55 protein-coding genes are annotated in these 51,562 nt (G+C 68.8%); 27 read left to right on the top strand and 28 right to left on the bottom strand.

The features are described 5' to 3' along the window. Positions 1 to 294: 294 nt before the first annotated feature. Positions 295 to 741 carry a DUF5319 domain-containing protein gene (locus ACRC20_RS04390; protein WP_438685126.1) on the bottom strand — a complete coding sequence of 149 codons (447 nt, stop codon included), beginning with the start codon at positions 739 to 741 and terminating at the stop codon, positions 295 to 297. On the opposite strand from ACRC20_RS04390, the gene guaB reads away from it, so the two are divergent. The 6 genes from guaB (at position 740) to otsB (ending at position 9,707) form a co-directional block, all read left to right on the top strand. Then, the gene (gene guaB / locus ACRC20_RS04385; protein WP_438685125.1) at positions 740 to 2,311 is read left to right on the top strand and encodes an IMP dehydrogenase; all 1,572 of its coding nucleotides are present in this window, start codon (positions 740 to 742) and stop codon (positions 2,309 to 2,311) included. The genes ACRC20_RS04390 and guaB overlap by 2 nt on opposite strands. 33 nt (positions 2,312 to 2,344) lie before the next feature. Continuing rightward, positions 2,345 to 3,493 carry a GuaB3 family IMP dehydrogenase-related protein gene (locus tag ACRC20_RS04380; RefSeq protein ID WP_438685124.1) on the top strand — a complete coding sequence of 383 codons (1,149 nt, stop codon included), beginning with the start codon at positions 2,345 to 2,347 and terminating at the stop codon, positions 3,491 to 3,493. A 97-nt stretch (positions 3,494 to 3,590) separates the two neighbouring features. Further along, positions 3,591 to 5,288: an FAD-dependent oxidoreductase gene (locus ACRC20_RS04375; RefSeq protein WP_438685123.1), complete on the top strand. Its 1,698-nt coding sequence runs from the start codon at positions 3,591 to 3,593 to the stop codon at positions 5,286 to 5,288. 96 nt (positions 5,289 to 5,384) lie between these two features. Then, positions 5,385 to 6,449 carry a hypothetical protein gene (locus tag ACRC20_RS04370; RefSeq protein ID WP_438685122.1) on the top strand — a complete coding sequence of 355 codons (1,065 nt, stop codon included), beginning with the start codon at positions 5,385 to 5,387 and terminating at the stop codon, positions 6,447 to 6,449. Between the two features lie 50 nt (positions 6,450 to 6,499). Beyond that, positions 6,500 to 7,093: a flavin reductase family protein gene (locus ACRC20_RS04365; RefSeq protein WP_438685121.1), complete on the top strand. Its 594-nt coding sequence runs from the start codon at positions 6,500 to 6,502 to the stop codon at positions 7,091 to 7,093. A gap of 61 nt (positions 7,094 to 7,154) precedes the next feature. Next, positions 7,155 to 9,707: a trehalose-phosphatase gene (otsB, locus tag ACRC20_RS04360; protein WP_438685120.1), complete on the top strand. Its 2,553-nt coding sequence runs from the start codon at positions 7,155 to 7,157 to the stop codon at positions 9,705 to 9,707. Positions 9,708 to 9,723: 16 nt separating this feature from the next. Here otsB and ACRC20_RS04355 read toward each other — a convergent pair whose 3' ends face one another. The 3 genes from ACRC20_RS04355 to ACRC20_RS04345 form a co-directional block, all read right to left on the bottom strand. After that, positions 9,724 to 10,911, bottom strand: coding sequence for a hypothetical protein (locus tag ACRC20_RS04355; RefSeq protein WP_438685119.1), 1,188 nt, complete (start codon positions 10,909 to 10,911; stop codon positions 9,724 to 9,726). Further along, on the bottom strand, positions 10,908 to 11,549 hold the full coding sequence (locus tag ACRC20_RS04350; protein ID WP_438685118.1) for a DUF6474 family protein: 642 nt from the start codon (positions 11,547 to 11,549) through the stop codon (positions 10,908 to 10,910). The genes ACRC20_RS04355 and ACRC20_RS04350 overlap by 4 nt, the downstream gene beginning before the upstream one ends. 120 nt (positions 11,550 to 11,669) lie before the next feature. After that, a complete protein-coding gene (locus tag ACRC20_RS04345; RefSeq protein ID WP_438685117.1) occupies positions 11,670 to 12,566 on the bottom strand; it encodes a TauD/TfdA dioxygenase family protein in 897 nt (298 codons plus the stop codon). A gap of 205 nt (positions 12,567 to 12,771) precedes the next feature. On the opposite strand from ACRC20_RS04345, the gene ACRC20_RS04340 reads away from it, so the two are divergent. From ACRC20_RS04340 to ACRC20_RS04320, 5 genes are read left to right on the top strand one after another with little or no spacing between them, the layout of a single operon-like run. Continuing rightward, on the top strand, positions 12,772 to 13,071 hold the full coding sequence (locus ACRC20_RS04340) for a WXG100 family type VII secretion target (protein WP_438685116.1): 300 nt from the start codon (positions 12,772 to 12,774) through the stop codon (positions 13,069 to 13,071). A 10-nt stretch (positions 13,072 to 13,081) separates the two neighbouring features. Next, positions 13,082 to 13,369, top strand: a complete 288-nt coding sequence (locus ACRC20_RS04335) for a WXG100 family type VII secretion target (protein WP_438685115.1) — start codon at positions 13,082 to 13,084, stop codon at positions 13,367 to 13,369. Beyond that, positions 13,366 to 14,670 (top strand): colicin E3/pyocin S6 family cytotoxin, encoded by a 1,305-nt coding sequence (locus ACRC20_RS04330; protein WP_438685114.1) that lies wholly within the window; start codon positions 13,366 to 13,368, stop codon positions 14,668 to 14,670. Before ACRC20_RS04335 ends, ACRC20_RS04330 begins: the two co-directional genes overlap by 4 nt. Then, positions 14,671 to 14,910 (top strand): DUF7683 domain-containing protein, encoded by a 240-nt coding sequence (locus ACRC20_RS04325; RefSeq protein WP_438685113.1) that lies wholly within the window; start codon positions 14,671 to 14,673, stop codon positions 14,908 to 14,910. Between the two features lie 41 nt (positions 14,911 to 14,951). Continuing rightward, positions 14,952 to 15,302: a YbaB/EbfC family nucleoid-associated protein gene (locus ACRC20_RS04320; RefSeq protein WP_438685112.1), complete on the top strand. Its 351-nt coding sequence runs from the start codon at positions 14,952 to 14,954 to the stop codon at positions 15,300 to 15,302. 88 nt (positions 15,303 to 15,390) lie between these two features. Here ACRC20_RS04320 and ACRC20_RS04315 read toward each other — a convergent pair whose 3' ends face one another. The 5 genes from ACRC20_RS04315 to ACRC20_RS04295 all read right to left on the bottom strand — a co-directional run bounded on the left by ACRC20_RS04315 (position 15,391) and on the right by ACRC20_RS04295 (position 18,829). Continuing rightward, positions 15,391 to 16,152 (bottom strand): SDR family NAD(P)-dependent oxidoreductase, encoded by a 762-nt coding sequence (locus ACRC20_RS04315; RefSeq protein ID WP_438685111.1) that lies wholly within the window; start codon positions 16,150 to 16,152, stop codon positions 15,391 to 15,393. A gap of 30 nt (positions 16,153 to 16,182) precedes the next feature. Continuing rightward, entirely contained in the window at positions 16,183 to 16,881 is a 699-nt protein-coding gene (locus ACRC20_RS04310) for a TMEM165/GDT1 family protein (RefSeq protein ID WP_438685110.1), read from the bottom strand. Between the two features lie 198 nt (positions 16,882 to 17,079). Further along, on the bottom strand, positions 17,080 to 17,568 hold the full coding sequence (locus ACRC20_RS04305; protein WP_438685109.1) for a hypothetical protein: 489 nt from the start codon (positions 17,566 to 17,568) through the stop codon (positions 17,080 to 17,082). Between the two features lie 16 nt (positions 17,569 to 17,584). Further along, complete coding sequence (locus ACRC20_RS04300; RefSeq protein WP_438685108.1) at positions 17,585 to 18,109, bottom strand: peptidase; 525 nt, start codon at positions 18,107 to 18,109, stop codon at positions 17,585 to 17,587. 114 nt (positions 18,110 to 18,223) lie between these two features. Next, on the bottom strand, positions 18,224 to 18,829 hold the full coding sequence (locus tag ACRC20_RS04295) for a superoxide dismutase (RefSeq protein ID WP_007472187.1): 606 nt from the start codon (positions 18,827 to 18,829) through the stop codon (positions 18,224 to 18,226). Positions 18,830 to 19,015: 186 nt separating this feature from the next. On the opposite strand from ACRC20_RS04295, the gene msrA reads away from it, so the two are divergent. Together msrA and ACRC20_RS04285 are read left to right on the top strand one after the other, a co-directional pair. Then, a complete protein-coding gene (gene msrA / locus ACRC20_RS04290; RefSeq protein ID WP_438685107.1) occupies positions 19,016 to 19,741 on the top strand; it encodes a peptide-methionine (S)-S-oxide reductase MsrA in 726 nt (241 codons plus the stop codon). A 38-nt stretch (positions 19,742 to 19,779) separates the two neighbouring features. After that, entirely contained in the window at positions 19,780 to 20,871 is a 1,092-nt protein-coding gene (locus ACRC20_RS04285) for a GIY-YIG nuclease family protein (RefSeq protein ID WP_438685106.1), read from the top strand. Here the strand turns inward: ACRC20_RS04285 and ACRC20_RS04280 are convergent. Continuing rightward, positions 20,860 to 21,798, bottom strand: a complete 939-nt coding sequence (locus tag ACRC20_RS04280) for a TIGR03560 family F420-dependent LLM class oxidoreductase (protein WP_438685105.1) — start codon at positions 21,796 to 21,798, stop codon at positions 20,860 to 20,862. The genes ACRC20_RS04285 and ACRC20_RS04280 overlap by 12 nt on opposite strands. A gap of 114 nt (positions 21,799 to 21,912) precedes the next feature. Here ACRC20_RS04280 and ACRC20_RS04275 point away from each other — a divergent pair, with 114 nt between their 5' ends. The 3 genes from ACRC20_RS04275 to ACRC20_RS04265 are packed head-to-tail and all read left to right on the top strand — an operon-like array spanning position 21,913 to position 24,601. Beyond that, positions 21,913 to 22,839, top strand: a complete 927-nt coding sequence (locus ACRC20_RS04275; RefSeq protein ID WP_438685104.1) for a S49 family peptidase — start codon at positions 21,913 to 21,915, stop codon at positions 22,837 to 22,839. After that, positions 22,836 to 23,831, top strand: a complete 996-nt coding sequence (locus ACRC20_RS04270) for a DUF4328 domain-containing protein (RefSeq protein ID WP_438685103.1) — start codon at positions 22,836 to 22,838, stop codon at positions 23,829 to 23,831. The genes ACRC20_RS04275 and ACRC20_RS04270 overlap by 4 nt, the downstream gene beginning before the upstream one ends. Then, positions 23,828 to 24,601 (top strand): glycerophosphodiester phosphodiesterase, encoded by a 774-nt coding sequence (locus tag ACRC20_RS04265; protein ID WP_438685102.1) that lies wholly within the window; start codon positions 23,828 to 23,830, stop codon positions 24,599 to 24,601. The genes ACRC20_RS04270 and ACRC20_RS04265 overlap by 4 nt, the downstream gene beginning before the upstream one ends. Before the next feature lie 31 nt (positions 24,602 to 24,632). Here ACRC20_RS04265 and ACRC20_RS04260 read toward each other — a convergent pair whose 3' ends face one another. The 7 genes from ACRC20_RS04260 to ACRC20_RS04230 all read right to left on the bottom strand — a co-directional run bounded on the left by ACRC20_RS04260 (position 24,633) and on the right by ACRC20_RS04230 (position 30,317). Further along, entirely contained in the window at positions 24,633 to 25,094 is a 462-nt protein-coding gene (locus tag ACRC20_RS04260; protein WP_438685101.1) for a hypothetical protein, read from the bottom strand. A gap of 10 nt (positions 25,095 to 25,104) precedes the next feature. Continuing rightward, on the bottom strand, positions 25,105 to 25,650 hold the full coding sequence (locus ACRC20_RS04255) for a ferritin (RefSeq protein ID WP_438685100.1): 546 nt from the start codon (positions 25,648 to 25,650) through the stop codon (positions 25,105 to 25,107). Positions 25,651 to 25,878: 228 nt separating this feature from the next. After that, entirely contained in the window at positions 25,879 to 26,508 is a 630-nt protein-coding gene (locus ACRC20_RS04250; protein WP_438685099.1) for a GNAT family N-acetyltransferase, read from the bottom strand. After that, complete coding sequence (locus tag ACRC20_RS04245) at positions 26,505 to 27,029, bottom strand: TIGR04338 family metallohydrolase (protein WP_438685098.1); 525 nt, start codon at positions 27,027 to 27,029, stop codon at positions 26,505 to 26,507. The genes ACRC20_RS04250 and ACRC20_RS04245 overlap by 4 nt, the downstream gene beginning before the upstream one ends. 13 nt (positions 27,030 to 27,042) lie before the next feature. Beyond that, complete coding sequence (locus ACRC20_RS04240) at positions 27,043 to 27,810, bottom strand: DUF2786 domain-containing protein (protein ID WP_438685097.1); 768 nt, start codon at positions 27,808 to 27,810, stop codon at positions 27,043 to 27,045. A 30-nt stretch (positions 27,811 to 27,840) separates the two neighbouring features. Continuing rightward, positions 27,841 to 28,758, bottom strand: a complete 918-nt coding sequence (locus tag ACRC20_RS04235) for a quinone oxidoreductase family protein (RefSeq protein WP_438685096.1) — start codon at positions 28,756 to 28,758, stop codon at positions 27,841 to 27,843. A 44-nt stretch (positions 28,759 to 28,802) separates the two neighbouring features. Next, positions 28,803 to 30,317 (bottom strand): M1 family metallopeptidase, encoded by a 1,515-nt coding sequence (locus ACRC20_RS04230; RefSeq protein ID WP_438685095.1) that lies wholly within the window; start codon positions 30,315 to 30,317, stop codon positions 28,803 to 28,805. A gap of 56 nt (positions 30,318 to 30,373) precedes the next feature. Here ACRC20_RS04230 and ACRC20_RS04225 point away from each other — a divergent pair, with 56 nt between their 5' ends. Then, positions 30,374 to 30,880: a SixA phosphatase family protein gene (locus ACRC20_RS04225; protein ID WP_438685094.1), complete on the top strand. Its 507-nt coding sequence runs from the start codon at positions 30,374 to 30,376 to the stop codon at positions 30,878 to 30,880. Positions 30,881 to 30,892: 12 nt separating this feature from the next. Here the strand turns inward: ACRC20_RS04225 and ACRC20_RS04220 are convergent, their stop codons facing one another. From ACRC20_RS04220 to ACRC20_RS04210, 3 genes are all read right to left on the bottom strand, one after another. Beyond that, on the bottom strand, positions 30,893 to 31,528 hold the full coding sequence (locus ACRC20_RS04220; RefSeq protein WP_438685093.1) for a DUF2461 domain-containing protein: 636 nt from the start codon (positions 31,526 to 31,528) through the stop codon (positions 30,893 to 30,895). Continuing rightward, positions 31,525 to 32,919 carry an amino acid permease gene (locus ACRC20_RS04215; RefSeq protein WP_438685092.1) on the bottom strand — a complete coding sequence of 465 codons (1,395 nt, stop codon included), beginning with the start codon at positions 32,917 to 32,919 and terminating at the stop codon, positions 31,525 to 31,527. Before ACRC20_RS04215 ends, ACRC20_RS04220 begins: the two co-directional genes overlap by 4 nt. Positions 32,920 to 33,072: 153 nt before the next feature. Then, complete coding sequence (locus ACRC20_RS04210) at positions 33,073 to 34,236, bottom strand: acyl-CoA dehydrogenase family protein (RefSeq protein ID WP_438685091.1); 1,164 nt, start codon at positions 34,234 to 34,236, stop codon at positions 33,073 to 33,075. Positions 34,237 to 34,270: 34 nt separating this feature from the next. On the opposite strand from ACRC20_RS04210, the gene upp reads away from it, so the two are divergent. Further along, the gene (gene upp / locus ACRC20_RS04205; protein WP_438685090.1) at positions 34,271 to 34,894 is read left to right on the top strand and encodes a uracil phosphoribosyltransferase; all 624 of its coding nucleotides are present in this window, start codon (positions 34,271 to 34,273) and stop codon (positions 34,892 to 34,894) included. Between the two features lie 107 nt (positions 34,895 to 35,001). On the opposite strand, the gene ACRC20_RS04200 is transcribed toward upp, so the two are convergent. Then, entirely contained in the window at positions 35,002 to 35,568 is a 567-nt protein-coding gene (locus ACRC20_RS04200) for a TetR/AcrR family transcriptional regulator (RefSeq protein WP_438685089.1), read from the bottom strand. Between the two features lie 144 nt (positions 35,569 to 35,712). Between ACRC20_RS04200 and ACRC20_RS04195 the strand changes: the two genes are divergently transcribed. The 4 genes from ACRC20_RS04195 to ACRC20_RS04180 all read left to right on the top strand — a co-directional run bounded on the left by ACRC20_RS04195 (position 35,713) and on the right by ACRC20_RS04180 (position 39,363). After that, positions 35,713 to 37,107 (top strand): purine-cytosine permease family protein, encoded by a 1,395-nt coding sequence (locus ACRC20_RS04195; RefSeq protein ID WP_438685088.1) that lies wholly within the window; start codon positions 35,713 to 35,715, stop codon positions 37,105 to 37,107. Between the two features lie 11 nt (positions 37,108 to 37,118). Beyond that, positions 37,119 to 37,550: a nucleoside deaminase gene (locus tag ACRC20_RS04190; protein ID WP_438685127.1), complete on the top strand. Its 432-nt coding sequence runs from the start codon at positions 37,119 to 37,121 to the stop codon at positions 37,548 to 37,550. 80 nt (positions 37,551 to 37,630) lie between these two features. After that, on the top strand, positions 37,631 to 38,062 hold the full coding sequence (locus tag ACRC20_RS04185; protein ID WP_438685087.1) for a nitroreductase family deazaflavin-dependent oxidoreductase: 432 nt from the start codon (positions 37,631 to 37,633) through the stop codon (positions 38,060 to 38,062). A 35-nt stretch (positions 38,063 to 38,097) separates the two neighbouring features. After that, the gene (locus tag ACRC20_RS04180) at positions 38,098 to 39,363 is read left to right on the top strand and encodes an NADH:flavin oxidoreductase/NADH oxidase family protein (RefSeq protein ID WP_438685086.1); all 1,266 of its coding nucleotides are present in this window, start codon (positions 38,098 to 38,100) and stop codon (positions 39,361 to 39,363) included. A 6-nt stretch (positions 39,364 to 39,369) separates the two neighbouring features. Here ACRC20_RS04180 and purE read toward each other — a convergent pair whose 3' ends face one another. From purE to ACRC20_RS04165, 3 genes are all read right to left on the bottom strand, one after another. Continuing rightward, entirely contained in the window at positions 39,370 to 39,909 is a 540-nt protein-coding gene (gene purE / locus ACRC20_RS04175; protein WP_438685085.1) for a 5-(carboxyamino)imidazole ribonucleotide mutase, read from the bottom strand. A gap of 10 nt (positions 39,910 to 39,919) precedes the next feature. Then, positions 39,920 to 40,510, bottom strand: coding sequence for a flavodoxin family protein (locus ACRC20_RS04170; RefSeq protein WP_438685084.1), 591 nt, complete (start codon positions 40,508 to 40,510; stop codon positions 39,920 to 39,922). Between the two features lie 67 nt (positions 40,511 to 40,577). After that, entirely contained in the window at positions 40,578 to 41,753 is a 1,176-nt protein-coding gene (locus tag ACRC20_RS04165) for a 5-(carboxyamino)imidazole ribonucleotide synthase (RefSeq protein ID WP_438685083.1), read from the bottom strand. A gap of 32 nt (positions 41,754 to 41,785) precedes the next feature. On the opposite strand from ACRC20_RS04165, the gene ACRC20_RS04160 reads away from it, so the two are divergent. Further along, positions 41,786 to 42,349, top strand: a complete 564-nt coding sequence (locus tag ACRC20_RS04160) for a GtrA family protein (protein WP_438685082.1) — start codon at positions 41,786 to 41,788, stop codon at positions 42,347 to 42,349. A 69-nt stretch (positions 42,350 to 42,418) separates the two neighbouring features. Here the strand turns inward: ACRC20_RS04160 and ACRC20_RS04155 are convergent, their stop codons facing one another. The 4 genes from ACRC20_RS04155 to ACRC20_RS04140 are packed head-to-tail and all read right to left on the bottom strand — an operon-like array spanning position 42,419 to position 45,983. Further along, the gene (locus tag ACRC20_RS04155) at positions 42,419 to 43,804 is read right to left on the bottom strand and encodes a mycothione reductase (RefSeq protein WP_438685081.1); all 1,386 of its coding nucleotides are present in this window, start codon (positions 43,802 to 43,804) and stop codon (positions 42,419 to 42,421) included. A 19-nt stretch (positions 43,805 to 43,823) separates the two neighbouring features. Next, the gene (locus tag ACRC20_RS04150) at positions 43,824 to 44,609 is read right to left on the bottom strand and encodes a PH domain-containing protein (RefSeq protein ID WP_438685080.1); all 786 of its coding nucleotides are present in this window, start codon (positions 44,607 to 44,609) and stop codon (positions 43,824 to 43,826) included. A 10-nt stretch (positions 44,610 to 44,619) separates the two neighbouring features. Beyond that, entirely contained in the window at positions 44,620 to 45,147 is a 528-nt protein-coding gene (locus ACRC20_RS04145; protein ID WP_438685079.1) for a PH domain-containing protein, read from the bottom strand. Further along, positions 45,144 to 45,983 carry a biotin--[acetyl-CoA-carboxylase] ligase gene (locus ACRC20_RS04140; protein WP_438685078.1) on the bottom strand — a complete coding sequence of 280 codons (840 nt, stop codon included), beginning with the start codon at positions 45,981 to 45,983 and terminating at the stop codon, positions 45,144 to 45,146. Before ACRC20_RS04140 ends, ACRC20_RS04145 begins: the two co-directional genes overlap by 4 nt. A 74-nt stretch (positions 45,984 to 46,057) precedes the next feature. On the opposite strand from ACRC20_RS04140, the gene ACRC20_RS04135 reads away from it, so the two are divergent. From ACRC20_RS04135 to ACRC20_RS04120, 4 genes are all read left to right on the top strand, one after another. Further along, complete coding sequence (locus ACRC20_RS04135; RefSeq protein WP_438685077.1) at positions 46,058 to 47,680, top strand: acyl-CoA carboxylase subunit beta; 1,623 nt, start codon at positions 46,058 to 46,060, stop codon at positions 47,678 to 47,680. 557 nt (positions 47,681 to 48,237) lie between these two features. Next, entirely contained in the window at positions 48,238 to 49,089 is an 852-nt protein-coding gene (locus ACRC20_RS04130) for an MspA family porin (protein ID WP_438685076.1), read from the top strand. A 234-nt stretch (positions 49,090 to 49,323) separates the two neighbouring features. Further along, on the top strand, positions 49,324 to 50,313 hold the full coding sequence (locus ACRC20_RS04125; protein WP_438685075.1) for a phosphotriesterase family protein: 990 nt from the start codon (positions 49,324 to 49,326) through the stop codon (positions 50,311 to 50,313). A 3-nt stretch (positions 50,314 to 50,316) separates the two neighbouring features. Further along, positions 50,317 to 51,378 (top strand): alpha/beta fold hydrolase, encoded by a 1,062-nt coding sequence (locus tag ACRC20_RS04120; RefSeq protein WP_438685074.1) that lies wholly within the window; start codon positions 50,317 to 50,319, stop codon positions 51,376 to 51,378. Positions 51,379 to 51,562: the final 184 nt, after the last annotated feature.

Genomic DNA, 51,562 nt, shown 5'->3' with positions numbered 1-51,562 from the left:
CTCCTCCACGATCTGGCGCTCCGCGACCTTCTCGGCGATCCTCGCCACCAGCACCGCTTTCCGGGAGAGCAGCAGGGACTCCTCGCGCTCCACTTCTGCGAGCGCGGCGAACAAATCCCTCACCGCCGAACCGGTTCCCACCGTGTCATTCATACGTTCGATTATACCCGAAAATACCAGGCAGAACAAGGAAAAACCACATGCTTGTGCACTGACTTATTGCAGTCTTGCGCAACGCTCGTGTGCCGACTTGTAACCGTCGGCCCTTCCCGGAAATCAGCGCAGGCTTCGAAATCAACGCCGACGGCGCCGGGTGGTCCACGACTCGTGCAAATGCGCGTCCCGGTAGCCCCGGCAGTAGTCCCAGCTCACATAGTCCCGAGGGTCCGGCTGGAACGGCGGCTCGTGCGGCGCGGTCGTGCCGGCACGCAGCAGCTGCTTGAGGTTCGACCGAAGCATGTCCCAATCGTGGTAGTGCTCCTCGTGGCACTCGTCACACAGAATCACCAAACCTCGGACGCCCCTGGGCCGCAACAGCTCCTCGAAGGCCTCAAGGTCGAGCAAGTCCTCCTCGATAGCCTCCCGCTCTTGCTCGTCGATCGGGGTCGGGACGTCGTCGTCCTCGAATCCTTCCCACCCCGAAGCGCCCAGCCCGTGGAACGGCAGGTCTCGGTCGAACGGATCGTGTGGCGAGTCTTCGTGCACAGTTACAACACTACCCTTTCTCGCACCGATTACCATGGCAAGCGTGAACACCGCACTGCCCGAAGCGACCAGGACCAGCCTGCCGGCGATTGAGGCACTAGCGCCGCCGACCGGCGGAGACGACCCGGCCAAGATCGCCATGCTCGGACTGACCTTCGACGACGTGCTTTTGCTGCCGTCCGAGTCCGACGTGATGCCCGCCGAGGCGGACACCTCAAGCCAGCTGACATCGAAAATCCGGCTGAAAGTGCCGCTCGTCAGCTCCGCGATGGACACGGTGACCGAGGCCCGGATGGCCATCGCCATGGCCCGAGCGGGCGGACTCGGCGTGCTGCACCGCAACCTCTCGATCGCCGAGCAGACGCAAGCGGTGGAGACAGTGAAACGCTCCGAGGCGGGCATGGTCACCGACCCCGTGACGTGCCGCCCCGACATGACCCTCGCCGAAGTGGACGCGCTGTGCGCCCGGTACCGGATCAGCGGCCTGCCGGTCGTCTCCGAGGACGGCCACCTCGTCGGCATCATCACCAACCGGGACATGCGCTTCGAGGTGGACCTCGACCGGACCGTCGCCGAAGTGATGACCAAGCAGCCGCTGGTCACCGCGCCGCAGGGGGTCACAGCGGCGGCAGCCCTCGGCATCCTGCGCAGGCACAAGATCGAGAAGCTGCCCGTCGTCTCGGGCGACGGCTCCCTCACCGGGCTCATCACGGTCAAAGACTTCGCGAAAACCGAGCAATACCCCAACGCCACCAAGGACGAGGACGGGCGGCTGCTCGTCGGCGCCGCCGTCGGCGTCGGCGACGAGGCGTGGGAGCGGGCCATGTCCCTCGCCGACGCGGGCGTGGACGTGCTCTTCGTCGACACCGCGCACGGGCACAGCCGGAAAGTGCTCGAAATGGTCTCGAAGCTCGTCGCCGAGCTGGGCGACCGCGTCGAGATCGTCGGCGGGAACGTCGCGACCCGCGAAGCCGCCGCAGCGCTCGTCGCCGCAGGAGCCAAAGCGGTGAAGGTCGGCGTCGGCCCCGGCTCCATCTGCACCACGCGCGTGGTCGCAGGCGTCGGCGCGCCGCAGATCACTGCGATCCTCGAAGCCGCCGCGGCCTGCCGGGCCGCAGGGGTCCCGGTGATCGCCGACGGCGGGCTGCAATCCTCCGGCGACATCGCCAAAGCCCTCGCCGCCGGAGCCTCCACGGTCATGGTCGGCTCCCTCCTCGCGGGCACCAGCGAGTCCCCCGGCGAAGTCATCTTCGTCGGCGGCAAGCAGTACAAGAGCTACCGGGGCATGGGCTCGCTCGGCGCCATGTCGAGCCGGGGCAAGGCCAAGTCCTACTCCCGCGACCGCTACTTCCAAGACGACGAGCTCGCCGAGGACAAGCTCGTTCCGGAAGGCGTCGAGGGCCGAGTGCCGTTCAAGGGCCCGCTGCCCAGCGTCATCCACCAGCTGACCGGCGGGCTGCGGGCCGCGATGGGCTACACCGGGGCGACCAGCATCGAACAGCTCCAGCAGGCGAAGTTCGTCCGGATCACCCCCGCAGGCCTTCGCGAGAGCCACCCGCACGACATCACGATGACTGCGGAAGCCCCGAACTACGCGCAAAGATAAGACACGCCCGGCCTGCGGGTAAACTGCTCGGCTATGGACCAACTCGTCGAGATCGGCAAGGGCCGAACAGCGCGCCGAACCTACCAGCTCGACGACATCAGCATCGTCCCTTCCCGCAGGACCCGCTCGTCAAAGCACGTGTCCACGTCGTGGCGGCTCGACGCCTACGCGTTCGATTTCCCGCTCGTCGCGCACCCCACGGACGCCGTCGTCTCCCCGTCGACCGCGGCCCAGCTCGGCAAGCTCGGCGGGCTCGGGGTGCTCAACGGCGAGGGCCTCTGGGCGCGCCACCAGGACGTGGAAAGCCTCTTGGCGCAGGTGGCCGAGGTCGCGGGCGGCGACGCGGACCCGCGCAAGGCCGTGCGGCTGCTCCAAGAGCTCCACAGCGCGCCGATCCGGCACGAGCTGCTGGCCGCCGCTGTGCGGACCGTCAAGGACTCCGGGGCCACCACCGCCGTGCGCGTCAGCCCGCAGCACGCGAGGGAGCTCACCCCCGTCCTGCTGGAGGCGGGGATCGACCTCCTGGTCATCCAAGGCACGATCATCTCCGCCGAGCACGTCACGCAGGACGCGGCGGAGCCGATCAACCTCAAGACGTTCATCGGGGAGCTCGACGTCCCCGTCATCGCGGGCGGGGTGAGCGACTACCGCACCGCGCTGCACCTCATGCGCACCGGGGCCGCGGGCGTGATCGTCGGCTACGGCTCCACCGAGGGCGTGACCACGAGCGAGGACGTCCTCGGCATCGGCGTGCCGATGGCGACCGCCATCGCGGACGCGGCCGCCGCGCGGCGCGACTACCTCGACGAGACCGGCGGGCGCTACGTCCACGTCATCGCGGACGGCGACATCATCAGCTCCGGCCAGCTCGCCAAGGCCATCGCCTGCGGGGCCGACGCGGCCATGCTCGGAGTCCCGTTCGCGGCGGCAGCCGAGGCGCCCGGGCAGGGCTGGTACTGGCCCTCCGCAGTGGCGCACCCCTCGGTGCCCCGAGGCGCGGTCGCTCCGGTCGACGTCGCGGAGGACGAGGACCGGCCCACCCTCGAACACGTCCTCTTCGGCCCCTCGGAAGACCCGTTCGGCACGACGAACCTGGTCGGCGGGCTGCGTCGCGCGATGGCCAAATCCGGCTACAGCGACATCAAGGAATTCCAGAAGGTCGGCCTCTCCGTCCGCGTTTGACAAAGGCCACCCTCATGTCAAGGCACATTGCCGGTTTGGTGTAATTTCGACAACACAGCCCCACATCGTTCCTTGTGCTTGAAAGCAGGCCACCAGCATGACCGCACTCGACTTCGACGTCCTCGTCATCGGTTCCGGATTCGGGGGCAGCGTCACCGCGCTGCGCCTCGCCGAGAAGGGCTACAGCGTGGCCGTCCTCGAAGCGGGCAGGCGGTTCACCGACGAGGAGCTCCCCAAGACCAACTGGAACGTGCGCAAGTTCCTGTGGGCCCCCAAGCTCGGCGCCTTCGGCATGCAGCGCATCCACTTCCTGCCCGACTGCACCGTGCTCGCGGGAGCGGGCGTTGGCGGCGGCTCGCTGAACTACGCCAACACCCTCTACATCCCGAACGACACCTTCTTCAACGACCCGCAATGGGCGCACATCACCGACTGGAAGTCCGAGCTGGCCCCGCATTACGCGCAGGCGCAGAAGATGCTCGGCGTCGTGACAAACCCCAAGCCGACGCATTCGGACCGGATCATGAAGGAAGTGGCCGAGGACATGGGCGTCGGCGACACCTTCGTCGCCACCCCGGTCGGGGTGTTCTTCGACAAACCCGGCGTCGCCGTCCCCGACCCCTTCTTCGGCGGCGCGGGCCCCGAGCGGACCGGCTGCACCGAATGCGGCTCCTGCATGACCGGCTGCCGGGTCGGCGCGAAGAACACTCTGGTCAAGAACTACCTCGCCCTCGCAGAAAAGGCAGGCGCGAAGGTCTTCCCCCTCACCGAGGTCCGCGAAGTGCGCCAGCTGCCGGACGGCTCCTGGGAAGTGCGCACCCGCCACCCCGGCGCCTGGTTCGGCAAGGGCAAGCAGGTCTTCACCGCGCGCAACGTCGTGGTCGCGGCGGGCACCTGGGGCTCGCAGCAACTGCTGCACAAGATGAAGGCCGAGGGCGTGCTGCCCAAGCTGTCCGACCGTCTCGGCCAGCTCACCCGGAGCAACTCCGAGTCCATCCTCGGCGCGGCCCGGCCCAAGGTGGACGAGGACGACAACCTCAGCCAGGGCGTCGCCATCACCTCCTCGTTCCACCCCGAGCCGAACACCCACATCGAGCCCGTCCGCTACGGCAGGGGCGCGAACGCGATGTTCGCGCTCGGCGCCCTGCTGACCGACGGCGACGGCAAGGGGCCGCGCTGGGCCACGTACCTTCGCGAGCTGATCCGCGACCCGAGGCCCCAGCTGATGGTGCTCAAGCTGCGCCGGATGAGCGAGCGGACGATCATCGTGCTCGTCATGCAGACCCTGGACAACTCGCTCACCACCTTCGTCAAGCGCGGCCTGTTCGGGCGTCTCAAACTCTCGTCCAAGCAGGGCCACGGCGAGCCCAACCCGACATGGATCCCCAAGGGCAACGAGGCCGCGCGGCGCATCGCCGAGAAGATCGGCGGCAGGCCCTTCGGCACGTGGCCCGACGTCTTCAACCTCACGATGACCGCGCACTTCATCGGCGGCGCGCCGATCTCGGACTCCTCGGAGAAGGGCGTCATCGACCCGTACCACCGCGCCTGGGGCTACCCGACCCTGTTCGTGACGGACGGGGCGGCGGTCTCCGCGAACCTCGGCGTGAACCCCTCGCTGTCGATCACCGCGCAGGCCGAGCGCGCCGCCTCCCTGTGGCCGAACAAGGGCGAGGCGGACCTGCGCCCCGCACAGGGCCAGCCCTACCAGCGCCTTGAGCCCGTCGCCCCGAAGAACCCGCAGGTGCCCGCCGGGGCCCCGGCGGCGCTGGGCTGGCCGAAGGTTCGCTCCTAGCGGCACAACCGGCCTCCGCGTTCTCGACGGTCGCGGGACGAGCCGCGTTCAAACGGAGACCATCCCCCGTTCATCGCCGTCTCCTACGCTCGGCGTGTGCGGGAGCTCATCGTCAGGGGCGGCGCTGTTGTCGCGGCGCTCGCGCTGCTCGCCGGATGCGGCTCCGAGAGCGCGTCGGACGACGCGGGCCCGCCACCCGACCCATATTTCTTCTCAGGCAGGCTCACCGGGAATATGCACGGGAGCGCCGCCATCCGCCTCGTCGACCGGGCGATCCGCCGTATCGACATCTGCGGGCTGGTCGACCCCGTCGCGATCTCGCGAGCCATCCCCGACCTGCGCGCATGGGGCTATTACAGCAACACAGCAGGCGAGCATTCCCGAGACTTCTCCAGTTGCAGGCTCTTCAGCTCTGCCGCAAAGCCCGGCGGCCCTGACGACGAAGACGACCTCTTCGTCGCCAAAAGAAGCGACATGCCCGACCTGGAAGACGCGAAGAAAGAGGGCGACTTGCTCGTCGCCGCGCCGACGAGCGAGTCGTGTCTCGCGGCAATCCCGCTCGATCTCTCCGACCAGCCCCAAGCGCCTGCCATTGATCCGGCGAACCAGGCGTATTTAGCGGTCGAGTCGTCCGACGCCTCGGACGACTGTGGACGGGCCCAGGCCATTGTCGTCGCGGCGAAAGCCGAATCGGAGCAGGGCCTCCCCCGCCGCGACAAGAGCAGCCCGAGCAGGCTCGCGCTCGCCAATCCTTGCGGCCTCGGGAGCTTCCAGCTGAGCCGACGGACCGTCGAACCCCGCAGGCGCGACGGACGGGCCCCGTCCTGCAGCTTCATCGACTTCCCCTCGGAGCACGAAATCCGCATCACGTTCGTGCTCGTCGCCCCGCGCGAGCAGGCCTCCTGGCCCGCGAGGGCCATCGACGGGATAGAGGTCCGCACAGCTCCTGCGAAGAACAAGCGGTCCGATTGCCGCGACGTCTACGCCATACTGCCCGGTCCACCGCTCGCACTGGCCCAGCTCGACGGCCGGGCCTCCCTCGACGACGAGGCGCGCGTCTCGGCGATTCGCGTCTCCGGGACCTCGGTCACGGCCCAATTCCACACCTGCGACGCGCTCGCGCGTATCGCAGCGTTCGCCGCGACACGGTCCCAGGCGTGACCGACCTCGCATCGGGGCGCGGTCCGGCCCGTTTTGGCACAATGGGGGCCATGCGCACCGTCCTGCTCCCCAAAGACGACAACCCGGCCTACTTCTACGGCGTGCTCACGGCCTCCGTGGTGCCAAGGCCCATCGCCTGGGTCTCCTCCCGCAGCGCGGCAGGGACGCCGAACCTGGCCCCGTACAGCTTTTTCACCGTCGTCAGCGGCATGCCCCCGGTGGTGCTGTTCAGCTCGAACGGCGAGAAGGACAGCCTGCGCAACATCCGCGAGACGAAGCAATTCGTCATCAACCTCGCGGCCGAGCCGCTTTTCGAGAAGATCAACGCCACCTCCGCGCCCTTCGACGCGGAGGTGAGCGAGTTCGAAGCGGTCGGCCTCACGGACGAGCCGAGCGAGCGGGTGGACGTGCCGCGCGTCTCACAGTCGCCGCTCGCCATCGAATGCTCGTTGCGCGAGATCATCCCGGTCGAGGGCAGCTTCCTCGTGCTCGGCGACGTGCTGTGCGTCTCGGCGGACCCCGATGTCCTCGCCGAAGACGGCCTGCCGTCCTTCCCCGACCTGGCGCCGCTGACCCGCCTCGGCCGCACGGAGTGGAGCTTTCCGGGCGAAGTGCGGGCCATCGACCGGCCCGCCGCTCCGTGAACGCCGTCGAAGCGGGGAGTGAACCTCTGACGAGGCCGCGCGGCTCTAGTACCGTGTTCGCATGACCGCCCAAGACCTCCCCGCGGAGTTGCGCAAAGCGCTGCTCGCCGTGGCCCGCACCCCACGGCTCCTGGTGGCCTGCGACTACGACGGCACGATGGCTCCGATCGTGCTGCGCCCGGAGGACGCGCGGCCCTTGCCGGAGGCGGCTCGGGCGCTGCGCTCCCTCGCCGAGCTGCCCGCGACCACCGGCGCGTTGATCTCTGGCCGGGCGCTGCGCGACTTGGCCACGCTCTCCCGCATGCCCGCCGAGGTGTACTTGGTCGGCAGCCACGGCTCCGAATTCGACATCGGCTTCGTCAACGCCATCGACGACGAGTCGCGCGCGCTGCTGGGCCGGGTCGTCGCCGAGTTCGAGCGGATCATCCACGAGGAGCAGCCGCAGGCCCGGATCGAGCGCAAGCCCGCCAGCGCCGCGTTCCACGTCCGGGGCATGGAGCCCGAGGCCGCGGAAGCCGCGCTGGAGTCGGTGCGCCAAGGCGCGGCGGCCTGGGAGGGCGTGAGCGTCACCGAGGGCAAAGCGGTGATCGAGCTGTCCGTCATCCACACCGACAAGGGCGAGGCGCTCGACATCCTGCGCCACCAGGTCGGCGCGACGGCCGCCGTGTTCCTCGGCGACGACGTCACCGACGAGCGGGCCTTCGTGCGGCTGCACGGCCCGGACGTCGGTGTGAAGGTCGGCGACGCGGCGACCGCCGCGAAATACCGGGTGAAAGACCCCGCAGACGTCGCCACCGCGCTCGCCTTCCTCAGCGAGGAGCGCAAGATCTGGCTGCGCGGCGACCACGCCAGCCCGATCGAGCGGCTCACCATGCTCGCGAGTCCGCGCACCGTCGGCCTCATCGCCCCGGACGCGACCGTGACGTGGCTGTGCCACCCGGAGCCGGACTCCGGCGCCGTGTTCGCGCACCTGCTGGGCGGAGCGGAAGCCGGACACTTCAGCGTCGGGCCCGCCCGGCCCTCGTTGCCGCTCTCGCAGCGCTACGTCGACGGCACGATGACCGTGCAGACCCGATGGGCCTCGCTGCAGGTCACCGACTACCTCGAACACGGGTCGCCGCAGGGCCGCACCGACTTGACCAGGGTCGTCGAGGGCTCCGCGAAAGCGGTCGTGCGCTTCGCGCCCCGCCCGGACTTCGGCAACGCCCGCATCTCGCTGCAGGTCGAGGAGGACGGGCTCCGGGTCCATGGCACCAACGACCCGATCGTGCTGCGCTCCCCCGGCGTCGTGTGGACGGTGGACGAGGACGGCCCGCAGCCGACCGCGCACGCGGAAGTGGACCCCTCGGCGGGCCCCGTGGTGCTCGAACTGCGCTGCGGCTCCGACGACCTCGGCCCGCACCCGGTCCCGGAGCCGCAGCGGCGGGACGAGGCGGAGCGGTACTGGCGGGACTGGGCTGCCAGCCTGAAGCTGCCGCCGGTGAAGCCCGACCTCATGAAACGCTCCGCCCTCACCCTGCGGGGCCTGGTGCACGCGGACAGCGGGGCGATCCTCGCCGCCGCGACGACGTCGCTGCCCGAAGAGATGGGCGGGGTCCGCAACTGGGACTACCGCTACTGCTGGCTGCGCGACGCCGCGATGACCGCGTCCGCGCTGGTCTCGCTCGGCTCCTTCGCCGAGGCCGAGGGGTACCTCGCCTGGCTGCACCGAGTCCTGGAGAGCGTCGTGTGCCCGGAGCGCCTGCACCCGCTGTACACCATCCAGGGCGGCCCGATCCCCGCCGAAGCGGTGATCGACACCCTGCCGGGGTACGCGGGCTCGCGGCCCGTCCGCATCGGGAACGCGGCGGACCACCAGGTCCAGCTCGACGTGTTCGGCCCCGTCGTGGAGCTCATCGCCGCGCTCGCCTCGGCGCGGACAGCGGCGGATCCCGGCCAGGAGTCGCTCACCGACGCGGAATGGGAGCTCGTCGTCGCGATGGTGTCCGCCGTCGAGAAACGCTGGCGCGAGCCCGACAACGGGATCTGGGAGATCCGGGGCAACCCCCGCCACCACGTGTACTCCAAGGTGATGTGCTGGGTGACGGTGGACCGGGCGATCGCGCTCGCCGAGCAGCACGGGCGCAAAGCGGCCCGCGAATGGCTGCTGCTGCGCAACCTGATCCGCGAAGAGGTGCTCCGCGAGGGCTGGAACGAGACCGCCAAGTCCTACACCGCGGCCTACGACGGCACGGACCTGGACGCGGCGACACTGCACATCGGGCTGTCGGGCCTCTTGGACCCGAAGGACGAGCGGTTCAAGGCGACGGTCGTCGCGACCGAGACCGAATTGCGCAGCGGCGCGACGGTGTACCGCTACCACCACGACGACGGGCTGCCCGGCGGCGAGGGCGGCTTCCACCTCTGCGCGGCCTGGCTGGTGGAGGCGTACCTGCTCGTGGGCAGGCGCGGGTCGGCCGAGGCGCTGTTCGACCAGCTGGTGCGCTCCGCAGGGCCGACCGGCCTGCTCAGCGAGGAGTACGACCCCGTCGCGGAGCGCGCGCTCGGCAACCACCCGCAGGCGTACTCGCATATCGGGCTGCTGCGGTGCGCGCAGCTGCTCAGCGAGCACTGAACCCGGCGCGGCAGGCTCAGCGCAGCTGCGCCGCCCAGGCGGCCGCGACGTCCCGGTTGACCGAGCACGGCGCCTGGTCGCCCTCGACCGCCACCACAGGCAGCCTGGTCTCGGACTCGTCCACCTCGCTCGCGTCCACCGTCCTCGGCAGCAGCGGGTCTTTCGCCATGAGGTAGACGGCGCAGTGCTGCTTGTCCGAGGAGGGCCGGTAGGACTTCGTCGCGGGGTCGAACGCGCCGCTGTACACCACCAGCATCGTGTCGCCGCGCTCCGTGGTCTGGGTCTCGGTGAGGTTCCACGAGTCGCTCTGCTGGTTCGCGAACGCCGCCGGGCGCAGTTGCGCGCTCAGCTTGACCAGCACGGGCTCGGCCTTGGCGCTCGGCCGAATCAAAAAGGCGCACCAATGCGTCCCGACATCCGCGTCCGACAGGCCCGCCACGCCAGCCGCTTTCCGCGCGGGAAGGCACGGATCCGCTTCGGCCACCCGTGCGACCGGGTCGGTCGGCGACCATTGCGGCGCGCCTTTCGACGACACCCGCGCGGCCGCCGAGGCAGCGACCGCATGCCCTCGGGCGCAGGGGTCGTCGCCCGACTCCTCCGGCGCGGTGATCTGGGCCTGGAAGTCGGCGAGGCGCTCCGGCGCCGCAGGCAGCTGCGCGACGCCGAGGTCGAAGGCGTACAAGCAGGTGCCGGGCTCGGCCGGGGCGTGCTGGCGCACCACGACCGACCCCACCGCGAACCGCGCCACCTCCCGCATGGTCGGCGGGTTCTGCGAGACCTTCACAGTCACCTCGGACGGCCCGTCCCCCTCGGCTCTGCCCCCTTCAAAAAAGAGCGAGCACGCGGAGAGGTCGCCGTCGACGCCGAACCGCTGGAAGGACGGGTCGGCGGCGACCAGCTTCACCGGATCCACCACACCGCACGGGTTGAGCCGCCGGTGCGCGCGCAGCACGAGCAGCTTGCGCCGCATCTTCACGTCGAGGGAGAGCCCGTAGTCGTCGAGCTTGCCGCCGAAGAAGTACTCAGAGACCTGGTCTTGCCCGTGCTCTTGTCCGGGGAGGGCCTGCTGGGCAGGACCAGCGCCACGGGCCAGCTGCTGCTGCGGACCAGCCGCGACGGCGAGCGAGCCGACCGCGACCACCGCCGCGCAGGCCGCAGCGACTCGCGCCGCAAGCTTCTTGCGGCGCGCCTGGGGCGGGGTCACAGCCGTACGTTCCGGAACTCCAAAAGCTTCGTGTCGAGCTCGTCCAGCTCACGGACGATGTTCCGTTGCGCGCTGACCCTTCGGGGCGCGGAAAGCCGCCGGGCGGTCGTCACCGCTTCGGAGAGCTCCTTCAGGCGCTCCTCGGCGTGGGCGCTGAACTCCTTGAGGGCCGCGTCGCCCGGCGACTTCGCGACGAGCGCGGCAGCGTCCGAGCGGGTCGACTCGATCCGCTCGGACAACGCCGCGAGCCGGTCCGCGCGGGACGGCTGCGGCGACGCGAGCTGCTGCGCCTTGTTCGCCTGGTAGTTGTCGTAGAGCTCGCGGGCCCCGGTCGCCGCGCGGTACGCGAGGGGCACCGCCACCGGGGTCAGCAGGCGCGCGACGGACAGCAGACGTTTGACCTTTTTCGTGGACAAGAGCCTGCCTTCTTGCGTCTTCGCGAGCTCCAGCTCGGCCAGCCGCACAGCGGCCTGGTCGTGGCGCTTCGAGGTCTTCGCGTGCAGTTGCGCGATCTTCTTGCTATGCGGGACGGTTTCGCCCACAGACTCGAGCGCCGATGCGAGGAGTCGTTCCACCCGCTCCGCGCGTGACTGCGCGCGGAGCGCGGCCCGTTTGCGTTTGTCGCCGAATATCGCCACCTGGGCCGACCTCCGTTGCTTTATTCCAGCTTGAAAACTTTCGCTGACCAGCTCAGCATACCGTGGGCCGACAGGGCGCGGCATGCGGATGGCGCCGACCGCCCCGCGCCGGTCCCGAGGCTAACGGCGGAGCAGGCCCGAGCCGCCGCCCGCGACGAGGCGGCTGCGTTCGCCCGTCAGGCCGACGGGGACGTCGCCGCCGAGGACGACGCGGCGCATGAGCCTGCGCTGGCCGCCGTAGTCGGACACGGCGTAGTGCTGCGTGGCGCGGTTGTCCCAGATCACGACGTCGCCCGGCTTCCAGTCCCATCGAATCGTCAGCTCGGGGCGGGTGATCCGGTTTTGGAACATCTGGATCAGCGCCCTCGACTCCGACTCGTCCACGCCGAGGACGCGCCGCGCGTAGACGCCGAGCAACAACGAAGGCTCGCCCGTCTCCGGATGCACTCGGACCACGGGATGCTCGGCCGCGATGGGGACGGCGGTCAGCTGGGCGTAGAACTGCGCGGTGTTCGGATGCTGCTCCGCCGCCGCGCGTTGCTCGGGGCTGAGGTCGGTGATGAACGCGGAGTTGTCGTGGACGGCCCAAAGACTGTCCGCGAGCTGGCGCAGCGGGCCCGGCAGCTGCTGATACGCGGCAGCCGTGTTCGCCCACAGCGTGGCGCCGCCGAAATCGGGAAGGTCGACCGCGCGCAGGATCGCGGCCTTCGGCGGCCGGTCGGCGAACGTGATGTCGGTGTGCCACCAATTCGCCTTGCCGCCGTACTCGCTGTCGATGGCCGAGACCTTGGCGGCGGGGTCGTGGAGATGCGCGCCAGCGGGGTCGCCGAGGCTCTGCGCGAAGGCGCTGTGGCCCTCGTCGTCGAGGCCGTGCTGCTCGCGGAAGAAGACCACCTTGTGCTCGAGCAGCGCCGCGTTGATCTCTGCGGTGGCCTGCGGGTCGAGACCGCCGCCGAGCCGGAAGCCGTCAATCCTGGCTCCGATGTGCTCGCCGAGTTTGACGACCCGTATGCCCATGCAGGCAACGATAGCCTCTTTCCGGCTTCGCGGGCGCGCGGAACCATACGGATGCCGCTGTCCATGCGGCTATTAGCGCACTGTGTTTCGCGCGATAGTCCCGACTGATCGAATGCCCAGGCCAGAGTTCGACACCGCCCCGCGTTATAATACCTAGAAGTACCCGAAGTTGCGGGAGCTAATCTATTGAGGGCAAGGACACCGGATGGCATTGCAAGCCGACCCCGCGCGGATCCGCGCGGTCGCGGCCCAGGAATCCTCCTGGGCCGACGAGTTGTGGAACGAGGTGGAGAAACTGTCCAAGAAGATGTCCGAGTTGACAGACTCCGGCTGGCTGGGGGCGGCGTCGCGCTCCCACGCGAGCGCCTGGGAGGAATGGACGGACGCGGCGAAACGAGTGGCCTCGGCATTGAGCGAGGACTCCACGCTGCTGCACGAGGCCGCGAACAGCTACACGACCGAGGACCAAGACCAGGCCGACCAGCTCGGCTCGTTCAATTTCTAGGAAGGCGGACATGTCAAGCTACAAGGCGGATCTGCAACAGATCCTCGAACTGGTCGAAGAGGCAGAGGCCACCGGGAAACGGGTCGACGAGCACCTCGCGTCGGTGGACCGCGAGGTCGCCTCGCTCGGCGTCCACTGGCACGGGGACGCGAAGGCCCAGCACGAGGCCAAGCACCAAGCCTGGATGAAAGGGGCCCGCGAGATGCGCGAGGCGCTGACAGAACTGAAGACGAACGTCAGCAACGCGCATGAAGTCTACTCCGGCAACATCGCCCACAACGTCGGGATGTGGCCGTGACCGCGCCGATCGCCGTCGACTGGAACGTGCTCTCCCGTGCCGCCGGGACCTACAGCACCGCGCACGACTCCGACAGCAAAGCGATCAGCGCCCTCGCCAGCACCCTTGACCAGGACTGGGGATGCGCCGGGAAGTGCGACATCGCCAAAAAGTTCACGAAGGATTACGACCCCGCCGCATCGGAGGCCGTCAAGGCGGGCGCGAACATCGCCAACGCCTACGGGAAGATGCACGACCTGCTCGCGCACACTGCGGTGAACCACCAGAACGCGGAGAGCGCGGCCAAGACGCCGCCCGGCGCGAGCGTCTCCGCGCCCGCGAACGTCGGCCACTACGCGACGCCCACGTTCCGAGGCGCCTACGGGCAGGGGATCGACGCCCCGACCGGATGGTCGATCGTCGCGCCCTTGCTCACCGGGCACGACTGGCCCGACGGCGATCCCGACAAGCTCCGCGCCCTCGGAACGGCGTGGCGGGCCGCCGCGAGCAGCCTGCGCGCCACCAGCACCGCCACATGCACGGCGGGCACAGAGATCTCCGAGCAAGAGTCCCCCGAAATCGACCAAGCGACGACACAAGTCGACCTCGTCTCGTTCAGCGTCGACGACACCGCCTCGCTGTACGAGAAGCTCGCGAGCGGCTGCGACCGCTTCGCGAAGGATGTCGAGGACACTCAGAACAAGATCCGCAGCGCCCTCAAGACCGTTGCCATCTGCGCAGGCATAGGCTTAGTCGTCGGCGGCATCGTCGGCATCGTCGCAGGCACCGTCGTCGAGCCGGGAGGCGGAACCGTGGCCGGTGGGATCGGCGGCGGCGCGGAAGGAGCCTCGCTCGGCGGCGGGGCGGTCGCCGCAGCAGCGGCGGCCGAGATCCTCCCGTTCCTCATCACGCTCGACGCGGCTGTCATCGCGGACAGTGCGATCATCGGCACTGTCGTCGGCGGCGCCATCGGCGGCGTCAGCCACGCGCTCGACGACCTCCTCAACTCCACCGCGACCGCCTACATGGCCACAGCCGCCGGGAGCAACCCACGCAGCGGCATGCACGAACCGAAACCAGCGCCGAAAACACTCGACGGTTTCCCGGACGCGAAGCCAGATAAGAAAAAAACACCTGTTCAGGGGGGCGGTTCTCTTCGCCCGCGATGGAAGGACGGGAAAGGTAAGATCTACGAATGGGACTCGAAGAAAGGCACGGTCGAGAGATACAGTAAGGACGGAAAAACTCACGAGGGCGAGTTCAATCCCAAAACTGGAGAGCGAGTGGGCAAGCCAGTTCCCGGCAGGACTGTGGAGAAATAGATGTGGTACCTCGAGGCATTTGACAAAACAACCGAGTCCCTAGCTTACGAATTCGCGCTTTCCTCCATCGCTGACGCGACGGTACGACGGATCCTCGGGCTCCCCGAAGACGATCCAGACATCTACTACGGCTACGACATTCCGAGCAGGAGCGCGCTCGAAGAGCTTGCCACGTATGCCGACGGAAAATTCTCGTTCGACGACGCCGTCGACTACCAGATCGGTTTCTACGACGAATAGACCCGCCCTCAGCCCGTACCCTCCACGAACCAGGAACAGATATGACCGACCCCGACGAGCAGGACCGGCAGCAGTTAGAGCACCTCTCAGAACTGCGGCGCAAAGCCACAGCCCTCCAAACAGCGATCGCCGCCCTCGATGTGCGCGCGTCCTCCGCGAAAGGCGAAGTCGGCGTGAACGTCGACGCCCAAGGCCGGGTGACGGACATCCGCCTATCCCCCCAAGCCCTCCAGCTCGGCGAGACCAGCCTCGCCAACCTCCTGCTCCAAACGATCCAAGAAGCGCGCGACACCGCATCACGACGCGCGCAAGAGATCGCGAAGCCCTTCACCTCCGACCCCGGCATCGCCGCCGCCCTCGACGCGGTCCGGGAACTCACCCAAAACACATAAGCGCCGGATCGAAGAAACATCGCGCCCGAACGAGCTCCGGGGCGGGCCGCAGAAGCGGCCCGCCCCGGAGAACAGGGTTCGAGAGAGCTCAGCGCGGAGCCATGCGGATGCTGCCGTCCATGCGGATGGTCTCGCCGTTGATGTAGTCGTGGCTGACGATGAACGCGGCGAGCGCGGCGTACTCGTCGGGCTTGCCGAGGCGCTGCGGGAAGACCACCGACTCGCCGAGGGTCTTCTTGAAGTCCTCCGTCACGCCCGCGAGCATCGGGGTCTCGATCGTCCCCGGCGCGATGGTGACCACACGGATCCCGCTGCGCGCGAGGTCGCGGGCGGCGCTGATGGTCAGGGCGTGCACCCCGCCCTTCGAGGCGGCGTACGCGGCCTGGCCGATCTGGCCCTCGAACGCGGCGACCGACGCGGTGTTGATGACCACGCCGCGCTGGCCGTCAGCGTCCACCGGCTCGTTCTTGGCGATCGACTGCGCCCCGAGCCGCAGCACGTTGAAGGTGCCGACGAGGTTGACCTCGATGACCTTGCGGAAGAGGTCCAGCGGGTGCGGGCCCTCCTTGCCGAGGATGCGGGCCGCCCAGCCGACGCCCGCGCAGTTCACCACCGCGCGCAGCGGCGGAGCGGAGCTTTCAATGGTCGAGATCGCCGCCTGTACGCTCGCCTCGTCGGTGACGTCGGCCTCCAACAGGCTCACGTTCTCCACGCGCTCGGCCTTGTCGATCGACGCTTTGAGGTCCAAACCGAAGACCTGCGCCCCCGCCTGCGCGAACTTGCGCGCCGTCGCCGCGCCGAGCCCGGAGGCCCCACCTGTCACCAGTACCGAAGCCCCAGCGATCTCCATATTTTTGCTCCTTCGTAGCTCACATTCGGGTTATCGATGTGAGCCTAGCAGCTCTCGATTTCTCCTCCGGAAGAGCCAGAACAAGGCGATCCCGCCGACGATCAGCACCGCGACCAGCGCCAGCGCCAGCGCGGGGGCGAACTGCCAGAGCCCGTCCGCGAGGAACCAGCCACCGAGCGCGAGGAACATCACGTTCGCCCACGCCATGAGCTTCCCGTACGGGATCCGCTTGGCGAGGCCAAGGCCCAAGACGATCGCGAGCGCGTCCGCGGCGACCATGCCCGCTGTCGAGCCGAGCCACACGCCGAGGAACGAGTGCCGAGCCCCGAGCGCGACCGTCGCGAACATCGTCTTGTCGCCCAGCTCCGCGAGGAGGAACGCGGAGACGACCGTGGCGATGGAAGCCAGCCTGCCAGGAGGGGCGGCGGAGATCTCCATAGCCCCCTCCCCCGCCGCGAACCGCTCCCGCAGCCCCCACAGGCCGCAGCCGATCAGCGCCGCGCCCGCGAACACCGTGGTGAGCCGGGGGTCGAGCGCGTCGCCGACATAGCGGCCCGCCCCGACCGAGACGAGGTGCACCACCCCCGAGGCCACGGTGATCCCGACGACGACCAGCCACGGGCGCATCCGCGTCGCGAAGAGCAATGCGAGCAGCTGCGACTTGTCCCCCAACTCGGCGAGGAACACCACGCCGAAGGAAAGGAGGAAAGCCTCAAGAATTTCTCGCACCCCAAAACTATAATGACGGGATTCGACAAATGCAACGCGCATTATGAATTCGGAATACGATAAAGCTAGAATTCGGCGAGCCGAAAAATATAATTCAAAGCCTCGTTGAAAAAATTGCCGCGATTCCGCCCAATGCTCTTCCCACCAGCCAGAATAAGAATTCTCCTAATGAATTCCCCCGAGCTGCGCGCACGAATTCTATTGTTGTGCGCACACCCTTCGCGCCGCGTCGGTCATCGCCGCGCCCGCGTCCCCCTTGCGCTGCCCGGCCGATTCGAACCGGGCTTTCAATTCTGCCGAAGGAGGATTCTCCTTGCTGTGCGGGAGGAGCTCCTCCACCGCGTCCGCGTACTGCCCGATGGCTTCCCCGTTCTCTTTCGTCGCCTCGGCGAGCTCCGGCGCGTCGGCGATGTTCCGCGCCGCCTCGCCGAACAGATCTCGCATCTGCCGCCACAGCGCCACTTGCCCACGGACGTTCGCCCGGACTTGCTCCGCCGAGCCCGCCTGGCCGTCGAGGCCCTTGACTTTGTCGTTGAGGTCCTCGAACCGCTTCGTCGCCAACGCCAGCACCAGGCAGCCCTGCGGAACATCGGGATCGGCCGACGCGACCTGGGCAGAACCGGCCACGGCGAACAACGCGGACAAAACGAGCGCGGCGCGGCGCGCGGCTCTCTTCGATCCAGGCATGCCCGTCCCTTCGCTCTCAGGCCGCTAAGAGCATAGCGAGCACGGCCGCGTCCGGGTCGTCGAGCGCCCGCTCCCCCGTCCTGCTGACGATCGAGGTGACCGAGCCGTCCCGGCCCGCCTCCACCCACGCCGCACGGTGCTCCAATCCCAGATGCGGCAAGCCCGGCAGCAGCAGACATCCCGAGGCCGCGCCCTCGCACTCCGGCAGCGACGGCGTGGTCTCCGACGGAGGATGCAGCAGCAGCAAGGCCGGGGGGCGCAGCTCGGCGAGGCTGCCAGGGACGAGCGCGCCGTTCCCGAGCAACGAGCCCTCGGCCACCAGGAGGCCCACCGCATTGGGGACCTCGGCCTCCTCGGGGCGCTCCTCCCGCGCCCCGAACACCGTGGTCGTCTGCAAGAGCCCCGGCACGCTCGCCATCTTGACCGCGATGGTCAGCAGGCGCAGCCATTCTTTCGTGTTCTCCGGCCACCGCCCGGAGACGAGGAACCCGCGCAGCGCGCCTTCTGCGGCGAATGCCGCGATCTCCACAGGGTCTTCCATCTGGGAATGATGCGGGAAACCCCGGCTAGCACACAAGGTCCCCTGAGTGCTAAACGCCGAAAGCCCTGGTCGGAGGCATCCGACCAGGGCTTTCGTGGCGTGTCGCGCGTGCGGTTACGCCTGCGCGAGCGCCTTCGCGAAGCGAGACTGGACGTCTTCCCAGTTGACGACGTTCCAGACGGCCTTGATGTAGTCGGCCTTCACGTTCTTGTACTGCAGGTAGAACGCGTGCTCCCACACGTCGACGCCGAGCAGCGGGACGATCCCGAGCGGGACGTTCGCCTGCTGGTCGTAAAGCTGGAAGGTCAGCAGCTTCTTGCCGATCGCGTCGTAGCCGAGCCACGCCCAGCCGGAGCCCTGCAGGCCGTTCGCGGCAGCCGAGAACTGGGCCTGGAACTTGTCGAACGAGCCGAACTGGTCGTCGATCGCCGAGGCGAGGTCGCCGACCGGCTTGTCGCCCCCGTTGGGGGACAAGTTCTTCCACCAGATGGAGTGGTTGGTGTGGCCGCCGAGGTGGAAGGCGAGGTTCTTCTCGTTCAAGAAGATCGCGGCGTGGTCGCCGGACTCGCGCGCGGCCTCCAGCTTCTCCAGCGCGGCGTTCGCGCCCGCGACATAGGCCGCGTGGTGCTTGGTGTGGTGGATCTCGTTGATCTGGCCGCTGATGTGCGGCTCAAGCGCGCTGTAGTCGTAGTCCAGATCCGGCAGGCTGTAGGTGGCCATGGTTGTGCTCCTCACTGAGTGACGTCGAGGTCGGACGAGAGCGCCCGTGGTTGGGCGCGCGGATCACCGCTCGTCCTGAACCAACTTAGCCCCACTCGCCGAGCGGCCCGGCAACCGAGGGTCGTACGAATTTTTTTCTTCGGCGAGCCGAATATCCCTGTGCCGAAATCGGCGTACGATATGCGCATGGGCCTCTTCTCCGATGCGCGGGCGCACGCGAAACTGACCGTGATCTCCCCCGAAGACGCCCTGCCGGGGAGCGCGTTCCCCGTGCTGCGCGGCGGGAAGAACTTCCTGGGCGGAGCGCCCCTCGACCCGCTCGCGCCTTCCGATCACGGCCCGCGCAATCCCGCTTGGCCCGAGGACGTCGTGACGGCGGTCTTCGGCGGCGGCTGCTTCTGGGGCTTCGAGAAGGCCTTCTGGTCCCTGCCAGGAGTGTTCACCACGGCGGTCGGCTACGCGGGCGGCACCACGGCGAACCCCGGCTACAAGCAGGTCTGCTCCGGCCGAACCGGCCACGCGGAGGTCGTGCTGGTCGCCTTCCACCCCGACCAGACCTCCTACCAGCAGCTCTTGGCCGTCTTCTGGGAGTCGCACGACCCCACCCAAGGCATGCGCCAGGGCGCCGACATCGGGACGCAGTACCGCTCCGCGATCCTGACCGCCACCCCCGAGCAGCAGAAACTCGCCGAGGAGAGCCGGGACGCGTACCAGCGCGAGCTCAGCAACGAGGGCTACGGACCGATCAGCACCGAGATCCGCCCGTTGGCAGCCCGGTCCGCGACGGACTCCGGCTTCTACCTCGCCGAGGAAGACCACCAGCAGTACCTCGCGAAGAACCCGTTCGGATACTGCGGGCACGGCGGCACCGGGGTGTCCTGCCCGATCGGGTTGGGACCAAAGGGCGCGTAACCCGCGACAAACCGCCCCGGCGGAATTACGATCATGGCGTGAGCGAGGGAGCGAGCGCGGGGAGATTTCCGGACCAGTTGAGGTTCAAGCGTTACCCGATCCCAGAAGGGGCTTCGCTTTCCGCCGTCCTCCCCTCATTAGCCCGCGCGCAGCTGTCTGGCGTTTATATCCTCACCTTCGCCGACGGCATGGAGTACGTGGGCCAGACCACGAAGCTCCTCGGACGGTTCTCGGACCATAAACGCCGCTGGGAAAAGGAAGCGAAGCTTCGACCGGAGCTATCCGGCGACATCGTCGAACTCAAATTCTCGCCATTGGACCTGGAGAAGACCGAGCTAGAGCGAATCGAACGACAGGTGATCGCCAAGCTCGAAGCACAAGGGGCCAAACTCCGCAACATAGCCCACGTCGGGCTCCCCTCGGACTCGTCCCGACTAGAAATCGTCATCGAGCCAGAAACGCTGCAGGCTTGGCTACGGGGCGAAAGAGACACACTGGACATAGGCGACAGGGGCGAACTTCCCCGAGGTCGCCATGAGCCCACCAGCAAATATCGTGAGCTCTCCGCACGGCCGGACTACCCCGAAATCCTTGCGGCTTTAGCCTCCTACGTGCGAAACAGCCTCATCTCCCCCCATCAAACCGAAGGAGTCTTCTGGGGGGTGACGAGCCTGCCGGACACGAACAAATCGAAATTCCACCAAAGACTGACCGCGATCTCAGTGAACAGCGTCGAAGCCTTCGTCCTGTACGAGGACCGGCTTCCTCCTGAAGTCCTCGCCGAAGAAGGCCTTCCCGTGGACGAGGAGTGGTGGGCCACGGGAGGCTTCTTCAACCTCTCACCAGACACGGCGATCCCCGAGGATCTATTGGAGTTCGCCGATCCAGACCCCAAGGGGTACCGCACATCCGGCCCGGTCAAACGACTCGAATACAGCGGCTCCCCTGCGGATGCCGCTGACGAATTCCTGTCCTCGCCCGCAGTGTCCGCAGGCTCTCGCAAATTTGCGATGGGCCTGCTGCTCAAGGGGAGGAGCATCCAAGCCAAATACCATGACTACAACCTCGCCGACGACATCTTCGCCTTGTTGCAAAAGCAGGAGGACGAGAAGAACGGATCAGCGCCGTAGCTGCGGCAAAACCTCGGCGGCGATGAGCTCGAGGTTGCCCTCGGCCACGCCCGGCTTCGGGGGGTTGCGGATGTAGAAGCGGTCGATCCCGAGCTCCCCGTACTGCCCGAGCCAGTCGACCGTCTGCGCCGGGGACCCCGCGAAATGCGCGGGCGGGAGCACGTCCAGTTTGTAGTTCGCCGGGTCCAGCCGCGCGCGGGCCTCGGCTTCGGTCCGCCCGACGCCGAGCTGCACGGAGACCGAGAACCGCATGCTGTCGGGGTCGCGGCCCGCCTCCTCGCACACCTCGCGGACCCGACCGCGCATCACGGCAGCGTCCGGCGCGGGAGACCATGGCAGGTTGAACTCGTGCGCGTGCAGCGCGGCGAGACGGGGAGTCTTGTTCAGGCCGATGCCGCCGAGGATGATCGGCGGCCCTTGGGCCTGCGCTGGTTTCGGGAGCCCTGGCGAGCCCCGCAGCCGCAGCCGCCTCCCCTCGTAGTCGAACCGCTCGCCGACCGGGACGGCCCAGAACTGCCGCAGCACGTCGAGCGTCTCGCCCAGCAGCTCGAACCGCTCGCCGAGCGGCGGGTACGGGATGCCGTACGCGGCGTGCTCCCCCTCCAGCCAGCCCGTCCCGAGGCCGAGCTCCACCCGGCCCCCGCTCATCGCGTCGACTTGGGCCACCGTGACCGCGAGCGGGCCGACATGCCGGAAAGTCGCCGCCGTGACCAGCGTGCCGAGGCGGAGCCGCGACGTCTCGCGCGCAAGCCCGGCGAGGGTCGTCCAGGCGTCCGTCGGCCCCGGCAGCCCGTCGCCCTCCCACGCGGTGTAGTGGTCCGAGACGAAGTACCCGTCGAACCCCAGCCCTTCCGCCTGGCGGGCGACCTGCGCGAGGTCTTCGTACGTCGCGCCGAAATTCGGGCCCACGAAGACGCAGAACTCCACGCCCGCATCGTAGCACAGGAGATTGTTTTTCTTAGAAAATTTGTTCTACCGAACGCCGGGGAGGTGCTGTATGCTGGCGGCATGTTGCGATTGCTCATCGCTATGCTGGGAGCCATGAGAGACATGGCTGGCGCAGTGGCGCGGACACCTGGCCCGCAGGTCTTCGACCCGAAGGCCCTTGAGAAGAAGCTGCCCTTCGGCGGCGGGCTGCTCGCACTGCGGAAGAAGTCCGGCGCGAAGACCGTCAGCGTCGTCCGGCTCGAAGGGGTCATCCGCCCCGGGGGCGGGCCGTTCGGGCGCGGAGCCCTGAACGCGCACAACCTGGAGACCCCGCTCGCCGACGCGTTCAGCGCCAGCGACGCGGTCGCCGTCGCGCTCGTGATCAACTCGCCGGGCGGCTCGCCCGCCCAATCCGCCCTCATCGGGGACCGGATCCGACAGCTCTCCGCCAAGCACGAGAAGCCCGTGCTCGCGTTCTGCGAGGACGTGGCCGCCTCCGGCGGCTACTGGCTGGCCTGCGCGGCGGACGAGATCTTCGTGTCCTCGGGCACTGTCATCGGCTCGATCGGCGTCGTGTCCTCCTCGTTCGGCCTCGCCGAGGCGATCGAGAAGCTCGGGCTGGAGCGCCGCGTGCACACCGCAGGGACGAACAAGTCCCGCTTGGACCCCTTCCTCCCGGAGAAGCCCGAAGACATCGCCTGGCTGGCCGAGATCCAGACCGACATCCACCAGGTGTTCATCGACTGGGTCAAAGAACGCCGTGGCCCGAAGCTCGTCGGAGCGGACAACGAGCTGTTCAACGCCGACGTGTGGATCGGCAAACGCGCCGTCGAGCTCGGTGTCGCGGACGCCGTCGGCAGCCTGCGCACCGTCCTTGCCGAGCGGTTCCCCGACGCGAAACCGCACGAGGTCAAGCCGAAGCAGCAGCTCCTGCAGCGCCTCGGCCTCGCGGCTTCGGTCGAAGACATCGCGCTGCGCGCCCTAGACGGGGCGGTGTCCGCCGTCGAGCGCCGCGCCATGTGGTCCCGGTTCGGGTTATGACCTTCCCTCCGCCGCCAGCAGGCCCCCCGTACCCGCAGCGTCCGCACCTGCCCGGGCTGTCGGGGCATTGGCCGAGCGCGGCGCAGCAAGTCCCCGCCGACAGGCCCCCCACGCGGCCGAGCCAGGGACCCAGCTCGCGCATCCCCGTCCTGCCTCCGGGCTACCGCTGGCACGCGTTCCGCCCGCCGAGCGCGGTCCCCCAACGGCCCCGGCCGCCGCGCCCGACCGCGCCGACCCCCCGGTACGCGTCGCCGCCGCGCTGGGGACTGGTCCAGCACTTCCCGCAAACACCGACCGGCTTCGCCCCCGGACAGGAAAAACCGACCCGCACGACTCTGATCGAGATCGCGCTGTACGCCCTCGTCTCATTCCTCGCGCTGTTCGCCTTCGCCGCAGCGTTGCGCTACGGGCTCGCCTTCTACGGCAGGGGACACCTCGTGCCCTGGCTGCTCGCCGGGGCCTCGGACGTCTTGCTGAGCTTCGCCTTCTGGTCCTCGGTCGTCATGGCCGTCGCGGCCGAGGCCGCGCTCGCCTGGTGGCTCTGGGTGGAGCGCGACCTCGCCTACACCGCGAACAACCGGACCGACCCCCGGCGCTGGTGGGAGATCCTGTTGCTCGCCCTGCTGCCGCTGGTCAACCTCGTCGCGCTCGGCGTGCTGCTCAAAGAGCTGCTTGCCGAGCATGTGCGCAGCGGCAGGCGCGACTGGCAACCAATGCTGAAGTCGTGGTGGATATGGTGGGCCTGCGGACATCTCGCGGTCCTCGGCTTCGCGCTTTGGAGCTTGGACCGATCTGTCCAAGCACGGACGGAGGCGCTCCTCCTCGGCGCCGTGCTCGGCCTCGTGCTCCTGTTCCTCGTCCTGAAGACCTACGCGCTGCTGGCCGAGATCGAGGCCAGCAAACACCCCCGCGCCATCGCCGAATCGGGCAAACCGGCGAGGTGGGTCGTCGCCGCCGAATCCTCGAACACGCCAGAGCCAGTCACAACGTGAGCCCGCCGCCAGAAGTCGTCGCGCACCGGGGCGCCTCCGCCGAGCGGCCCGAGCACACGTTGGCAGCGTACGAGCTCGCGATCGAACAGGGCGCGGACGGGCTCGAATGCGATGTCCGGCTCACCTCGGACGGCACGCTGGTCTGCGTGCACGACAGGACCACCGCCAGGACCAGCTCCGGCAGCCTCGTTGTGGGCGCGTCCACCTTCGAGCAGCTCGACCAGCTCGACTACGGGAGCTGGCACCAGCACGGCGAGCCCGCGAAGCTTCTGCGCCTCGACGCGCTCCTGGAGCTCGTCCGGTCGTACCCCTCGCGCGAGGTCGCCCTGTTCGTCGAGACCAAGCACCCGATCCGCCAGGGCGGCGGCCTCGAACGCGCCTTGGCGCAGGCATTGGCCGAACACGGCCTGCTGCGCTGCCCCGACCCGAGCCGTCCGCCCGTCGTGGTGATGTCGTTCTCCGCGCTCGCCGTGCGCAGGCTCTCCCAGCTCGCCCCCCACGTGCCACGGGTCTATTTGGCCGAGTCGACCCGCCAACTGCTCGGCTCCAGCGCGAGCTTCGCCGTAGCGGACATACTCGGCCCGTCGGTCAGGCTGCTGCGCGCCGCGCCAGATTTGGCCCAGCGGGCTTCCCAACGGGGCAAAACGGTGTATTGCTGGACCGTGGACGAGCCTTCGGACGTGGAGCTCTGCCGCGACCTCGGCGTTCGATGGATCGCGACGAACTGGCCGCAGCGCACCAAAGAGCTGCTCGCGCCGAAACCCCTCTAGGCGCTCCCGCCTCAGGCCGAGGGCCCGACGGTCACGACTGGCCGCACGCCGCCTTCAGCCCCGCGAGGGCGCCCGGAACCCGCTGCCCGTCGTCGAGCGCCGATTGCAGGTCCGGCGTAGAGCCTTGCTCGCTCGTGTCCAGGTCCTGCTTCACCCGGGCCAGAGAATCGTGCAATGCGGTCAGGGCGGACTCGACCGAGCCGCTCATCGGGTCGAGCACGAACTTCGGGTCGAACTTGCTCGTCGCATTCAGAAAACCGAGGAACGCGGTCAGCGCGTCGACGCTCGAATTGCTGCTATAGGACTTGCCACGCAATTTCTGCAAATCCTCAAGCGCCTCGTCGACAGCGTGGTAGTCCCTGCTGAACGCCGCGCACGCCTTCTTCGAGTCCTTTTTCCCGCCCTTGCCGTGGGCAAGTCCGCCGAAGCCCCCGCAGCCGATGACGGACAAGCCGAGAAGCGCCACTCCCGCCACCCCGAGCGGGGACTTCATCGCCACGGGGCTACAGGGCGCCGCCCGCCACCGGGGGGTGGTCGTCAGCGGTCTTGAGGTCGCTCAACTCGCGGGCGACCCACTCCTCGACGTCGAACCAGTTGTCCTTGGCGCGCTTCGCGATCCGGAGCAGCGTTGTCGCGATGGAGACCTCTTCGACCTGCTCTTTGAGGAACCAGTGGGTGAACTGCTCGCCGAGCGAGTCGTGCTCGTCCCTGGCCGTGCGGAAGAGCCGGTCCCACTGCTCGGTGACTTCCTTCTCGTTCGCGAGCAGCAGCTCGATCGGCTCGAGGAAGTTCTCGAAGTCGGACTTGACCGCCTGCACGCCGCCGAGCTCCACATGCACGTCGCGGTCGATGAGGTATTTCGCCGCGGCCAACGCGTGGTTGCGCTCCTCCAACGCCTGCCGATAAAAGAATTTCGCAAGCCGAGGCAAATCCAGATCGTCGTAATACACCGCAATGGCGACATACTGGTGCGACGAGGTGAATTCATTTCGAATCTGCTCGTTCAACAACGCGTTGAATTTCGACCGGGAGGTGTCGTGCTCGCTCATGTACACAAGCTTAGCGCAGGTCAACGGCCATGTCACCCAAGCTCAACCTAACTAAGGATAGCCTTTTCTGAAATAAGTCGAGCCTTATTTTGGCTAGCCTTATCGGAGAATTCGCCCCGCTTTTCCCACTTATTCTCCCGCGACCACGGCTCATGCTTGATATCGGGCCCTCGCGTCGGGGAAGACGCGGCCAGCGGGACAGGGCAGCCGATTTTCAACCACGGCCCGCTAAATTCCGTCCGGCCAGCCTTGCGGCAGCGGACCTTGGCCCGACCCGCGAAACTCCTCGGGGCGCAGCGCCGCCGTCCACACGTCCGCGCCGCTTCCTCGCCAATCCTCGAACCAACCGACGCCTGTGAAACGGAACCCCGCGCGCCGCGCGACCCGGGCGGAAGGCGCGTTGCCGACGAGCGCCTGCCACCGGATCGCACGCAGCCGCAGCGCGTCGAAGCCGAACTCGCAGACCCGGCGCGCCGCATCGGTCATGATCCCGCGCGAGCGAGCCTTGGCAGAGAGCCAATAGCCCAGCTCTGCCTGGTCGAAGGCGAAACCCTCTTCGCCGCCCTCGCGCGCGGCCGGGGAGACGAACCGCCCGCAGCCGTGCAGCCCGACCATCCCAACGGCCTCGCCTGCTTCTTGCAACCTGACAGCCCATGTCAACGACGTGCCCTGCGACCATTCCGGCCCGACCATCTCGGTGACGAAATGACGCGCGTCCGCCTCGGCGAACGGGATCGGAATCGACGAGGTCATCTCGGCGAGGCCGGGCTCTTGGCAGCACGCGGTGATCGCCGGGACGTCCGCCGCCGTCGGCGCGGAGAGCCATATCCCGTCCCCGACGAGCACGACATGCCTCATGGTCCACCTTCCCGCAAAAACGCCACGCGCAACAGATGGGCGGCTTCCGCGCCCATGACCATACCGGCCAGCTCCGCGTATGTCTCCTGGAATTCCGGGCCGTGCGCGCCGCCGTCGCCGGAGTCGAAATGATGCGCCAGCTCGTGCAAGACCACCAGCTCGCGCATAGCCCAGCCCGTCGGCGACTGGGCCGCGGCGGCGCTGCCGTCGGGGACCGCGATCACCCCGCCCTCGCCGATCCGCTCGTAATGCGCCGCCCGGTCGCCCTTGCGTTTGCGCACGGCCACCGCCGCATCGGCGCGGGGCGGCCAGCGCTGCCGGACCGAGGGCAACGCGAGCACCTGGTCGACGTAGCGCTGCAACGACTCGACCGAGGCGAATTTCGCCTCCGGCGGGACCGTCAGCCGCGTCCCGAAAAACACCGCCTCCCGCGATCCGGCGCGCTCGGCGTTGTCGAACACGGCGTGGACGAGCCGCTGCGCCGCGTAGACGCGCGAGCGCCCGCTGTCCCGGCCTGCCACCTTCCCAGTTCCCTTATCGACCGAGAGCCCGGCGCGCCCCCGCGAACGCGGACTGCGCGCCGATCCTGGCGTCCGACCCCGCCCGGTCGCCCGCGCGCTGCGAGCGCGCGCACCAAGCGTTGCCCGAGCTCACCGCCCGCCAGCTGCCCCTCGCCTTCGAGGTCTGCCGGTAGAAGTCGGCCAGTTCCAGCTCTTTGTTCCGCAGCACCAGCTCGGTGGACGTGCTGGCGCCGCTCGTGGCTCGTCCGTCTCGGCGCGCCGCCCGCTCCTCCTCCTCGCGGGCCTGCTGCAGACGGGCCCCGATCCGGCCCGCGAAGGCGAGCTGGAAATTCAGCCGAGCGGTGATCTTCGGGGTCGGGAGGTGCGCGCCCGAGGCCAGGTAGGACTCGCATGACTTCGCCATCTGCACCAGCAAGCTCGCGTACAGCGCCTCAGTCGCGTCGATGTCTTCGGGGAAGCCGAAGGCGAGCACATACGTCGAGTCGTGCGAGACGTCGCATTTCACCTGGTTCGCCTGCCCGATGCCGCTGAACAGGGCCACATAGGTGCGCAGCCCCTTCGAGCCGCGCTCGCCGACCGTCACCGTCCGCTGCGCGGGCTTCGCCTGTTTGGCCCGGTTCGTGCTGTGCGCCCGCGCGAGCGCGAGGTCGATGGAGGCCGCCGTCGCCAAGCGCTGCGCGGCGGCGAGGAACGCCTCGGCCTCGTGCTCGTTGTCGGTGCCCTCGGCCTGGCGCAGCAATGCGGCCACCCGCGCGAGGCTGCGGTCGTCGTGGTTCGTCACGACACCAGCCTAGAGAATCCCACCGACAACTCAGGGCACGAGCACGATTTTGCCCTTGGCGTGCCCGTCGATGAGATACCGGTGCGCGTCGGCCGCCTGGTCGAGGGCGAAGACCCGGTCCACATCGACGACGACCACACCGCTCTCCGCCGCTTCGAGCACCCCGTCCCTCGCGGAAGCGCGCTGCTCGGGCGTGGCGGCCAGGGAGTCCAGCCAGCCGAAGCCGAGCTCGGCCGCCTTGTCCGGGCGGACGATGGTGAGGATGCGCGCCCGATCCGGAACCAACCCGAGGGAGACGTCGAGCGCCTCATCCGTGCCGACCAGATCGAGCGCCGCGTCCACCGGCCCGACCGCCGCGATCCGGTCCGCGAGCCCTGGCCCGTACTCGACGGGCTCGGCGCCCAGCTCGCGCAGGCGTGCATGCCTGCCGGGGCTCGCCGTGCCGACGACCTTCGCGCCCCGGGCGACGGCGAGTTGGACCGCCACGAGGCCGACCCCGCCCGCCGCGCCGTGCACAAGGAGGACTTCGCCCGCTTTGACGTCCAAGCGGTCCAGCGCCAGCGCGGCGGTGACTCCGGTGGACAGCAGGCCCGAAGCTTGCGCCCAGTCCAACGGCGCGGGCTTTCGGAACAGCGCGCCGACCGGCGCGAGGACCCGCTCCGCGTACACGCCCTTCGCGCCGTAGACCAGCACCTCGTCGCCGACTGCGAATCCCGCTGTGTTCGGCCCGAGCGCCGCGACAACGCCCGCCGCCTCAAGGCCCACCGGCAACGGCGGCTGGCTCTCCGTGCCGAACACCCCGCTGTAGAGCTTCCAGTCCACCGGATTCGCCCCGGCCGCGCGCACGTCCACGAGGACTTCGCCCTCGCTCGGCGCGGGCAGCTCGACGTCACGGATCTCGAGGACTTCCGGCCCGCCGTACCGCGCGGCCACAATTGTTTTCACCATGCTTGATCGCAACAAGCCTCAAAGACTTGTTGTTCCCCGCCCGGTCACTGCGCCAGAGAGCCCGGGTACAGGTACTCGTCGGCGGGCCGCTCGCCGCTGTGGAACCAGGCGCGGAAGAAGCCGCCGAGGTCTTTTTTCGCCGTCTGCCGCACGTACTGCTCGAACTCCGCCCAGGACGCGTTCCCGAAGCTGTGGCGCACCGGCCAGCCGCGCAGCACCTCGCCGAACGCCTTGTCCCCGATCTGCCTGCGCAGCGCGTGCAGGGCCAGCTGCCCTTTGTCGTAGACGCCCTGCCCGTTCATGACGTCGCCCGCGGAGCACTCGTCCTTGCCGTCGCACATGTCGGTGAGCAGATGGCCCCAGTACTCCTCGTCGTCCCATTTCTCCTGCACGTGGTCCCGGTACTTCTGGTCGAGGTCCTCGCCCTCTTTCGCCTCTTCCCACATCCACTGCAGGTACGAGGCGAAGCATTCGTTCAGGCAGATGTCGCGCCATTGGCGCACGGAGACCGAGTCGCCGTACCACTCGTGGGTGCTCTCGTGGACGACCACGCCGACCTCTTGTCCGGGGTCGTCCCAGTTCGAGACGTATGTGGGACGAGTCTGCGTCTCCAGCGCCCCGCCGAAGTTCTTGTTCCCCGGACCGGGGTCGATGAAGATCCCCCCGGCCGCCGAATGCGGATACGGGCCGAGCTTCTCCTGCAAGAACGCCATGATCTCCGGGTACCGGTCCGCCGCGTCGTGGACGTAGTCCGGCCGGTCCGGGTTGAGGGCGATCACCACTGGCTGCCCGGTGGGGAGGGCGGAGCGGCGCACGTCGAAATGGTCCACCGCGAGCGGCACCAGGTACATCGCCACGGGGTTCGGCTCGTCCCACACCGAAGTCGTCCAGCCGTCCTTCGCCACGGCGGGGGTCTCCCGCCCGCCGCCGATCCCGACCCATCCCTCCGGCACGGCGAGGGAGAGCCGGAAGGAGGCCTTGTCGTCCGGGGTGTTGTCCGACGGGAACCAGTACTCGGCCCCGCCCGGCTCGCCGAACTTGGCGACCCCGCCGCTCGACGTGCGGACCCAGCCCGGCAGCTCCGCCTTGCCGAGCGCCGCCGCCTGCTCCTGCTCGTTGAAGGAGTACGAGACCGTCGCGGTGAACGGCTTGCCGTTCGGCAGCGGGCGGTCCGGGGTGACGACCAGCTCGGTCGCCTCGGCTGGCGCCGTCGCGGCGGGCTTCCCGTTCACCAGCGCCCGCACCGGGCCGAGGTCGGCGAAGTCGAGATTGAAGGAACCGAGCTCTTGGGTGGCGACGGCGGTGATCGTCATCGTCCCGTCCACCTGCTTCGACTCCGGGTCGATCCGCAGCGCCAAGTCGTAGTGCGCGACCCGGTAGCCGCCGTTGCCGTCCTGCGGGAAATACGGATCGCCCGCCGTGTCCGAACCCGCCGAGGGCGCTGCCGCGGCGGACGGGCCCTGGCACACCAGCGCCGCGGCAAGGACCGACGCGGCAAAGATCGGCACAGGGGCGCGGGACAGCAGGGGGCGGCGCGCCCCCGGGGTGCGAATTGGCATACGAGCAGCCTAACGGGAGGTGGCGACAAATTCCGGGCGGGAACTAAGCTGTGCCCGTGACAACGCGGAAAACCCTCATCCTGCTCCGCCACGGCAAGTCGGGCTACCCGCCGGGCGTGCCGGACCACGAGCGACCGCTCGCCGAGCGAGGCTGGCGCGAGGCCGCGCTCGCAGGCGAGTGGCTGCGCGGCGAGGGCGTCGAGATCGACCACGTGCTCTGCTCCACCGCCCGGCGCACGCGCGAGACGCTGGCGGCCTCCGCGATCACGGCGCCCGTGCAATTCCAACGCGGCTTGTACGGGGCGAGCGAGGTGGAGGTCATCGGGTTTTTGACCGAGCTGCCGGAAACCGTCGCCACGGCGCTCGTCGTCGGGCACCATCCCGGCATGCCGGAGACGGCCGAGGCGCTGCACGAGCTCACCGGCCTGCCGCCGAACCCCGCGCTCGAAGCCCTGCTGGCCAAGTACCCGACCAGCGCGCTCACCCGCATCGAGGTGGCGGGCGCCTGGGCGGATTTGGCGATCTCGGGCGGCGAGGTCGCGCAGTTCCACGTCCCGAGATAGCAGGCGAGCAGCCTAGGCCTCCGCCGCCGCCGCGAACCAGTCCACCAGCGGCCGCAGCGCCTCCCAGTCCGACCGCACCATGGCGAGCGCCTCGGGCTTGGCGAGCCAGGCCGGGCTGCCGTGGTCCCGGCACGCGAAGAGGCTCTTGTGCCGCAGCAGCGCGAGGCGCGGATGGTCGTCGGCGTAGCCCCGTGGCTTGGTCTTGAGCTGCTCCCCCTCGACCTCGAACCCGGCCTTGGCCGCTTTCGCGAGGATCTTCTCCAGCTTCGGCCCGGTCCCCCCGTCGGCGATCGCCTCCCGGATCCGGCCCAGCTGCTCCGCCGAGGGCGCGTGGCAGCCCGCGCCGGTCATCAACCCCGTCGCGTCGATCCGCAAGTACCAGCCCGCGCCTGCCGCGACGGGCACGAACAGGCCCTGCTGCGTCTTGTACGGCGACTTGTCGTGGCTGAACCGCACGTCGCGGTGCGGACGGAAGACCGAGGCCTCGCCGAACTCCGCGTCCAACTCCTCGGCCAACGCGAGGAACGGCTCCCGCACGCTCTCCTGGTAGCGCTTTTTGTTCGCCTCCCACCAAGGCTTCGTGTTGTTGTCCTCAAGCTCGCGGTAGAACTCGACGGAGTCCGCGGGCAGCCCGGCGAATGCGCTCATCCGCCCACCGTACTCCGCGCCGCTCGCGACAGCCGCCAGCCCGCGCCCACCGCCAGCACCCACGCCGCGCCGACCATGAGCACTACTCGCCCGTCGCCGCTGAAACCCTGCTCCACCAGCACCGACGCAAGGACGAGCCCGGCAAAAGCCGTGGACAACGGCGCGAGCGGCAGCCGGAAGTCCGATCTCGCGGCCTTGCCCGCCGCAACATGCCTGCGGTATCCCGAATGCGACGCGAGGATCAGCCCCCACACGACGATGAGCCCGACCGTCGCCAGCGAGATGAGCGCGACCCACGCCGCTTGCGGCGCGAAGAGGTTCACACAGACCCCCGCGACCATGACCACGGCGGAGACCGCCAACGCCCGGGCGGGCACCGCCCGCGCGGAGAGCGCGCCGAGCCTGCCGGGGCCTTCCCCCCGCAAGGCGATGGCCCGCAGCAGCCTCGCAGTCGAGTACATGCTGGAGTTGCACGAGCTCGCCGCCGCCGTGAGCACGACGAAATTCACGATTCCCGCCGCGAACGGCACCCCCGCGTCCGCGAACACGGCGACGAACGGGCTCTGCCCCGGCTCGTACGAGCGCCACCCGCGCAGGCAGAGCAGCACGGCGAGCGCGCCGAGGTAGAACACGGCGATCCGCAGCGGGATGCTGGTCACCGCCTTGCGCAGAGTGCGCTTGGGGTCCTGCGCCTCGCCCGCCGTCAGGCCGACCTGCTCCACCCCCGCGTACGCGAAGAGCGCGAGCGGCAGGACGGGGGCAAGGGCGAGCGCGCCGTGCGGGAAAAAACCGTCGTCCCGCCACAGGTTCGAGAAGCCCGCGCCCGGCACCTGCAGCAGATGGGGGACGGGCAGCAGCGCCCACACGCCGAAGAAGACGAGCGAGAGGATCGTCGCCACTTTCAGGCCCGCGAACCAGAACTCCGTCTCGCCGTACACGCGGGCCGAGGCGAGGTTCACCAGCGCGAGCGCCACGAGGAAGCCGAACGCGGTCGCCCACACCGGCGCCTGCGGCCACCAGAACTGCAGGTACTTACCGGCCGCCGTCACCTCGGCCGCGCAGCTCACGCAGACCGTCACCCAGTAGGTCCACCCGCCAAGGAAGCCCGCGAAGGGGCCGAGGAACTCCCTCGGGTACTCGTACAGGCTGCCCGACGTCGGCCGGTAGTCCAAGAGCTCGCCGAGCGCCCGGCTGATGACGAAGATCGCCAAGCCCGCGACGGCGAACACGAGGAGCAGCGCGGGCCCCGCCTCGTGGATCGCCGTGCCGGTCCCGTAGAAAAGCCCGGTGCCGATCGCGCCGCCGAGGGCCATCATCCGGATCATCCGGACAGAGAGCCCCCGGCGGTAGCCCTCTTGGGGGGCGGTGGACGAAGGCTCGGCTCGGGTCATAGACGAGCCAGCGTACCGACCTCGGGCGGGACTGTCAGCCGCGCAGCAACGCCCGGCTGATCACCAAGCGCTGGATCTGGTTCGCGCCCTCGTGGACCTGGGCGATCTTGGCGCATCCCGGCACCGTATCCGCCCCAGCGGGAAACCGTCCGATCAGCCGCGCAGCAACGCCCGGCTGATCACCAAGCGCTGGATCTGGTTCGTGCCCTCGTAGATCTGGGTGATCTTGGCGTCGCGCATCATCCGCTCAAGCGGGAAGTCGCGGGTGTAGCCCGCGCCGCCGAGGACCTGCACCGCGTTGGTGGTCACCTCCATGGCGACGTCCGAGGCGAAGCATTTCGCCGCCGAGGACAGCGCCGTCGCGCCAGGGTCGCCGCGCTCGGCCCGCTCGGCGGCCGAGTACACCATGAGCCGGGCCGCCTGGATCTTCATCGCCATGTCGGCGAGCATGAAGGAGACGCCCTGGAAGTCGGCGATGGCCTTGCGGAACTGCTTGCGCTCCTTGGCGTAGTCCCGCGCCACGTGGTACGCGCCCTGCGCGATGCCGACGGCCTGCGCGCCGATGGTCGGACGGGTGTGGTCGAGGCTCTGCAGGGCCGTCTTGAACCCGGTTCCCGGCTCGCCGATGATCCGGTCGCCGGGGATGCGGCAGTGGTCGAAGAGCAGCTCGACGGTGGGGCTGCCCTTGATGCCCATCTTCTTCTCATGCGTGCCGATGGAGAAGCCCTCGTCGTCCTTGTGGACGATGAACGCGGAGATCCCGTGCGCGCCCTTCTCGGGGTCGCTCGAAGCCATCACCGTGAACCAGGTGGACTCGCTGCCGTTGGAGATCCAGCATTTCGCGCCGTCCAGGATCCAGTCGTCCCCGTCTGCGCGGGCCCGCGTGCGCATGGAGGCGGCGTCCGACCCTGCCTCGCGCTCGGAGAGGCCGTAGGAGGCGAGCGCCTCGCCCGCCGCGATCGACGGCAGCACTTTCTGCTTGAGCTCCTCGGAGCCGTTGAGGATCAGGCCCATCGTGCCGAGCTTGTTCACGGCGGGGATGAGGCTGGAGGAGGCGCAGACGCGGGCGACCTCCTCGACGACCACGCAACAGGACACCGCGTCGGCGCCTTCGCCGCCGTACTGCTCGGGGATGTGCGGGGCGTGGAAACCGTTCTTGGAGAGGGCCTCGTTCGCCTCGATCGGGAAGCGCTCGCGCTCGTCCACGTCGGTGGCGTGGGGCTGGATCTCTCGTTCGGAGAGGGCGCGGACGGCGGCCCTCAGTTCTTCTTGCTCGTCGCTGAGCGCGAAACGTGCCGGTTCGGTGTGCGTAGCCATGCCTGTACTTTACCAATGCCGTACGGTGTGGCGTATGGATCTCGTCGTGGTGGACCACCCCCTCGCCCTGACGCGGCTGACCACGCTGCGCGACGAGCGCACCGACAACGCCGCGTTCCGCGCCGCGCTGCGCGATCTCACGCTCATGCTGGTCTACGAGGCGACCCGGGCGCTCGGCGTCGCGCGGCTGGCCGTGCGCACCCCGCTTTCCGAGACCGATGGTTTTCGACTGGCCGCGTCGCCGCTGCTCGTCCCCGTGCTGCGCGCCGGGCTCGGCATGGTCGACCAGGCCCACTCCCTCATCCCGGAGGCGCAAGTCGGCTTCGTCGGCATCGCCAGGGACGAGAGCACCGCGCAGCCGGTGCCGTATTTCGCCTCGCTGCCGGAGGACCTCGGCGGACGCCCGGTGCTCGTGCTCGACCCGATGCTCGCGACCGGCGGCTCCATGGCGCACACCCTGGACCTGCTGCGCTCGCGCGGGGCCGACGACCTCACCGTGGTCACCGTGGTCTGCGCCCCGCAGGGCGTTGCCGCGCTCGAAGCCCTCGACTATCCGTTGCGCCTGGTCACCGCCGCCGTGGACGAGGACCTCAACGAGGCGAAGTACATCGTCCCCGGCCTCGGCGACGCCGGAGATCGTCAGTTCGGCGCCCGCTAGCGCAGCCGGACCAGACCAGCACCGTGGCGCCCGCTAGCGCAGCCGGACCAGACCAGCACCGCGGCGCCCGCTAGGCCAGCCGGACCAAGCCAGCACCGCGGCGCCCGCTAGGCCAGGAGCTCGTCCAGCTCCTCCGCGACGGCGTCGAGCGGCTCAAGGCTGCGCTTCGCCCGGCACACCAGCACCGCGCCGGAGAACGCCGCCACCATGAGGCTTGCTTTGCGCCGGGCCGCAGCGGGCTCGCGCCCGGACCGCACGAGCACCTCGGCCATGCTCTCCTCCCAGACTCTGAAATGCTCGGCGACCGGCTGGCGCAGCTCGGGGTCCGCGGAGAAGCCGTCGACCGTGGCCGCGACGAACGGGCACCCGATCTGGAAATCGCCGTCCACCAGGACGTGCTTCCAGAACGCCATCATCAGCGAGATCGCCTCCCGGCTGTCCGCCGCAGAGCCGAGCGACGCGCGGATCAGCTCGTTCGAGAGCTCGCCAGCGCCGGTGATCGCCTCTCGGACGATTTGCGCCCGCCCCTCGGGGAAGTGGTAGTAGACCGATCCGCGCGGAGCATTGCTGCGCGACACGATCGCGTCGACAGTCACCCCGGCAACGCCCCGCTCGCGGATCAAATCGACCGCCCCCTGAAGCATCCGGTCCCGCGAGGACTCCTTGGTGCTCATCTTGGTCTTTGTCCTTCCATCCTCTTTGCCCAGTTCAACTACGTGTTCGAACGTTAGGAGACGAGACTTTATTCCATATTCTATAAAATTTCCAGCACGTCACGGGCGCGCGCGAAAACTCCTCGCGCCTGGCACAGTGTTCCCATGACAGAGACCTCCCTCGGGTACCGCGATCGCGTCCTCGCGGTCGAGCCCGGCGGCGCAGGGCGGGTGGGGCCAGAGGACCGGCACGGCAAGCCGGTCCATCTGCTCTGGACCTGGGCCTCGCCGAACCTCGAATTCACCACCATCTTCATCGGCGTGCTCGCGGCTTCCGCCTGGGGCCAGAACTTCTTCCAAGCGGCGGCCGCATGCGCGATCGGCAACGGGCTCGCCGCGATCGCGCACGGCTTCCTCTCCGCGCGCGGCCCCAAGCACGGGGCGCCGCAGATGGTCCTCTCCCGGCTCGCGTTCGGCAGGCGGGGCAATGCCGTGCCCGCCGTGATCATGGCGCTCAGCGCGGGGGTCGGCTGGTTCGCCGCCAACAGCGTGAGCGGGGCGTTCTCCATCTCCGCCCTCACCGGACTGCCCGTCGCGGCCGCCCTGCTCGTCATCGTCGCCGTCCAGATCGCCTTGGCCTTTGCCGGGCACAACCTGGTCCAGGCCTTCGAGCGCTGGGCCTTCCCCGCGCTCTTCCTGGTCTTCCTGCTCGCCTCCGTCTTCGTCCTGCGCGGCGCGGCGGCGCACATCCGTCTCGCGTCGCCGCTCCCGCAGACCGGGGCCGAGGCCATGGGGTTCTTCCTCACCATCGGCGCGAGCTTCGGCTACTCGGCGGGCTGGACCCCCTACGCGGCGGACTACACCCGCTACCTGCCGCGCGAAGCGTCGCGGGCCCGCGTCGGGGCGGCCGCAGGCCTCGGGCTGTTCCTCTCCTGCACCGCGCTGGAAGCGGTCGGGGCGGCGAGCGCGCAGTTCGCGCGGACCGGGGCGCGCAACCCCGCGGAAGGCTTCGCCGCCCTGCTGCCCTCGGGCCTCGCCGCCGCGACGCTCGCCGCGTTCGCGCTCGGCTCCGTCTCGGCGAACGCGCTGAACCTGTACTCCGCCGCGCTCACGTTCACCGGGGTGGTCGGCGAGAAACTGCGCACCAGGGTCGTGGTCGCGATGGGCGTGGCGGGCGGGCTCGCCGCGTGGGGCGCGCTCGCCCGCCCCGCTGCGAGCTACGAGTCCTTCCTGCTCCTCGTCGGCTACTGGGTCGGCCCGTGGCTCGGCGTTGTGCTCATGGACGCCTTCCTCGGCAAAGCGCGCGACGACGACCGCGCGCTCTACGACCGGAGCCACCGCAACCGGGCCGGGCTCATGGCGTTCCTCATCGCCCTGCCCGTCTCCGTCCTGCTCTTCGCGAACCAGGAGGTCTACACCGGGCCGGTCCCACGGGCGCTGCCCGCGCTCGGCGACGTCGCGGCCTTCGTCGGCGCGGCGCTCGCCGCCTGCATCATGTGGGCGGCGCTTCGGACAGAACGCCGCAAACAAACCCCGATCCCCAAGGAGGAGCAGCCATGACCCCCGAAGACATGCTCGCGGTCGCCGTCGCCGAAGCCAGGGCCGGGCTCGCGGAGGGCGGCGTCCCGATCGGAGCCGCGCTCTTCGCCAAGGACGGGACGCTCCTCGGGCGCGGGCGCAACCGGCGCGTGCAATGGGACGATCCCGCCATCCACGCCGAGACCGACGCGTTCCGCGCGGCAGGGCGCCAACGCGATTACCGCGGCGCCGTCATGGTCACCACGCTTTCGCCGTGCTGGTACTGCAGCGGCTTGGTGCGGCAGTTCAACATCGGGGCCGTGATCGTCGGGGAGGCGGAGAACTTCCACGGCGGACACGATTGGCTCGCCGAGCACGGAGTCTCGGTCACGGTGCTCGACGACCCGGACTGCACGGCGATGCTGCGCGCGTTCATCGAGACGAGCCCCTCGCTCTGGCACGAGGACATCGGGGTGGCCGACTAGGACGGAGCCCTCCCTCTCGCGCGCCGGATATGTATTATAGTTTTTAGTATATAACCGACCGTTCGACCAGAGGACCGCCCATGCCCGCAGATCACGACCAGCGGATCGCCCGCAAGCGCAGGCGCGAAATACTGATCGGCCGCCACGTCGCCAACCCGCTCGTCCGCGCGCTGAACAAGGCGGGGCTCCTGCCGAAGTCGACAGTGGAGCTCGAGACCGTCGGGCGCAAGTCCGGCCAGAAGCGGGTCGTCCCGGTCACCGCCAATGTGGACGCCGACCGCCGAGGCGCCTGGGTCATCTCCCAGCACGGCACGCACAGCGGCTGGGCGCACAACGTCGAGGCCGACCCGAACGTGCGGCTGAAATACCGGGGCGAATGGCTCGCCGGAAAGGCCCGGCTCGTCCCCGAGGACGACGTCGTGGCGCGGGTGAAGACCTTCTCCAAGACGGACCAGGCGGGGCTCAACGCCCTGAAAACCACCCCCATCAGCGTCCGCATCGACTTCGAATAGCCCCCGACGGCCCCGCACAGATAGGTATTTCTGTTATGACCCACGCAGCAGACCCCCTCTCCCAGCCGCTCGCCCTCCAGTGCGGGCAGGTGCTGCCGAACCGGCTGATGCGCTCCGCGCTCAGCGAAGCGCTCGGCGACCGGTCCTCGGGAGCCCCCACCGGAAAACTGCTCGCCCTCTACGAGCGTTGGAGCCTCGGCGGCTACGGCCTCGTCGTCACCGGCAACATCATGGTCGACCAGCGCCACCGGGGCGAGCCGGGCAACGTCGTCGTCGAGGACGAGCGCCACCTCCCCGAGCTGTCCCGCTGGTCGAAGTCCTTCCAGGACAACACCGACGCGCCGCTGTGGGCGCAGATCAACCACCCCGGCAGGCAGGCGCCGACCCTGATCAACTCGGCGCAGCCGGTCGCCCCGAGCGCGGTGAAGGCGAACATCGCGGTCATCGCGGGGCAGCCGCGCGAGCTGCGGCCGGAAGAGATCGAGGAGATCCTCGACCGCTACGCCACCACCGCAGCCGTGCTGGAGACCGCCGGGTTCAACGGCGTCCAGCTGCACGCCGCGCACGGCTACCTCATCACGCAGTTCCTCTCCCCCCTCTCGAATCTGCGCACCGACGAGTGGGGCGGGGACTCCGAACGCCGCCGCCGCTTCCTCATCGAAGCGGTGCGCCGGGTGCGGGCGAAAGTCAGCCCCTCCTTCGGCGTCGGCGTGAAGCTCAACTCCGCCGACTTCCAACGCGGCGGCTTCACCGAGGACGAGTCGCGCGAGGTGGTCCGCGCGCTCGCGGACGAGGCGGTGGACCTCGTCGAGATCAGCGGCGGCAGCTACGAGTCCCCGGCGATGATGGGGTCGGCCCAAGCCGAGAGCACCAAAGCCCGTGAGGCCTACTTCCTCGACTACGCCCAGACGGTCCGAGAGCACGCGGGCTCCGTCCCGCTCGCGGTCACCGGCGGATTCCGCACCAAGACCGCGATGGCGGAGGCCGTCGCCTCCGGCGCGTGCGACATCGTCGGCCTCGGACGCCCGGCCATCACCGCGCCGGAGTCGGGCAGCGCCTTGCTGCAGAACACGGCGCAGCGCCTGCCGTCCTACCAGATCCAGGCGGGACTGCGGCCGGTCATCAGCAAGGTGACCAACGTCAAACAGCTCGACAGCATGCTCGACCTGCAATGGCACACCCAGCAGATGGAGCGGATCGGCCGGGGGAAGGACCCGCGTCTGGACCGCACGTGGTGGCAGACCATGGTCAAGATGCTCTTGACCTTCGGGCCCGCCGCCTTCCAGCGCAAACGCGCCTGACGCGGGCTATTCGGCCTTGGTCGGCCAGCGCCCGTGCACGGCCTCTTGGACCTTCGCGTCCTTGAGCGCCGTGAGATCGGCGAGGTCGGCCGCGTAATCGGCGAGCTTCGCGCGCAGCGCGGGGTCCGAGGCCGCCAGGATCCGAAGCGCGAGCAGGCCCGCGTTGCGGCCCGCGCCGACGCCGACGGTTGCCACCGGGATGCCCGGCGGCATCTGCACGATGGAGAGCAACGAGTCGAGCCCGTCGAGGCGCTCCAGCGGCACCGGCACCCCGATCACCGGCAGCGTGGTCGCGGACGCGACCATCCCCGGCAGGTGCGCGGCCCCGCCCGCGCCCGCGACGATCACCCGAAGGCCCCGCTCCTCGGCCTCTGCCGCGTACTTGAGCATGCCCACCGGCGTGCGGTGCGCCGACACGACGCGCGCCTCGAACCCGATTCCGAACTCTGCGAGCGCCTCGGCGGCCTGGCCAAGCACCGGCCAGTCCGAGTCGCTGCCCATAATCACCCCGACAACCGGGCTCACGCCGACGAGCTTCTCAGTCATGGGGCTTACTCTACTGCGCCAAAGCCGACTTCCCGGCGGCGACGACCTGGGCGAAACGCGCGACGCGCGACCCGAGGTGCTTCGCGGTCTCCCGGTCGGCCTTCGTCACGCCCTCGTCGCCCTGGTCCGCGTTCGCCTGCGCGCCCGCGCCGAGGAAGAAGCCGAGCCGGTTGAGGTCGTCCTCGCTGGCGGCCGAGGTGTTCCAGCCGGGGGGCAGGCCGAGTCCGACCCAGTGCATCGCGTGCTGGGCCGCGAAGACGCTCAGCGCCTGCAACGTGTGCACCTTGTCGCCGCTCTTCGATCCGGAGACCGTGAACCCGGCGGCGAGCTTCCCGTCCCACGCGAACGCCATCATGCGCCGCGAGGTGGACTCGGCGAACGCCTGGAACGCGGCGGACGGCGAGCCCATGTACGTCGGCGAGCCGAAGATGATCGCGTCGGCGGCGTCCAGCGCCGCCCAGTCCGCCTCCGAGAGCTCTTTCACATGGACCCTGGCCACCTCGGCCCCGGCTTGCCGCGCGCCCTCGGCGACCTCGTTGGCCAGGGCTTCGGTGTGCCCGTACCCGGAGTGGTAGGCGACGACGACGTTCACGGCAGACATGCGTTCTCCTTTGTGCAGAGCGAAAGCGCGGGCCGCGCCTCTCTACGAAACCTCATAACTTCGGAAATCATTCCCCTCCGGAGAGCCCCGTCCCGCTCGACAACCAGCGCGCGGCTTGCTCCGCCTCCGCGCGCACGGCAGGCGCGTCGGCAGCGGCCCCGAGGAGGTTCACATGCCCGATCTTGCGTCCAGGCCTCGGCTCTTTGCCGTAGAGGTGCACCTTCACCCTCGGCGAGCGCGCCATGAGGTGGTGCACCCGCTCGTCCATCGACATGCCGTTCGCCGCGACGCCGCCGACGATGTTCGCCATGACCACAACCCCGGCGGTCAGGCCAGGATCGCCGAGCGGGTAGTCGAGCACCGCGCGCAGATGCTGCTCGAACTGGCTGGTCGTGGACCCGTCCATCGTCCAGTGCCCGCTGTTGTGCGGCCGCATCGCCAGCTCGTTGACCAGGATCCGCCCGTCCTCGGTCTCGAAGAGCTCCACCGCAAGCACGCCGACCACGCCGAGCTCGGTCGCGATCTTGATCGCGAGCTCCTGCGCAGCTGCGGCGAGGCCGGGGGGAAGGCCCTGGGCGGGCGCGACCACGACCACGCACATCCCGTTCTCCTGCACCGTCTCCACGACCGGCCAGGCCGCGACCTGGCCGAGCGGCGAGCGGGCCACCAGCGCCGACAGCTCCCGCTTGGCGACGACCTTCTCCTCGGCGAGGACGTCCTGCCCCGCCTCCAGCAGCTGGGCGACGACCTCCTGCGCCTCGTCCTGGCTCTGCGGGAACCACACGCCCCGCCCGTCGTAGCCGCCGCTCGCGGTCTTGAGGACCACGCCGCCGTCCGGCCATGGGCACTGCTCCGGGTCCACCACCCGCCAGAATCCGGGCGCGGGCGCGCCCAGCTCCACGAGGCGCTCGCGCATCGCGAGCTTGTCCTGCGCGAATCGGAGCGCCGAGGACGGCGGATGCACCGCGACCCCGTCCGCCTCCAACGCCCGCAGCACGGCCTGCGGCACATGCTCGTGGTCGAAGGTGACCGCGACCGCCCCCCGCGCGGCGCGGCGCAAAGCCTCGAGGTCGTCGGCTTTCCCGAGCACCACGTCCGGGCTGACTTGCGCGGCGGGGTCGTCGGGATGTTCGGCGACGACTCGCAGGCCACGGCCCAAAGCGATGGCGGCTTGGTGGGTCATCCGGGCCAATTGGCCGCCGCCCACCATCGCCACCAGGGGTGATTGTTCAGAGGAAGTCACAACGACAGCATAGAGAGGTAGACTGTGCCGCTATGTCTGACGCCGCCAACCCATCGCACGAGCCGGTCGAGGTGATAGAGCGCGCCGTGCTGCGGCTGCTGCCCCGCCCCTTGCAGGCCTTCCTCCTCCGCCATCACGAGATCATCAAATTCGCCGTGGTCGGCGCCACCACGATGGTGTTCGACATGGCCGTGTACTACGCGCTCATCTTCACCGTGATGCCGACGAAGCCGACTGTCGCGAAGATCTTCTCCGGCGTGCTCGCGACCGTGCTCAGCTACATCCTCAACAGCGAGTGGTCGTTCAAGCACCGGGGCGGGCGCCAGCGCCACCACGAGGCGCTGCTGTTCTTCGGCATCAGCGGGATCGGCGCGCTGCTCGGCGCCGCGCCGCTGTGGGTGGCGAACAACCTCTTCCACATCCGCCACGGCGGATCGTGGCTGCACACCGTGCTCATCGACTTCGTCCTCGCCTACATCATCGGCAACTTCCTGCAGATGGTGTTCCGGTTCTGGGCGCTGCGGAAATTCGCCTACCCCGCCCTCTTGGACGAGCTGCCCCCCGAGAACGAGGACGCGACGGCCCTCGCCCCGTAAGCCGAGCCGTCCTCGGAGGCTTCGTCGACGGGCTGCCCGCCGGGGAGGCGCTCCTTATCGGGGCTCCGCCTAGACGTCCAACCCCAACAAGGCGTTCTCCACGACCTCGGTGAGCGCCGGGTGGATCCAGTACTGGCCACGCGCCATGCTGCGCACGTCGAGGCCGAACGAGAGCGCCTGGATCAACGGCTGGATGAGCGTCGAGGCCTGCGGGCCGATCAAATGCGCGCCGAGGAGGCGCCCCGAGCCGCGCTCGGCGACCAGCTTGCACAGGCCCGTCGTGTCCTCCATCGCCCAGCCGTACGCGACGTCGCCGAAGCCCTGCGTCTTCACCGCGACGTCGAGGCCTTGCCCCCTGGCCTGCTCCTCGGTGAGGCCGACCGAGGCGATCTGCGGATGGGTGAACACGGCGGCGGGCACATAGCGGTGGTCGAACGAGTCGAGCTCGGCGCTGTCCCAGTCCTGGAGCAGGTTCGCCTGCACGATCCGCGCCTCGTGGTTCGCGACGTGTTTGAGCTGGTAATGCGAGCTCACATCGCCGAGCGCCCACACGCCTCTGGCCGCTGTCCGCCCGTGCCGGTCGACCACGACCCGGCCCGCGTTGTCGAGCCCGACCCCGACCGAGGCGAGGTTCAACCGGTCGCCGTTGGGCTTGCGGCCCACCGCCACGAGCAGCGCGTCGCCGCTCGCCCGGGTCCCGTCCTCGAAGACGAGCGCCACCTCGTTCCCGGCGTGCTCCACCCGCTCGACCCGCGCGTTCAGCCGCACGTCCCACTTCTCCTTGGCGACCTCGGTGAACCGTTGGGAGATGTCGTGGTCCTGGTGGCGCAGGAGCGCCCCGCCGCGCGCCACCACCGTGACCTGCGAGCCGAGCGAGGAGAAGACGTGGGCGAATTCCGCCGCGATGTAGCCGCCGCCGAGCACGAGGAGCCGTTCCGGCAGCTCGGGCAGCCGCATGACGTCCTCATTGGTGTAGAACGGCGCACCGCTGGCGGCGACCGCCTCCGGGACCACCGGCCGCGAGCCCGCCGCGATCACCACCCGCTTCGCGAGCACCTCCTCGCCCGCCTCGGTCGTCAAACGGTAGGCGCCGTCCTCGGCCCGCCCGGCGAACCGCACCGGGGAGGTGTGGACGTCGATGTTCGCGCAGTCCTCGACCCGATAGCGCTTGCCGCCCGCAGAGATCGGGTCGATCCGCCCGAAGACGCGGCGCACGATAGCGGGCCAGTCGACTCCCTCCACCTTCGCGTGGACGCCGTAGCGGCCCGACTCTCGGACCGTCTCCGCGACATCCGAGGCGTAGACGAACATCTTCGTCGGGATGCAGCCGACGTTCAGACAGGTCCCGCCATATATGCCGGATTCGAAGAGCGCGATCCGCCACGAGTCGAACCGCTCGTCCGGAATGGAGTTGCCGCTGCCGGAACCGATAATCGCAAGGTCGAGTGTGGCCACAGCGCGATTCTAGCCGGGGCTAGAGGTTCAGGCCCGGGGAATCCGGCTCGTCCCTCGCCCACGGCGGGACTGGCGGGCCGTCGTTCGCCCGCCGGGCCTGCGGCGCGATCGCGGACGGGGCGGGGATCGCAGCAGGGACGGGCACGGGCGGGACGATCGCAGACGGCGCGGGCGGCGGCGAGGCGAATCCCCCGGCCCCGGAGCCGAACTGCCCGCCAGGCGGGGGCGGCGGGGAGGGGTATCGCGGCACGACCGGCTGGGCGGCGGCGCGCTGGCCCTCGTAGATCTTGGCCTGCGCCTCCTGCGGGTCGCGGATGGACGACAGCCGCACCGCGCGCAGGCCGCCCGAAGAGACCGAGACGGTGCCGGTCTTGAAGAGGCGGTCGAAGATCCCCTGCCGGTGCCTGATGGCGTTGACCTTGCCGAGCGGCACGTCGGTCCCGGCCCGCACCAGCAGGCCCCGCCGGACGGCGACACGCTGGTCGGTGACGAAGTAGCGGGGGGCGCGCCAGCGGACGAAGCCGACGACGAGGAAGACGAGGAAGACCACGCCGCCGAGGATCTCAAGCGAGAGGCCGTGCGTCTTGTGCTGGGCGACCCGGTGCGCGAACAGGTTCGCGCGGACGTGCTCGCTACGGGCGACCTGCTCGGCGTGCCCGGCGTGCCAGTACCCCAAAGCCGCCAGAACGAGCCCGAGGACCAGACCGGCGAGCAGCAGGCCCGCGAAAACTTTCCAATGCGGTTTCGCCTCCACCAGGACCCGCTCGCCGGACGCGAGCCAGTCCTCCGCTTCTTCTGAAGCCATCCCTGTCCTCCTATGTCCGACGACTCTGGCCGTCAAGATCGAACACTTCCCGGTAGAGCATAGCGTGGACCTGCTCGACGTTCGGAATGTCTTCGAATTCCAGCGGCTCGTCCGAAGCCGACTCGACGACCAGGACCCCGGTCCGCAGAACCCGGTCCAACAGGCCGTGGCGGAACTCCACGCTCGCGATGCGCGACAGCGGGATGTCGATGCCCGTGCGGGTGAGCACGCCGTGCCGGTAGGCGACCCGTTTGTCGGTCACATAGAAGTTCGTGGTGAGCCAATCGACGAAGCGCACAACGCAGAGCAGCACGACCGCCGCCGCGTACACCGCCAGCGCGGCCCCCGCCGCGACAGTCCTCGCGGTCCCGTGCGTCCGCTCGTCCGCGAAGTACAGGGCGAAGCCCAGCGCGACGCTCAGGAGGAGGAAGACCCCGACCGGCCTCAGGAGCCACTTCCAATGCGGATGGGTGCGCAGCTGGACCTGCTCGTCGGGGGCGAGCCACTTCGGCCCGTCCCCCTTTTCCCCCGCAGTCATGCCGTCCCCCTCGGCCGCACATGCTCGATGTCGCCCGCGTCCACCACGCGCGAGGTCCCGTCCGGCTCGGCCACGACGAGCCTGCCGTGGTGGTCGACCGAGCTGGCCCTGCCGAGGATCTCGCCGCCGCCAGGCAAGGACACCCGCACGTCCTGCCCGATGGTCGAGCAGTGCGCCCGGTACGCCGTCGCGAGGCCGGGGTCCTGGGTCCGCCACTGCTCCACGCCCCGGTCCAGCTCCATGAGCAACAGCGGGACCAGCTGCTGGCGGACCGCCGCGACCTGCTCCACGCGGAGCGAGGTGGCCGTCGGCACAGGCAGCTCGTCCTCGCGCTGGTCGACGTTCAATCCGACGCCCACCACCGCCTCGTCCCCCTTCGGGGCGAGCTGGACGAGGACGCCTGCGATTTTGCGGTTGCCGATGAGCACGTCGTTCGGCCATTTCAGGCTGGGGTTGGGCACGGGGACGCCAGAAATGGTCCGGTAGGAGCGCAGGTACTGGGCGAGCATCGTGCCGACGGAAAGCCCGACGACCAGGGGGAGCCAGCCGAGCTCGGCGCCGCCGGGCTCGACGGCGACGCCGAACGACAACGCGATCTGCGCGTTTGGCGGAGCCTCCCAGCGGCGGTCCAACCGGCCCTTGGCGTTCGTCTGATGGTCCGCGATGAGCACGCGCCGCGCGACAGACCCGTACCGGGCCCGGTCCATGAGGTCCGCGTTCGTCGACCCGGTCTCCTCGATCACCTCCACCGACTCCCAGCCCAGCGGCGGGCGGTTCGCGAGATATTGGCGCAGCCATGCTGGGTCGAGCGGCTCTCGGCGATCGTTCTCGGTCATGCTGACCAGCCTAAGCCCGTCTTCACGGTCTGTCGTTCCCAGGGCGCCCGCGAAGACCGATATGATAGTGCCTCATGACCACCGCTGAACATGTCGAAGCGCCGAGCATCCACACCACTGCCGGCAAGCTCCACGAGATGCGCCAACGCCTCAACAACGCGCAGAAGCCGTCCGGCGAGGCAGCCGTCGAAGCGGTGCACGCGAAAGGCAAGCTGACCGCGCGCGAGCGCATCGAGCTGCTCCTCGACCCGGGCTCGTTCGTCGAGTTCGACGCCTTGGCGAAGCACCGCTCCACCAACTTCGGAACCGGCTCCAAGCGCCCGCTCGGCGACGGCGCCGTCTGCGGGTACGGCAGCATCGACGGCCGCGAGATCTGCATCTTCAGCCAGGACGCCACCGTCTTCGGCGGCAGCCTCAGCGAGGCGAACGGCGAGAAGATCACCAAGATCATGGACCTCGCGATCAAGACCGGGCGGCCGCTGATCGGCCTCTACGACGGCGGCGGCGCGCGCATCCAGGAAGGCGTGGTCTCCCTCGCGCAGTTCGGCGAGATCTTCCACCGCAACATCCGAGCCTCCGGCGTGGTCCCCCAGATCTCCATCGTGCTCGGCGCTGCGGCGGGCGGCGCTGTCTACTCGCCCGCGCTCACCGACTTCATCGTCATGGTGGACAAGTCCAGCCAGCTCTTCATCACCGGCCCCGACGTGATCAAGACCGTCACCGGCGAAGAGGTCTCGATGGAGGAGCTCGGCGGCGCGAACACGCATATGGCGAGGTCCGGGACCGCCCACCACGTCGCGCCCAACGAGGAAGAGGCGTTCGAGTTCGTCAAGGAGCTGCTCACCTACCTCCCCAACAACAACCGGGCCGAGGCTCCGCGCTACCCGCACGAGCACCCCGTCACCTTCCCGATCGAGAACTCCGTGACCCACGAGGACGAGGAGCTCGACACGATCATCCCGGACTCCCCGAACCAGCCGTACGACATGCACGACATCATCAGCAGGATCGTGGACGACGGCGAGCTCTTGGAGATCCAGCCGGGCCGCGCCCAGAACGTCATCGTCGGCTTCGGCCGGATCGAGGGCCGCTCGGTCGGCATCGTCGCCAACCAGCCCAAATTCCTCGCGGGCTGCTTGGACATCGACGCCTCCGAGAAAGCCGCCCGGTTCATCCGGACCTGCGACGCCTTCGGCATCCCGATCCTCTCGCTCGTGGACGTCCCCGGCTTCCTGCCCGGAGCCGCGCAGGAGCACGACGGCATCATCCGCCGAGGCGCGAAGCTGCTGTACGCGTACGGCGAGGCGACGGTCGGCAAGATCACCGTCATCATCCGCAAGGCTTACGGCGGCGCGTACATCTGCATGGGCTCCAAGCACATGGGCGCGGACGTGAACCTCGCCTGGCCGACCGCCGAGATCGCCGTCATGGGCGCCTCCGGGGCCGTGAACATCGTGCACCGCCGCACCCTCTCCGAAGCGGAGAAGAACGGCGAGGACGTCGAGGCCGTGCGCGTCAAGCTGCAAGACGAGTACGAGACCGCGCTGTACAACCCGTACGTCGCGGCCGAGCGCGGCTACATCGACTCGGTCATCCTCCCGTCGCACACCAGGGGCCAGGTCTCTGTGGCGCTGCGCGTGCTGGAGCGCAAGGTCGCGCCGTTGCCGCCGAAGAAGCACGGCAACATCCCGCTCTGACCCGAGAGCTCACACGTGCTGTGGCCGTCCGCGAAAGCGGGCGGCCACAGTTTTTTCTCGACATGGCTCGGAGCCAGACTGCCCTCGCCGAGAGCGGCAGCTCTCGTGTCGTGCCCAATTCTGGAGAGGGCGGAACGATCGTGGCGGGAGAGCGAGCCGCGCCTGCGATCTATTCGGATCCGTGGTCGTGCGGCCGGTCCTGCTGGCGAAGCAGTCGCATTTTCACTGACATCGAGTTTCTTCGCCTAGACCAGGCTTCCCCCGATTTATCCGGCAATCCAGCCATTTCGGACCGTCCCGTATAAACAAGCCAGCATAAACAAGACAGATTGAGCGCCGATAAGACAACTTGAGCACACGCCTGGAAAACCCTTGGGGAATCTCTATTCTCATTCTATTGAATCGATACCGAAAAGTAATGCTGGCGGGCATTGGCGGTCAACACTAATAGAGGTCGGATGGGAATGAACAGCTTCCAGTCGCAAGAATACGCGACAACAAGGACGAGCCCTCGCTGGCGGGCATTCAGAAAAGCCACAGCAGCTTCGGTCTGCGGCATGAGCGTTTGGGGAGCCCTGCTCTCGTCCTCCGGGACCGCGTTCGCGGACACGACCGTGGATTTGCCGGACGACTCGCTCACACAGACCTTGCCTGACGGGACCGCCGTGACGTTGTCGGTTCGGGATCAGTACGCGATCATCTCGCCCGCGATGGTGGCGGTGCAGACAAGCCGGAACATGTGGGCGAACGGGACGGTCCGGGTGGATATCGAGGGGAAGGTGGACGAGGGTCGGATCACCCCCGGCTACATCATTGGCTGCCAGTTTGACTTCGGGCGGATCGACAAAGACAACAACGTGCACGGGGGCGCGAGCGCGGGCGGCCAGTTCAACGGCGGCGCGTCGAGCCCCGGCACCGACTTGAACGCGAGCGTCGCCCTCAACGCGGGCGCCGCGGCGGCCAATGGAGCGCAGCAGGTGGGGAACGGGCTCTCCGGGGCATTGGGCGGTTTGGCGTCGAGTCCGCCCAATGCGGCCGCCATCGGCCAAGGCCTGCGGGGCGCGGGGCAGGGCGTGGTGAACGGGATCAGCGGAGTCGGCTCCGCGATCGCTCCGGCCGCAACCCCGTACCTGCCGGGCGGGGCCATCGGGTTCTCGCTCGAGCCGGGCCAGACGTTCGACTTCCCGATGCTCAAGATCGAGGAGCCTGACGACTACGGCAACCAGGCCTTCGACAACTACTTCGCCTTCTCCGGCAACCGCGGCGGCATCACCTACACCGACGTGACGTTCCGGGTCGACGGCTGCGCGGGCTACGCGCAAGCTCGCGCCTACACGAAGGTCCGCGTCAAGAACTCCAAGACCATGGCGTGGGTGACCCTCTGGGGACCGCCCTTCAGCATCGGATGACGCGAGCTCGGCGCCCGGCGCATTTCTGCAATGCGTCTGCTGGCGCCAGATCCCCACTGCCAGTTCCATCCGGCTCCGTTTCGTGCGATTCGCGCTGCGCATATTGATCGAGTTCCTTTTCGGGCGACCCGAAAGGACGGGGAGTTTCACGAAACTCCCGCCATTGAGTCCGATTTAGCAATTATGCGGATGACAGCGTGCCCTTGAGTTCATATCACTCATATAGTGATCGCTATGGCAATGGTTTCTACAATACGTGGCGATGTCGATGTCGACGAATTGGGCTGCTCGCTCATGCATGAGCATGTCTTCGTGTTGGGCGAAGAGGTTCGATTGAACTATCCCGAGACCTGGGACGAGGAGACGCGCGTCGCCGACGCTGTGGCGAAACTCCGCGCATTGCGAGAGCGCGGCGTGACCACGATTGCCGATCCCACCGTGATCGGCCTTGGCAGGAATGTGGAGCGCGTCGCTCGCGTCAATGCCCAGGTGGATATTCATATCATCCCCGCGACGGGTTTGTACACCTATCGAGATGTCCCCTTTCCGCTCGAATACTCCCCGTGGGGGCTTGAGACTTCCCCTGAGGGGAGGACTACTGCCGATCCCTTGGTGAAGATGTTCGTCAAAGACCTCACCGAGGGCATCGCAGCGACGGGGATACGCGCGGCTTTCTTGAAGGCGGCGATCGGGGAGCCGGGAATGGCTCCCGGCGTGGAACGAGTCTTACGTGCTGTCGCTGTCGCGCACAAGGAGACCGGGGCGCCCATCACCGTCCACACCGACGCGTTGCACCAACGCGGCCGGGAGGTGGTGTCCGTGTTCCGGGAGTACGGCGTCGATTTCAGCAAGGTGGTCATCGGACACAGCGGGGACTCGGACGACATGGGTTATCTCTTAAGGCTCATCGACTCCGGGAGCCTGTTGGGCATGGACAGGTTCGGCCTCGACCCGATCTTGAGTTTCGAAAAACGTGTGGACACGGTTGTCGAGCTCTGCAGGCGCGGGCTGGCCGACCGCATGGTCCTCGCCCACGACGCGGCGTGCCACATCGACTGGTACGAGCTCTCACCAGGGGTCATGGACAGGGTGCCGAAGTGGAACTTCACCCACATCCACGACGATGTGCTGCCTGCATTGCGGGACAAAGGCGTGAGCGAGGCCGACATCCGCACGATGCTCGTGGCCAATCCCCGCCGCTACTTCACCCCTGCGGGGGCTTAGGGCATGTCTGAGACCAGGCGATCCGAGCAGCCTTCCGCGACCGGACGGACCGATGCGGGACAGGCGCGGGACAACCCGTCGCTTGCCTCGTCCGGCACGCCTCCGGCTGGATCTGGCTCTGATGGCGGCTTCTTCTTCCTCTCCAGTCTGGACGCGGCACGCGTGTTCGTGCGGAAATGGCTGCCGCCCGTGGGGATCCGCAGGCGTGCGACGGTCCAGATCACGCACGGCATCAGCGAGCACAGCGGGCGCTACAGCCGGTTGGCCGAGTTCTTGGCGGCGCACGGCGCCATCGTGTACGCCCTCGATCTGCGCGGGCACGGGCTCACCGCTGGGCCTGCGGGCCTCGGCCAAGGAGGACTTGACACCTGGGACCGGATGACAGCGGATATAAAACAGCTCTCCGATATCGCCCTCGCCGAGCATCCCGGGCTCCCCCTCGTCGCGTTCGGCCACAGCATGGGCTCCGCCTTGGTCCAATCCCATATCGAGCGCCACGGGACGCTGCTCGCGGGCGCCATCCTGTGCGGGACTATGGGAGCGGTCCCAGGGCTCAGCGAGTCCGAGTTCGCGGAAGCGATGCGCCAACTGCTGCCGCTCGCCACCGGACCTGAAGCCGATGCGCCGAGCGAGCTGTTCGGATCGGTCATCGCGAGCCTCAACGCTCCGTTCGCAGCGGGCGTCCCACATCCGACAGGCTGCGAATGGCAGACGAGCGACGCAGCGGAGGTCCAGGCGTTCTTGGACGACCCCCTCTGCGGGAAGCCTTTCTCGAACAGCATGACCTATTCGGTTTTCCAGGGATTCCATAGTTTGTGGCTGCCTGAGAATGAAGCAGGCGTCCCGCTGGGCCTGCCACTGTTGATCATCGCAGGCGCCGAAGACCCTGTCGGCGGCAAGACATCGAGCATTCAAGCGTTGATCGCCCGCTACCTCGCTCGAGGCCATCGCCGGTTGAGCGTCCGTTTCTTCGAGGGCGGACGCCACGAGATACTCAACGAGCCAGAGAAAGACCAGGTGCACCGCGAGATCGGTGGCTGGTTCGCGCAGCATCTCAACAGCTGAGGCCCGGTGTTCCGCCTGCTGGACCACAGCGCTGTGGTCCAGCAGGTGGAACACCGGGCCTCCCGGCATGGTTCCGATGCGCGCGTCGAGCCAACGGGGCTTCGGCCGCTCCCCTTCGAGCTCAAGACACCGCCAAACCCGCAGGAGCGGGGGGGGGGGGGGGGGGGGGGGGGGGGGGGGGGGG

Origin of the sequence: Segniliparus sp., assembly GCF_051660745.1 — a bacterium.
GTDB lineage: Bacteria > Actinomycetota > Actinomycetes > Mycobacteriales > Mycobacteriaceae > Segniliparus.
Note: the sequence above shows the minus strand (reverse complement) of the source record. Positions and strands in the feature narration are given on the sequence as shown.

What these genes read in the sequence shown, in the direction of transcription:
- ACRC20_RS04160 (WP_438685082.1), top strand. Translation starts at nt 41,786, where the DNA reads ATGTCTGACGCCGCCAACCCATCGCACGAGCCGGTCGAGGTGATAGAG.
- otsB (WP_438685120.1), top strand. Translation starts at nt 7,155, where the DNA reads ATGACCGCCCAAGACCTCCCCGCGGAGTTGCGCAAAGCGCTGCTCGCC.
- ACRC20_RS04320 (WP_438685112.1), top strand. Translation starts at nt 14,952, where the DNA reads ATGACCGACCCCGACGAGCAGGACCGGCAGCAGTTAGAGCACCTCTCA.
- ACRC20_RS04120 (WP_438685074.1), top strand. Translation starts at nt 50,317, where the DNA reads ATGTCTGAGACCAGGCGATCCGAGCAGCCTTCCGCGACCGGACGGACC.
- ACRC20_RS04305 (WP_438685109.1), bottom strand. Translation starts at nt 17,568, where the DNA reads ATGCCTGGATCGAAGAGAGCCGCGCGCCGCGCCGCGCTCGTTTTGTCC.
- ACRC20_RS04315 (WP_438685111.1), bottom strand. Translation starts at nt 16,152, where the DNA reads ATGGAGATCGCTGGGGCTTCGGTACTGGTGACAGGTGGGGCCTCCGGG.
- ACRC20_RS04190 (WP_438685127.1), top strand. Translation starts at nt 37,119, where the DNA reads ATGCTCGCGGTCGCCGTCGCCGAAGCCAGGGCCGGGCTCGCGGAGGGC.
- ACRC20_RS04220 (WP_438685093.1), bottom strand. Translation starts at nt 31,528, where the DNA reads ATGAGCGCATTCGCCGGGCTGCCCGCGGACTCCGTCGAGTTCTACCGC.
- ACRC20_RS04295 (WP_007472187.1), bottom strand. Translation starts at nt 18,829, where the DNA reads ATGGCCACCTACAGCCTGCCGGATCTGGACTACGACTACAGCGCGCTT.
- ACRC20_RS04235 (WP_438685096.1), bottom strand. Translation starts at nt 28,758, where the DNA reads ATGGTGAAAACAATTGTGGCCGCGCGGTACGGCGGGCCGGAAGTCCTC.
- ACRC20_RS04200 (WP_438685089.1), bottom strand. Translation starts at nt 35,568, where the DNA reads ATGAGCACCAAGGAGTCCTCGCGGGACCGGATGCTTCAGGGGGCGGTC.
- ACRC20_RS04255 (WP_438685100.1), bottom strand. Translation starts at nt 25,650, where the DNA reads ATGAGCGAGCACGACACCTCCCGGTCGAAATTCAACGCGTTGTTGAAC.
- ACRC20_RS04300 (WP_438685108.1), bottom strand. Translation starts at nt 18,109, where the DNA reads ATGGAAGACCCTGTGGAGATCGCGGCATTCGCCGCAGAAGGCGCGCTG.
- ACRC20_RS04260 (WP_438685101.1), bottom strand. Translation starts at nt 25,094, where the DNA reads ATGAAGTCCCCGCTCGGGGTGGCGGGAGTGGCGCTTCTCGGCTTGTCC.
- ACRC20_RS04150 (WP_438685080.1), bottom strand. Translation starts at nt 44,609, where the DNA reads ATGGCTTCAGAAGAAGCGGAGGACTGGCTCGCGTCCGGCGAGCGGGTC.
- ACRC20_RS04275 (WP_438685104.1), top strand. Translation starts at nt 21,913, where the DNA reads ATGAGAGACATGGCTGGCGCAGTGGCGCGGACACCTGGCCCGCAGGTC.
- ACRC20_RS04345 (WP_438685117.1), bottom strand. Translation starts at nt 12,566, where the DNA reads ATGGGCATACGGGTCGTCAAACTCGGCGAGCACATCGGAGCCAGGATT.
- ACRC20_RS04125 (WP_438685075.1), top strand. Translation starts at nt 49,324, where the DNA reads ATGGCAATGGTTTCTACAATACGTGGCGATGTCGATGTCGACGAATTG.
- ACRC20_RS04335 (WP_438685115.1), top strand. Translation starts at nt 13,082, where the DNA reads ATGTCAAGCTACAAGGCGGATCTGCAACAGATCCTCGAACTGGTCGAA.
- ACRC20_RS04170 (WP_438685084.1), bottom strand. Translation starts at nt 40,510, where the DNA reads ATGTCTGCCGTGAACGTCGTCGTCGCCTACCACTCCGGGTACGGGCAC.
- ACRC20_RS04180 (WP_438685086.1), top strand. Translation starts at nt 38,098, where the DNA reads ATGACCCACGCAGCAGACCCCCTCTCCCAGCCGCTCGCCCTCCAGTGC.
- ACRC20_RS04365 (WP_438685121.1), top strand. Translation starts at nt 6,500, where the DNA reads ATGCGCACCGTCCTGCTCCCCAAAGACGACAACCCGGCCTACTTCTAC.
- ACRC20_RS04270 (WP_438685103.1), top strand. Translation starts at nt 22,836, where the DNA reads ATGACCTTCCCTCCGCCGCCAGCAGGCCCCCCGTACCCGCAGCGTCCG.
- ACRC20_RS04130 (WP_438685076.1), top strand. Translation starts at nt 48,238, where the DNA reads ATGAGCGTTTGGGGAGCCCTGCTCTCGTCCTCCGGGACCGCGTTCGCG.
- ACRC20_RS04250 (WP_438685099.1), bottom strand. Translation starts at nt 26,508, where the DNA reads ATGAGGCATGTCGTGCTCGTCGGGGACGGGATATGGCTCTCCGCGCCG.
- ACRC20_RS04145 (WP_438685079.1), bottom strand. Translation starts at nt 45,147, where the DNA reads ATGACTGCGGGGGAAAAGGGGGACGGGCCGAAGTGGCTCGCCCCCGAC.
- msrA (WP_438685107.1), top strand. Translation starts at nt 19,016, where the DNA reads ATGGGCCTCTTCTCCGATGCGCGGGCGCACGCGAAACTGACCGTGATC.
- ACRC20_RS04375 (WP_438685123.1), top strand. Translation starts at nt 3,591, where the DNA reads ATGACCGCACTCGACTTCGACGTCCTCGTCATCGGTTCCGGATTCGGG.
- upp (WP_438685090.1), top strand. Translation starts at nt 34,271, where the DNA reads ATGGATCTCGTCGTGGTGGACCACCCCCTCGCCCTGACGCGGCTGACC.
- ACRC20_RS04230 (WP_438685095.1), bottom strand. Translation starts at nt 30,317, where the DNA reads ATGCCAATTCGCACCCCGGGGGCGCGCCGCCCCCTGCTGTCCCGCGCC.
- ACRC20_RS04215 (WP_438685092.1), bottom strand. Translation starts at nt 32,919, where the DNA reads ATGACCCGAGCCGAGCCTTCGTCCACCGCCCCCCAAGAGGGCTACCGC.
- ACRC20_RS04195 (WP_438685088.1), top strand. Translation starts at nt 35,713, where the DNA reads ATGACAGAGACCTCCCTCGGGTACCGCGATCGCGTCCTCGCGGTCGAG.
- ACRC20_RS04210 (WP_438685091.1), bottom strand. Translation starts at nt 34,236, where the DNA reads ATGGCTACGCACACCGAACCGGCACGTTTCGCGCTCAGCGACGAGCAA.
- purE (WP_438685085.1), bottom strand. Translation starts at nt 39,909, where the DNA reads ATGACTGAGAAGCTCGTCGGCGTGAGCCCGGTTGTCGGGGTGATTATG.
- ACRC20_RS04185 (WP_438685087.1), top strand. Translation starts at nt 37,631, where the DNA reads ATGCCCGCAGATCACGACCAGCGGATCGCCCGCAAGCGCAGGCGCGAA.
- guaB (WP_438685125.1), top strand. Translation starts at nt 740, where the DNA reads ATGGCAAGCGTGAACACCGCACTGCCCGAAGCGACCAGGACCAGCCTG.
- ACRC20_RS04380 (WP_438685124.1), top strand. Translation starts at nt 2,345, where the DNA reads ATGGACCAACTCGTCGAGATCGGCAAGGGCCGAACAGCGCGCCGAACC.
- ACRC20_RS04140 (WP_438685078.1), bottom strand. Translation starts at nt 45,983, where the DNA reads ATGACCGAGAACGATCGCCGAGAGCCGCTCGACCCAGCATGGCTGCGC.
- ACRC20_RS04135 (WP_438685077.1), top strand. Translation starts at nt 46,058, where the DNA reads ATGACCACCGCTGAACATGTCGAAGCGCCGAGCATCCACACCACTGCC.
- ACRC20_RS04325 (WP_438685113.1), top strand. Translation starts at nt 14,671, where the DNA reads ATGTGGTACCTCGAGGCATTTGACAAAACAACCGAGTCCCTAGCTTAC.
- ACRC20_RS04390 (WP_438685126.1), bottom strand. Translation starts at nt 741, where the DNA reads ATGGTAATCGGTGCGAGAAAGGGTAGTGTTGTAACTGTGCACGAAGAC.
- ACRC20_RS04340 (WP_438685116.1), top strand. Translation starts at nt 12,772, where the DNA reads ATGGCATTGCAAGCCGACCCCGCGCGGATCCGCGCGGTCGCGGCCCAG.